59 protein-coding genes are annotated in these 54625 nt (G+C 64.5%); 29 read left to right on the top strand and 30 right to left on the bottom strand.

From position 1 onward, the window contains the following. Positions 1–127: 127 nt before the first annotated feature. From JKL46_RS24300 to uvrC, 10 genes are all read right to left on the bottom strand, one after another. Positions 128–733, bottom strand: coding sequence for a glutathione S-transferase family protein (locus JKL46_RS24300; protein ID WP_201838249.1), 606 nt, complete (start codon positions 731–733; stop codon positions 128–130). A gap of 65 nt (positions 734–798) precedes the next feature. Then, complete coding sequence (locus JKL46_RS24305) at positions 799–1647, bottom strand: 23S rRNA (adenine(2030)-N(6))-methyltransferase RlmJ (RefSeq protein ID WP_201838250.1); 849 nt, start codon at positions 1645–1647, stop codon at positions 799–801. Positions 1648–1654: 7 nt separating this feature from the next. Next, positions 1655–2317 (bottom strand): ribonuclease T2 family protein, encoded by a 663-nt coding sequence (locus JKL46_RS24310; RefSeq protein WP_201838251.1) that lies wholly within the window; start codon positions 2315–2317, stop codon positions 1655–1657. Then, the gene (locus JKL46_RS24315) at positions 2314–2745 is read right to left on the bottom strand and encodes a hypothetical protein (RefSeq protein ID WP_201838252.1); all 432 of its coding nucleotides are present in this window, start codon (positions 2743–2745) and stop codon (positions 2314–2316) included. The genes JKL46_RS24310 and JKL46_RS24315 overlap by 4 nt, the downstream gene beginning before the upstream one ends. A gap of 80 nt (positions 2746–2825) precedes the next feature. After that, positions 2826–3866, bottom strand: coding sequence for an extensin-like domain-containing protein (locus JKL46_RS24320; protein WP_201838254.1), 1041 nt, complete (start codon positions 3864–3866; stop codon positions 2826–2828). A gap of 506 nt (positions 3867–4372) precedes the next feature. Continuing rightward, a complete protein-coding gene (locus JKL46_RS24325; RefSeq protein WP_201838256.1) occupies positions 4373–4642 on the bottom strand; it encodes a hypothetical protein in 270 nt (89 codons plus the stop codon). A gap of 62 nt (positions 4643–4704) precedes the next feature. After that, on the bottom strand, positions 4705–5163 hold the full coding sequence (locus JKL46_RS24330; protein WP_201838258.1) for a molybdenum cofactor biosynthesis protein MoaE: 459 nt from the start codon (positions 5161–5163) through the stop codon (positions 4705–4707). Positions 5164–5180: 17 nt separating this feature from the next. Beyond that, positions 5181–5432 carry a molybdopterin converting factor subunit 1 gene (moaD, locus tag JKL46_RS24335; RefSeq protein WP_201838260.1) on the bottom strand — a complete coding sequence of 84 codons (252 nt, stop codon included), beginning with the start codon at positions 5430–5432 and terminating at the stop codon, positions 5181–5183. Between the two features lie 5 nt (positions 5433–5437). Then, positions 5438–6034, bottom strand: a complete 597-nt coding sequence (pgsA, locus tag JKL46_RS24340) for a CDP-diacylglycerol--glycerol-3-phosphate 3-phosphatidyltransferase (protein ID WP_246529496.1) — start codon at positions 6032–6034, stop codon at positions 5438–5440. Between the two features lie 138 nt (positions 6035–6172). Further along, complete coding sequence (gene uvrC, locus JKL46_RS24345) at positions 6173–8176, bottom strand: excinuclease ABC subunit UvrC (RefSeq protein WP_201838263.1); 2004 nt, start codon at positions 8174–8176, stop codon at positions 6173–6175. Between the two features lie 202 nt (positions 8177–8378). Between uvrC and JKL46_RS24350 the strand changes: the two genes are divergently transcribed. From JKL46_RS24350 to JKL46_RS24380, 7 genes are all read left to right on the top strand, one after another. Beyond that, positions 8379–9539, top strand: a complete 1161-nt coding sequence (locus JKL46_RS24350; RefSeq protein ID WP_201838264.1) for a benzoate/H(+) symporter BenE family transporter — start codon at positions 8379–8381, stop codon at positions 9537–9539. Between the two features lie 63 nt (positions 9540–9602). Next, a complete protein-coding gene (locus JKL46_RS24355; RefSeq protein ID WP_201838265.1) occupies positions 9603–10124 on the top strand; it encodes a hypothetical protein in 522 nt (173 codons plus the stop codon). A gap of 154 nt (positions 10125–10278) precedes the next feature. Then, complete coding sequence (locus JKL46_RS24360; RefSeq protein WP_201838266.1) at positions 10279–11211, top strand: ribose-phosphate pyrophosphokinase; 933 nt, start codon at positions 10279–10281, stop codon at positions 11209–11211. A gap of 209 nt (positions 11212–11420) precedes the next feature. Next, on the top strand, positions 11421–12038 hold the full coding sequence (locus JKL46_RS24365; RefSeq protein ID WP_201838267.1) for a 50S ribosomal protein L25/general stress protein Ctc: 618 nt from the start codon (positions 11421–11423) through the stop codon (positions 12036–12038). Between the two features lie 88 nt (positions 12039–12126). Then, positions 12127–12750 (top strand): aminoacyl-tRNA hydrolase, encoded by a 624-nt coding sequence (pth, locus tag JKL46_RS24370; RefSeq protein WP_201838268.1) that lies wholly within the window; start codon positions 12127–12129, stop codon positions 12748–12750. Between the two features lie 4 nt (positions 12751–12754). Next, positions 12755–13852 (top strand): redox-regulated ATPase YchF, encoded by a 1098-nt coding sequence (gene ychF / locus JKL46_RS24375; RefSeq protein WP_201838269.1) that lies wholly within the window; start codon positions 12755–12757, stop codon positions 13850–13852. An 81-nt stretch (positions 13853–13933) separates the two neighbouring features. Next, positions 13934–14086 (top strand): hypothetical protein, encoded by a 153-nt coding sequence (locus tag JKL46_RS24380; RefSeq protein WP_201838271.1) that lies wholly within the window; start codon positions 13934–13936, stop codon positions 14084–14086. Between the two features lie 3 nt (positions 14087–14089). On the opposite strand, the gene JKL46_RS24385 is transcribed toward JKL46_RS24380, so the two are convergent. Beyond that, a complete protein-coding gene (locus JKL46_RS24385; RefSeq protein WP_201838273.1) occupies positions 14090–14512 on the bottom strand; it encodes a group III truncated hemoglobin in 423 nt (140 codons plus the stop codon). 147 nt (positions 14513–14659) lie between these two features. Between JKL46_RS24385 and nfi the strand changes: the two genes are divergently transcribed. The 3 genes from nfi to JKL46_RS24400 all read left to right on the top strand — a co-directional run bounded on the left by nfi (position 14660) and on the right by JKL46_RS24400 (position 19964). Next, complete coding sequence (nfi, locus tag JKL46_RS24390) at positions 14660–15337, top strand: deoxyribonuclease V (RefSeq protein ID WP_201838275.1); 678 nt, start codon at positions 14660–14662, stop codon at positions 15335–15337. Between the two features lie 132 nt (positions 15338–15469). After that, on the top strand, positions 15470–18751 hold the full coding sequence (locus tag JKL46_RS24395; RefSeq protein WP_201838276.1) for a PQQ-dependent sugar dehydrogenase: 3282 nt from the start codon (positions 15470–15472) through the stop codon (positions 18749–18751). A 205-nt stretch (positions 18752–18956) separates the two neighbouring features. Next, positions 18957–19964 (top strand): MaoC family dehydratase, encoded by a 1008-nt coding sequence (locus JKL46_RS24400; protein WP_246529497.1) that lies wholly within the window; start codon positions 18957–18959, stop codon positions 19962–19964. 287 nt (positions 19965–20251) lie between these two features. Here JKL46_RS24400 and JKL46_RS24405 read toward each other — a convergent pair whose 3' ends face one another. After that, the gene (locus tag JKL46_RS24405; protein WP_201838278.1) at positions 20252–20797 is read right to left on the bottom strand and encodes an adenine phosphoribosyltransferase; all 546 of its coding nucleotides are present in this window, start codon (positions 20795–20797) and stop codon (positions 20252–20254) included. Positions 20798–20848: 51 nt separating this feature from the next. Here JKL46_RS24405 and JKL46_RS24410 point away from each other — a divergent pair, with 51 nt between their 5' ends. Next, positions 20849–21040 carry a hypothetical protein gene (locus tag JKL46_RS24410; protein ID WP_201838279.1) on the top strand — a complete coding sequence of 64 codons (192 nt, stop codon included), beginning with the start codon at positions 20849–20851 and terminating at the stop codon, positions 21038–21040. Between the two features lie 6 nt (positions 21041–21046). Here the strand turns inward: JKL46_RS24410 and JKL46_RS24415 are convergent, their stop codons facing one another. Continuing rightward, positions 21047–21922, bottom strand: a complete 876-nt coding sequence (locus tag JKL46_RS24415; protein ID WP_201838281.1) for an S-methyl-5'-thioadenosine phosphorylase — start codon at positions 21920–21922, stop codon at positions 21047–21049. Positions 21923–22068: 146 nt separating this feature from the next. Here JKL46_RS24415 and JKL46_RS24420 point away from each other — a divergent pair, with 146 nt between their 5' ends. Next, positions 22069–22569: a cupin domain-containing protein gene (locus JKL46_RS24420; protein WP_201838283.1), complete on the top strand. Its 501-nt coding sequence runs from the start codon at positions 22069–22071 to the stop codon at positions 22567–22569. On the opposite strand, the gene JKL46_RS24425 is transcribed toward JKL46_RS24420, so the two are convergent. The 4 genes from JKL46_RS24425 to petA are packed head-to-tail and all read right to left on the bottom strand — an operon-like array spanning position 22570 to position 26003. Further along, complete coding sequence (locus JKL46_RS24425; RefSeq protein WP_201838285.1) at positions 22570–23178, bottom strand: 2'-5' RNA ligase family protein; 609 nt, start codon at positions 23176–23178, stop codon at positions 22570–22572. A 50-nt stretch (positions 23179–23228) separates the two neighbouring features. Next, positions 23229–24113 carry a cytochrome c1 gene (locus JKL46_RS24430; protein ID WP_201838287.1) on the bottom strand — a complete coding sequence of 295 codons (885 nt, stop codon included), beginning with the start codon at positions 24111–24113 and terminating at the stop codon, positions 23229–23231. Between the two features lie 24 nt (positions 24114–24137). Continuing rightward, positions 24138–25415 (bottom strand): cytochrome b, encoded by a 1278-nt coding sequence (locus JKL46_RS24435; RefSeq protein WP_201838289.1) that lies wholly within the window; start codon positions 25413–25415, stop codon positions 24138–24140. 24 nt (positions 25416–25439) lie between these two features. Continuing rightward, complete coding sequence (gene petA, locus JKL46_RS24440) at positions 25440–26003, bottom strand: ubiquinol-cytochrome c reductase iron-sulfur subunit (protein WP_201838291.1); 564 nt, start codon at positions 26001–26003, stop codon at positions 25440–25442. 265 nt (positions 26004–26268) lie between these two features. On the opposite strand from petA, the gene JKL46_RS24445 reads away from it, so the two are divergent. Together JKL46_RS24445 and hemF are read left to right on the top strand one after the other, a co-directional pair. Further along, complete coding sequence (locus JKL46_RS24445; protein ID WP_201838293.1) at positions 26269–26748, top strand: tRNA (cytidine(34)-2'-O)-methyltransferase; 480 nt, start codon at positions 26269–26271, stop codon at positions 26746–26748. 138 nt (positions 26749–26886) lie between these two features. Then, complete coding sequence (hemF, locus tag JKL46_RS24450; RefSeq protein ID WP_201838295.1) at positions 26887–27783, top strand: oxygen-dependent coproporphyrinogen oxidase; 897 nt, start codon at positions 26887–26889, stop codon at positions 27781–27783. A 217-nt stretch (positions 27784–28000) separates the two neighbouring features. On the opposite strand, the gene JKL46_RS24455 is transcribed toward hemF, so the two are convergent. From JKL46_RS24455 to JKL46_RS24470, 4 genes are read right to left on the bottom strand one after another with little or no spacing between them, the layout of a single operon-like run. Next, entirely contained in the window at positions 28001–29245 is a 1245-nt protein-coding gene (locus tag JKL46_RS24455) for a CCA tRNA nucleotidyltransferase (protein WP_201838297.1), read from the bottom strand. Next, the gene (locus JKL46_RS24460) at positions 29245–29502 is read right to left on the bottom strand and encodes a DUF6111 family protein (RefSeq protein ID WP_201838299.1); all 258 of its coding nucleotides are present in this window, start codon (positions 29500–29502) and stop codon (positions 29245–29247) included. Before JKL46_RS24460 ends, JKL46_RS24455 begins: the two co-directional genes overlap by 1 nt. Continuing rightward, complete coding sequence (locus JKL46_RS24465; protein ID WP_201838301.1) at positions 29499–30137, bottom strand: CoA pyrophosphatase; 639 nt, start codon at positions 30135–30137, stop codon at positions 29499–29501. The genes JKL46_RS24460 and JKL46_RS24465 overlap by 4 nt, the downstream gene beginning before the upstream one ends. Continuing rightward, positions 30137–30736: a DUF1285 domain-containing protein gene (locus JKL46_RS24470; protein ID WP_201838303.1), complete on the bottom strand. Its 600-nt coding sequence runs from the start codon at positions 30734–30736 to the stop codon at positions 30137–30139. The genes JKL46_RS24465 and JKL46_RS24470 overlap by 1 nt, the downstream gene beginning before the upstream one ends. A gap of 198 nt (positions 30737–30934) precedes the next feature. Between JKL46_RS24470 and JKL46_RS24475 the strand changes: the two genes are divergently transcribed. The 4 genes from JKL46_RS24475 to JKL46_RS24490 are packed head-to-tail and all read left to right on the top strand — an operon-like array spanning position 30935 to position 37780. After that, positions 30935–31951, top strand: a complete 1017-nt coding sequence (locus JKL46_RS24475; protein WP_201838306.1) for an AAA family ATPase — start codon at positions 30935–30937, stop codon at positions 31949–31951. Positions 31952–31959: 8 nt separating this feature from the next. Next, entirely contained in the window at positions 31960–32886 is a 927-nt protein-coding gene (locus JKL46_RS24480) for a DUF58 domain-containing protein (RefSeq protein ID WP_201838308.1), read from the top strand. Between the two features lie 3 nt (positions 32887–32889). Further along, positions 32890–35694 (top strand): DUF4159 domain-containing protein, encoded by a 2805-nt coding sequence (locus JKL46_RS24485; protein WP_201838310.1) that lies wholly within the window; start codon positions 32890–32892, stop codon positions 35692–35694. A 13-nt stretch (positions 35695–35707) separates the two neighbouring features. After that, on the top strand, positions 35708–37780 hold the full coding sequence (locus JKL46_RS24490; protein ID WP_201838312.1) for a hypothetical protein: 2073 nt from the start codon (positions 35708–35710) through the stop codon (positions 37778–37780). A 151-nt stretch (positions 37781–37931) separates the two neighbouring features. Here the strand turns inward: JKL46_RS24490 and JKL46_RS24495 are convergent, their stop codons facing one another. Both JKL46_RS24495 and JKL46_RS24500 read right to left on the bottom strand, forming a co-directional pair. After that, the gene (locus JKL46_RS24495) at positions 37932–38444 is read right to left on the bottom strand and encodes a GNAT family N-acetyltransferase (RefSeq protein ID WP_201838313.1); all 513 of its coding nucleotides are present in this window, start codon (positions 38442–38444) and stop codon (positions 37932–37934) included. Positions 38445–38599: 155 nt separating this feature from the next. After that, positions 38600–39082, bottom strand: a complete 483-nt coding sequence (locus JKL46_RS24500) for an NUDIX domain-containing protein (RefSeq protein WP_201838314.1) — start codon at positions 39080–39082, stop codon at positions 38600–38602. 337 nt (positions 39083–39419) lie between these two features. Between JKL46_RS24500 and mbfA the strand changes: the two genes are divergently transcribed. From mbfA to JKL46_RS24545, 9 genes are all read left to right on the top strand, one after another. Continuing rightward, positions 39420–40391, top strand: coding sequence for an iron exporter MbfA (mbfA, locus tag JKL46_RS24505; protein WP_201838315.1), 972 nt, complete (start codon positions 39420–39422; stop codon positions 40389–40391). 54 nt (positions 40392–40445) lie between these two features. Next, entirely contained in the window at positions 40446–41360 is a 915-nt protein-coding gene (locus JKL46_RS24510) for a metallophosphoesterase family protein (protein ID WP_201838316.1), read from the top strand. Positions 41361–41476: 116 nt separating this feature from the next. Then, on the top strand, positions 41477–42175 hold the full coding sequence (locus tag JKL46_RS24515) for a fumarylacetoacetate hydrolase family protein (RefSeq protein ID WP_201838317.1): 699 nt from the start codon (positions 41477–41479) through the stop codon (positions 42173–42175). A 126-nt stretch (positions 42176–42301) separates the two neighbouring features. After that, positions 42302–43147 carry a lysine/arginine/ornithine ABC transporter substrate-binding protein gene (locus tag JKL46_RS24520; protein WP_201838318.1) on the top strand — a complete coding sequence of 282 codons (846 nt, stop codon included), beginning with the start codon at positions 42302–42304 and terminating at the stop codon, positions 43145–43147. A 217-nt stretch (positions 43148–43364) separates the two neighbouring features. After that, the gene (locus JKL46_RS24525) at positions 43365–44210 is read left to right on the top strand and encodes a lysine/arginine/ornithine ABC transporter substrate-binding protein (protein ID WP_201838320.1); all 846 of its coding nucleotides are present in this window, start codon (positions 43365–43367) and stop codon (positions 44208–44210) included. Between the two features lie 129 nt (positions 44211–44339). Further along, positions 44340–45062, top strand: a complete 723-nt coding sequence (locus tag JKL46_RS24530) for an ABC transporter permease subunit (RefSeq protein WP_201838322.1) — start codon at positions 44340–44342, stop codon at positions 45060–45062. Continuing rightward, a complete protein-coding gene (locus JKL46_RS24535; protein ID WP_201838324.1) occupies positions 45062–45787 on the top strand; it encodes an ABC transporter permease in 726 nt (241 codons plus the stop codon). The genes JKL46_RS24530 and JKL46_RS24535 overlap by 1 nt, the downstream gene beginning before the upstream one ends. Further along, positions 45780–46589, top strand: coding sequence for an ABC transporter ATP-binding protein (locus JKL46_RS24540; RefSeq protein WP_246529498.1), 810 nt, complete (start codon positions 45780–45782; stop codon positions 46587–46589). Before JKL46_RS24535 ends, JKL46_RS24540 begins: the two co-directional genes overlap by 8 nt. Positions 46590–46666: 77 nt before the next feature. After that, complete coding sequence (locus JKL46_RS24545; RefSeq protein ID WP_201838326.1) at positions 46667–47209, top strand: dihydrofolate reductase family protein; 543 nt, start codon at positions 46667–46669, stop codon at positions 47207–47209. An 84-nt stretch (positions 47210–47293) separates the two neighbouring features. Here the strand turns inward: JKL46_RS24545 and JKL46_RS24550 are convergent, their stop codons facing one another. Both JKL46_RS24550 and JKL46_RS24555 read right to left on the bottom strand, forming a co-directional pair. Beyond that, a complete protein-coding gene (locus JKL46_RS24550) occupies positions 47294–47671 on the bottom strand; it encodes a hypothetical protein (RefSeq protein WP_201838327.1) in 378 nt (125 codons plus the stop codon). Next, positions 47672–48109: a DUF4112 domain-containing protein gene (locus JKL46_RS24555; protein ID WP_201838329.1), complete on the bottom strand. Its 438-nt coding sequence runs from the start codon at positions 48107–48109 to the stop codon at positions 47672–47674. Between the two features lie 331 nt (positions 48110–48440). Between JKL46_RS24555 and JKL46_RS24560 the strand changes: the two genes are divergently transcribed. After that, on the top strand, positions 48441–48980 hold the full coding sequence (locus JKL46_RS24560) for a YcbK family protein (RefSeq protein ID WP_201838331.1): 540 nt from the start codon (positions 48441–48443) through the stop codon (positions 48978–48980). Then, positions 48958–49884 (top strand): alpha/beta fold hydrolase, encoded by a 927-nt coding sequence (locus tag JKL46_RS24565; RefSeq protein ID WP_343074109.1) that lies wholly within the window; start codon positions 48958–48960, stop codon positions 49882–49884. Before JKL46_RS24560 ends, JKL46_RS24565 begins: the two co-directional genes overlap by 23 nt. Positions 49885–50013: 129 nt before the next feature. Here the strand turns inward: JKL46_RS24565 and JKL46_RS24570 are convergent, their stop codons facing one another. The 5 genes from JKL46_RS24570 to JKL46_RS24590 form a co-directional block, all read right to left on the bottom strand. Further along, a complete protein-coding gene (locus JKL46_RS24570; RefSeq protein WP_201838333.1) occupies positions 50014–50784 on the bottom strand; it encodes a LamB/YcsF family protein in 771 nt (256 codons plus the stop codon). 3 nt (positions 50785–50787) lie between these two features. Continuing rightward, on the bottom strand, positions 50788–52080 hold the full coding sequence (gene pncB / locus JKL46_RS24575) for a nicotinate phosphoribosyltransferase (protein WP_201838334.1): 1293 nt from the start codon (positions 52078–52080) through the stop codon (positions 50788–50790). Between the two features lie 91 nt (positions 52081–52171). Next, on the bottom strand, positions 52172–52495 hold the full coding sequence (locus tag JKL46_RS24580) for a c-type cytochrome (protein WP_201838350.1): 324 nt from the start codon (positions 52493–52495) through the stop codon (positions 52172–52174). A 64-nt stretch (positions 52496–52559) separates the two neighbouring features. After that, positions 52560–53825 carry a PQQ-dependent sugar dehydrogenase gene (locus JKL46_RS24585; protein ID WP_201838335.1) on the bottom strand — a complete coding sequence of 422 codons (1266 nt, stop codon included), beginning with the start codon at positions 53823–53825 and terminating at the stop codon, positions 52560–52562. 183 nt (positions 53826–54008) lie between these two features. After that, on the bottom strand, positions 54009–54512 hold the full coding sequence (locus JKL46_RS24590; RefSeq protein ID WP_201838353.1) for a pyridoxamine 5'-phosphate oxidase family protein: 504 nt from the start codon (positions 54510–54512) through the stop codon (positions 54009–54011). Positions 54513–54625: the final 113 nt, after the last annotated feature.

The raw sequence follows: 54625 nt of genomic DNA on the forward strand, positions 1-54625 counted from the left end.
CCTACTAAGATCCGTCTCACCCGAGACAGACGAAAAGGCCCGGGTCACCCCGGGCCTTTTTTGTTAGGGCCTTGCGGAAGGGCCGCGTTTTTGACGGCAACCCGGATCCATTTCGCCGAAAATGGCTTTAGGGTGTCACCCTGGTCTTCGCATAGGCCGGGACGCGGGCTTCGAAATCGGCGAGCCAGGCGACGAGCTTGGGATAGCCCTCGCGCCAGCGGCCGCCGAAGCGCAGGTCGAGATAGCCGAGGGCGCAGGCGAGCGCGATCTGGCCGATATGGAGAGGCTGGCCCGGTTGCGAGAGATGGGTCTCCGCATGGTCGAGCCCGCGGCGCACCTTGTCGGACTGATGCGCAACCCATTTCGGCTCATGCCGGTCCTCCGGGCGGAAGCGGTTCTCATAGACCTGCAGCAGCGCCGCATCCATGATGCCGTCGGCGAGCGCTTGATCGCGCAGGGCCGAGAACCGCGCGGCGCCATTGGGGATGACTCCCCCTCCTCCGGCCAGATGATCGAGATAGTCCACGATCACGCGGGAATCGTAGAGCACCTCGCCGCTCTCCAGGATCAGCGCAGGGATCTTTCCCAGCGGGTTCTGCTGGCGGATGGAATCGTCCGGATTCAGCGTATCCGCGTCGACGATCTGGATACGGTCGGACAATCCGAGGATCGAAGCCGAGAGCTTGACCTTCCGGCCGAAAGGCGAAGCAGGCGAGGAACGGAGAACGAGCATGAGCAAACCCCTATCGAAACGATGGGAGAACTCATGAACGCTCAGGCCATGAACGGCAACTCGATTTAAGCAGGGGGACCGAAGGCTTCACAGCGATAGGCGCCATAGCCGCTGCGCGACAGGCGCCCGGCGAGCGCCGGCAGCAGCAGCTCCGCCTCCTCCTTCAGGGACCAGGGCGGGTTGATGACGAAGAGGCCGCTGCCGTTGAGGCGGGTCGCGTCGCGCGGGTCGTCCACATAGAGCTCGAGGCGCAGGCCCGGACGCGGGCTCTCTTCATGAAGACGCGCGATAACCGCATCGACCGGCGCAACATCCTTGATCGGATACCAGCCGGCATAGACCCCGGTCGGCCACTTTCTCAGAGCTCCGAGCAGCTCCGTGCCGAGCCGCTCCAACTCGTTCGGCTTCTCGTAGGGCGGATCGATGAGAACGAGACCGCGCTTCTCCTTCGGCGGGATCAGGGCATGAAGCGCCGTCCAGCCGTCGAGATGCATCACCTTGAGATTCGTGACTTCGTTGAACGCTTCGCTGAGCACCGCATGATCCGCCGGATGCAGTTCCACGAATACTCCTCTATCCTGCCGCCGCAGCACCTCGCGTACGATCGCTGGGGAACCGGGATAGGAATTCTCGCCATGGCGAGCACGCACCTCGGCGATCACGGTTCGATAAGGTGCGAGAATGTCCTCGACCTCCGGGGAGAATGCCTCGTCGAGACGCCCGATGCCCTCGACCCATTCGCCCGTACGTCCGGCTTCGTCACCGGAGAGATCGTAGAGACCGATCCCCGCATGGGTGTCGATGACGCGAAGCGGTGTCTCCTTGCGCTGCAGATAGGCGAGGATGCGCACCAGCAACGCGTGCTTCATGACGTCGGCGAAATTGCCGGCGTGGAAGGCATGGCGGTAATTCATATGCGTCCTATCGCATTGCCGGAACGGCGATCTCGCCTGCGCGGCAGCCGTCGCGATCGATCTCTGCGCATGAGCGGAAGCCGCGAAGATCCCGCGTGAGGCAGATGCGCACCTCCTGGAAGATACGCCGTCCGCAGGAAACGGAAATCATGTCGGGGCGCAAGCCCGGATTGACGGAGACGAAGGCCCGCTCGATCTCGCTCGGCAGCACCTGCGAGCGGCTGGTCAGGTCCTTGAAGCCATCGGGGATGCGGACGAGGTCTCGTGCCTGTCGCACGGCACGAAAGTAACCGCTCGGCGACTCGCCGGTGCATGTTCCGTGCTTGCGCCATTGGTATCGGGCGAGATTGTCGTCGGGAAACAGGCCTTTCGCCTCGGCCATGGCCGTCTGCGGCACGAAGCGCCCGTTGGGTTCGCAGAAGCTGGGATAGCCCTGTTCCCGCTGCGGCCAGAGGCCGTGGGTCACGAAACCGAGGCCGCTGCCGCTATCGCATTGCCGGCTCCGGCTGCCGCTGTTCTCGCAGAAGCCGGGCGACCAGGACAGGGCCAGCACATAAAAGTCGAATTGCCCCATCGGGGCGCCCCGTGCCTCCCGGGGCGCTTGAGCCTGGGCGGGCAGGATCGAGAAAAGGCAGGCACCCGCAAAGGCAAGGCACCGGCGCAGGATCAAGGGGCGGCCTGCTTGCAGTGCGGTGCGTAGGCATAATTGCGGTCGAGGCCGTCGACGCAGGATTCCGTGTTCCAGCCGATGCCGATGAAGCCGAGATCCTCGCGGATCGAGAAGTTGATCCGGCGCTTATAGCCGTCGGACACGATGACCGTGCCGGTGCAGTAGCGGCGAGGAATGTAATCGAGGCCCCAGGGACGCCAGGCGACTTCCTGCACCCGCTCGAAGCGGACCAGCCTGAGACCGGAATTCCAGAACCGGAACTCCTTGTTCTCGAAGCGTGAGGAGATGTCCTGGAGGACGGAGGGGTCGGCACAAGCAGGCAGCGAGGCGTCGAAAGGTTCGTCCCGCCGTTCCGCCGGCGTGATCTCGCGCGCAAGCGCAGGCGCGCTCAACAACATGCAGGAGATAATAGCCGCCAGCCACTTCATTTGAATGCTCCACCGGGTCGTCAGACTCGCATCATCGACCATGTGGGCGACGCTCGCCAAGGTCAAGGCTCCGCTCACGTTTAATAGAGGGCGTGGCGGTTGAGCATCATCGGCTGTCCGGCCGAACGCGCCGGCCGAGGCGGAGCATAGGTCTGCTCGACGGGACGGCCGACCGGCGGCAGCGGCGCCTGAGAATAGGGCGAGGGCGGCGAGACCCGCGACGATCCCGTATTCGCGCCCGGCAGATCGGCGGAGTATCCCCCACCAGCGGGATAGCGCGCTGCCGGAACAGGGGCGGCGAAGACCGGCGACGGCGGTGGCGGCGGAGCGGAGGGTATATAGGCCTCCCCCTCCGCCACGTCCTGCTCCAGGTCGACCGGCGCCAGATCGCCGGACGATGCGGCGCTCTGAAGGATCTCGCGGCTGCGCTCGGGGTCGATTCGAGGGGTGAATTTCAGGATCGGCTTGCAGATGCGGCGCACACCGCGGGGATCGTGCCGCGCAAGATCGATATGGATGTGATTGTAATGGAATGCATCGGAGCCCGGCGCCAGGACGGTCGTGAAGTAGCGGCAGGCTCCGACGAAGGCCTCGCGCAAGAACTCCTGCTCGGACGGATCGCCCCGCCAGCCCCTCTCGACATTGATCTCCCGACCGTCCGCCAGCACGAAGGCCATCACGTCCATGGCATTGCCGAAGGCATGCTCGGAGGTCTTTGCTCCCGACTGATTGTTGCGGGGCCGGCAGGAATAGGAGCCGGCTTTGACGTCGGCCAGAGGCACGCCGAAATACATCTGGGCGGCCGGCCTCACGATCTCGTCGAGCCAGCTGTCGATTTGCGGAATGATGGGACAGGCCAGCGTGACCTTCGATTTCAGTCCCACCGCGCCGTTGTTGAAGGCGGAAACCTTGAACGGATGATCCATGCCGCAGACGCCGGGACCGTCGATCTTGGAGCTCAGAGCCATGTAGGCGGAAGGCTGCACGAGGCGCTGCGACAGGCAGGCCTCCTCGGCCTGCGCGCGCCAAGGCTCGCGCTGCTCGAAACGAAACAGCCCGCAACCGGTGAGCCCAAGCCCGGTGAGCGATAGGGCAACAAACGCAACTAACCCACGACGCATGGGCCGGAGACTAGGCCCAAGGCCGTAAACATCCCGTCAACAGAGGCAGACGCACCTCGTGCTGAGGCCCGATTCGAGCGTAGCCGGCGCATTTCTGCCGGAACATAGGCCGGGAAACGGGTGCGACAGAATCGAGCAGGAACTTTTTTCGGCGGTGTCTTCGAAAGAATTCTGCCCAATGAAACAAGGGCTTAAGATTTTGTTAACGATTACATCGGGTTGGCGGCGCGAAGCATAGCCATTCCGAGATGCTTCTCAGGGTCCGAGCGGTTTGATAATCTACCTCTCCATTCAGATAGGGAAATTAACCCTCCACCATCTTCAGGGGCTGAGATGAATCCGACCTCCAATTTCGACTGGACGGCCACGTTCAACATCGCTGCCGTCTGCGTATCCTTCTCTTACATCTTTGCCGTTTTCGCAGGACTCGTCTGAGGCCGCGCAACGCCATTCCCTTTCCAGACCAACCTCCAATTTCGACGCTGCCGCATTCCGGCAGCGTTTTTTCATGCATCGGGGCAAGGGGTCTCCGTGATGGTCCAGGACATCACGTTGACCTCCATTTCGCACCACGCCAGCCGGGGGCCGTCCGCCGTTCTCAGGCAGGTCTTCTCGCCCTCGGGGACCATCTTGCCCTGGGCACGGCAATAGCAATCGAGCGGGTTGTGAGCGGGCGCCTGGACCAATTGAGGGGCAGGCATCTCTCGGGCATCTTGGGCATAGGCCGGGACCGAGGCCATCGCCATCAGGCCGAACAGGACGACGACGCTGCGCATGGGGCATCTCCGCGTGTCATGTCACGGGCAATGCTCATCCCGTCCGGCGGCTGCGTCAAGCGCTATCGACCCCACCGCTCCATGGCTTGGTCGTCCGACTCTTTCGCCTCGACCCAGGCGCCGGCCGTGCCATCTTTAAGGTGCTCGCGCTTCCAGAATGGCGCGTGGGCCTTCAGGTAATCCATGAGGAACGATGCCGCCTCGAAAGCGGCTTGGCGGTGGGCGCTGGCGGCAAGCACCAGAACGATCTCCTCGCCCGGCCGGATCATGCCGAAGCGGTGGATGATCGTGAGACCGTGGAGGGGCCAGCGATCCTGCGCCTGCGCAACGATCCGGGCGATCTCGGCCTCGGCCATGCCCGGGTAATGCTCAAGTTCCAACGCCGCCAACCGCCCGCCCTCGTCGCGGCACAGGCCGGTGAACGCCACGACCGCGCCGATATCCGCTCTCCCTCGAGTCAGGTCGGCCGTCTCGGCGGCAACATCGAAGGGCTCGGCCTGGATGCGGATGGTTGCTGCCATGGCGCCGCCTGAAGGCGTCAGCCGCCGGTCATCGGGGGGAAGAAGGCAATCTCCTGCGCCCCCGCGATCCGGGCCTCGGGTTTGACGTGGACGTGATCGATCGCCGCCCGGACGACGCCCTCGTTCTCGAACGCATAGGCGTATTCCTCACCCCGGCTTTTGAGCCAGCGCACCAGATCGGCGACCGTCTCGACCCCCGCTGGTGCGTCCACCTGCTCGTCAGTCCGGCCGATCCGCTCGCGCACCCAGGCGAAATAGACGAGCTTCATGGGCCCTATCCCTCGTCCACCAGATGGTGGATGCCGTTCTTGAAATAGTCCCAGCCGGTATAGATCGTCAGGATCGCGGCGATCCACAACAGGATCGTGCCGATGAGGGTATTGTTCGGCAGAACCGTCTCGCCCGCAGGCCCGGCGATCAGGAAACCGAGGGCCACGAGCTGGAGGGTCGTCTTCCATTTGGCGACCCGGCTCACCGGCACGCTGACCTTGAGCTCCGCCAGGAACTCGCGCAGGCCTGAGACCAGGATCTCGCGGCACAGGATGACGATGGCGGCCCAGAGCGCCCAGCCCTTGATGGTGCCGTCGGCCACCAGCATGAGCAGGGTCGCGGCCACCAGCAGCTTGTCGGCGATGGGATCGAGCATGCGCCCGAGGGCCGATTGCTGCGCGAAGGTGCGCGCCACGTAACCGTCGAGATAATCGGTGATGGCGGCGAGCGCGAACACCGCGAGGGCAAACCAGCGGGACCAGTGATCCTCCGGCCAGAACAGCAGCCCGACCACGGCGGGCACCGCCGCAAGCCGGCCATAGGTCAGCATGTTGGCGAGGTTGAAAGCCTTCGAGCGGCCCAAGGAAGAAACTGTCTTCATAACACCCGCAGGAAGCATGAGGACCCGTGCCCCGTCAATCGGACAAGCCTCGGTTGCACACCGCCGCCATTCGGTGAACACGGCAATGTGACATGGGCAAGCCCGTTGCGAGTTGCGCCGTCGCTTCGACCCTCCATGTCACCCTCGCTCGTGGAAGAAATCGTAGACCGCGCGAGCCGTCGCAGCGTTCACGCCGGGCGCTTTGATCAGGTCTTCCAGGGCCGCACGCTGGATCGCCTTGACGGTGCCGAAATGGTGCAGGAGCGCCCGCTTGCGGGTCGGGCCGATCCCGGGAATCTCGTCGAGCGGGTTCTTCACCAGCTCGCGCTTGCGCTTGGCCCGGTGTGCACCGATGGCGAAGCGGTGGGCCTCATCCCGAAGCCGCTGCACGAAATAGAGCGCGGGATCGCGCGGCGGCATCTTGAAGGGCGGCTGGCCCGGCTTGAAGAAGGTCTCGCGGCCGGCATCCCGATCCCGTCCCTTGGCAATGCCGATCAACGCTACGTCGCTCTCGCTGACGCCCACATCCGACAACGCCTGCCGTGCCGCTTCCAGCTGCCCCTTGCCGCCGTCGATCAGGACCAGATCGGGCCAGGCGGGAAAGGCGTCGTCGCCATCCGGCCGGGTCTCCTCGGCCGCCCTCGGCTCTTCCTTGACCAGCCTGGCGAAGCGGCGCTGCAGCATCTCGCGCATCATGCCGTAATCGTCGCCGGGCTTCAGATCCTCCGAGCGCATGTTGAAGGTGCGGTAGTGCTGCTTCATGAAGCCGCCCTCCCCCGCCACCACCATGGCGCCGACCGCATTCGTGCCCATGATATGCGAGTTGTCGTAGACCTCGACGCGCCGCGGCACCTTCGGCAGCCCGAAGGCCTGACTCAGGGAGACGAGAAGCTTCTGCTGCGAGGAGGTATCGGCAAGCCGCCGTCCGAGCGCCTCTCTGGCATTGCGCAGCACGTAGTCGATGAGCTGGCGCCGTTCGCCGCGCTGGGGCGCATGGATCTCCACCCGCGCCTCGGCGCGCGTCGAGAGCGCGGCCGCCATGAGCTCCGCATCCTCGATCTCGTGCGAGAGCAGGATGAGGCGAGGCGCCGGCTTGTCGTCGTAGAACTGCGCCAGGAAGGAACCCAAGACCTCCTCCCGGCTCATGGATTTGTCGGCCTTCGGGAAGTAGGCGCGGTTGCCCCAGTTCTGCCAGTTGCGGAAGAAGAACACCTCGACGCAGAACTGCCCCGCCTGCTCGTCGACGGCAAAGACATCCGCCTCCTCGACGGATTGCGTGTTGATCCCCTGCACGCCCTGGATGGCCGAGAGCGCCGCCAAGCGGTCGCGGCAGCGCGCCGCGCGTTCGAATTCGAGATCTTCGGCCGCAGCTTGCATCTCGTCGGTGATGCGCTGCTTGACCGCGCTGGACTTTCCCGAAAGGAAGGCGCGCGCCTCGGACACGAGTTCCGCATAATCCTCTGAAGAAACCTCGTGCGTGCAGGGGCCCGAGCAGCGCTTGATCTGGAACAGCAGGCAGGGCCGGGTGCGGTTCTCGAAATAGCTGTCGTTGCAGGAACGCAGGAGAAACGCGCGCTGCAGGGCGTTGATGGTACGGTTGACCGCCCAGACGCTGGCGAAGGGGCCGTAATAATCGCCCTTGCGCTTCCTCGCTCCGCGATGCTTCACGAGCTGCGGCGCCTCGTGATCGGCGGTGAGCAGGATATAGGGCAGCGACTTGTCGTCCCGCAAAAGGACGTTGTAGCGTGGCTTGAGCTGCTTGATGAGATTGGCCTCTAGCAGCAGCGCCTCGGTCTCGGTCGCCGTGGTGACGAACTCCATCGAGGTGGTCTGGCCGATCATCCGGGCGATGCGGTTCGAATGGGCCTGACCCCGCGCATAGGACCCGACGCGGTTCTTCAGGCTCTTGGCCTTGCCGACGTAAAGGACGTCGCCACGCCCGTCGATCATGCGATAGACGCCGGGCGCGTTTGGAAGGGTCGCCCAGAACTGCTTGATGACCTCGGTTCCGCGCTGGACCGAGTCCGGATTGACCTCCAGATCGAACTCGACATCCGAGCCGCTTTCGACGGCTACGGCCTCGTCGTCTTCCTCGTTGTCCAGGATATCCGGCGGAACGTCGTTGGTGGCATTGCGACTCATGAAGGAGATTTAAGGGCTCGCGAGTCCCGAGGAAAGTGCCGCCGGCGAACTGGCGCAGCCACCCCGTTCGGCCTGGGGCCATTTCCACTCGCGTGGACAAAGCTCTCTTCTTTGCTTTGCCGCATTTTTTTACAGCGAACCGGATCCACTTCGCCGAAAAATGCTCTAAACGGCAAAGCTCCTGCCAGAGGGGAGCCGGACCATGCGCCTGTCGATCGTCACATCCGCCGTCGTGGCGGCCCTGGTGGGGTTCGGCAGCACGATCGCCATCATCATCTCGGCCGCCCGGGCCGTCGGTGCCGATGCGGCGCAGACCTCGTCCTGGGTCGCGGCCCTGTGCCTCGCGACGGCCGCCATCAGCGGAATCCTCAGCATTCGCTATCGCATTCCCGTCGTTGCCGCATGGTCGACGCCCGGTGCGGCGTTGATCGCAGCCTCCAGCGGCATCTCCATCCATGCGGCGGTCGGCTCGTTCATTCTGGCAGGGTCGCTGATCGTGCTGACGGCTTTCATCAAGCCGTTCGGGCGGCTGATCGAGCGCATTCCCACGCCGATCGCCGCCGCCATGCTGGCGGGCATTCTCATCCGCTTCGTCCTGGCGGTGTTCGAAAGCGCCCAAGCCGCGCCCGGGCTCGTCCTGCCCCTGGTCGGTCTTTTCCTTGTCGTCCGCCTCTACAATGCCGCCTTCGCGGTGCTGGCCGTTCTGTTCGTGGGCCTCGGGCTCGCCTTCGCGGGTGGTCTGGCGCAGCCTCTTGCCTCCAGCCTGAGCCTTTCCTCCCTCACCTTCATCGAACCGGCCTGGGAGCCGACGGCCCTGATCGGGTTGGGAATTCCGCTCTTCCTGGTCACGATGGCCTCGCAGAACCTGCCCGGTTTCGCGGTTCTGCGAGCCTCGGGATACACGCCTCCATCGCGGCCCATCCTGGCCGTTTCCGGCCTCGCTTCGATCATCACGGCATTCTTCGGTGCCCATACGAGCAATCTTGCGGCGATATCCGCCGCGATCTGCACCGGACCGGACACCCACCCCGACCCGGCCAAGCGCTGGATGGTCGGGCCGTTCTATATGCTGTGCTATCTGGTCATCGCCGCGTTCAGTGCGGCCCTGATCGGCCTGATCGCCGCCCTGCCTCCCGAGCTGATCCGGACAGTGGCGGGACTTGCCCTGATGGGCGCCTTCGCCGGCGCCTTGAGCTCCGCCCTTTCCGAGACCTCGAAGATCTTCCCGGCCATCCTGACCTTGGCCGTCACCGCCTCCGGCTTGACGCTCTTCGGCATCGGCTCCGCCTTCTGGGGCCTCGCGGCAGGCCTCCTCGCGCTCGGCCTTGATGCCGTGGCCCAGGGGATGCGCCGCCGCGTCTGATCTGGACGGCGAGCCTCGTTAAGCTTAAGACTTCGTTTACGAAGAACAAGAACGGGGTCCCCCATGGCCGGGATGAAACATGCGGGGCGGCTTGCCGCCTTGATTCTCTCGACGGCTCTCGCGGCCTGCCAGGGCCCGCTCGGTGGATCGCCCGAGGGCGTTCCCGTCGCTCTCGAGAGCATCGACGGGGCCCCCGCCCCCATCCGCACCGCCCTCGTCGACGAACTGGCCAGTGCCGCGACCGACCGCAAGGTCGACCTCGTCGGCGCCAGCGCCGACGCCCGCTACCGGGTCCGCGGCTATCTCTCGACCTCGACTGAGAATGGCGAAACCAAGGTCGCCTATGTCTGGGACGTGTTCGATTCCCAGATGCGCCGGGCCAAGCGCCTGGAGGGAACGAGCGCCATCCCCACCTCGTCCATCTCGGCTCTCGACAAGGCCACCCTGGCGAAGCTCGCCCAGGCCAGCATGGACGAGATCGCCGAATTCCTGACGGCGTCCAAATCCGAGACGGCCTCAGCCCCTCAAATACCCATTCAAACAGCAGAGGTCTCGGACGACGAGCCCGAAGTCGCGATGCAGTGATTGCATGGCAACTCGCCAAACTTGCAGCACATTGGAAGCCTTCCATGTATTGTGAGGGCTCCATATCGCTGCTAAGAGCCTTGCGCCCAGCGGTGCAGGGATTATGGCATTGCGCAGCGGGTGTTATCGGTCACTCGAAGCCAAAGTTGCTTGCATGAAGCTCGTTGCGGGAAATTCCAATCGTCCGCTGGCGGAGGCCATCTCCGCCTATCTCAATGTTCCGCTGGCCAAGGCTCAGGTCCGGCGCTTCGCGGACATGGAAGTCTTCGTGGAAATCCAGGAGAATGTGCGCGGCGAGGATGTGTTCATCATCCAGTCGACCTCGTTCCCCACGAACGACCACCTGATGGAGCTTCTGATCATCACGGACGCCCTGCGCAGGGCGTCGGCGCGGCGCATCACGGCGGTGATTCCCTATTTCGGCTATGCCCGGCAGGACCGTAAGCCCGCCGCACGCACGCCCATCTCGGCCAAGCTCGTCGCCAACATCATCGCCCATGCGGGTGTGGACCGCGTGCTGACCCTTGATCTCCATGCAGGCCAGATCCAGGGCTTCTTCGACATCCCAACCGACAACCTCTTCGCCGCGCCGACCCTCGCGCGCGACATCAAGGATCATCTCGACAGCGGCAACCGCATGGTGGTCTCGCCCGACGTCGGCGGTGTGGTGCGCGCGCGCGCGCTCGCCAAGCGCATCGATGCGCCGCTAGCCATCGTCGACAAGCGCCGCGAGCGCCCCGGCGAGTCGGAAGTCATGAACATCATCGGCGACGTGTCGGGCCGCTCGTGCATCCTCGTCGACGACATCATCGATTCCGGCGGCACCCTGGTGAACGCCGCCGACGCGCTCCTCGCCAACGGTGCGAAGGAGGTGTCCGCCTACATCACCCACGGCGTGCTCTCCGGCGGTGCGGTGGCCCGTATCGCGGGCTCACGGCTCAAGGAGCTCGTGATCACCGACTCGATCATGCCGACCGAAGCCGTGAAGGTGGCGCACAACATCCGCGTCATCTCGATCGCACCGCTCATGGGCGAGGCCATCGGCCGCACGGCGACGGAAAGCTCGGTGTCGAGCCTGTTCGATTAAAGCCCCTGCCGGGAAGCGGCCCGATCGCCGCACTTGCCAGCTTGGCAGGGTCAACTTGTTGCATTTCCGGCGGTCCTTCTCTATAAGCCGCCTCGCGCCCGCTCGACACCCTTGGAGGCACGGGCGCGGACCTCATGGCCGCCGGTAGGTTTTTTTCGGAGAACCTTGGCGGCCATCGGTTTTTAAACCCATTTCAAAGGACCACGACCATGAGCGAAGTAAAGCAAATCAAGGCCGTGGCGCGCGACCGGGCCGGCAAGGGGGCCGCCCGGGCCGTTCGTCGCCAAGGCCAAGTTCCCGCCGTCATTTACGGAGCCGGCCAGCCGGCCCAGGCGATCGCCCTGGACTTCAACCAGACCAAGCAGCTGATCTTCGCCGGTCACTTCCTGACCACGATCTTCGAGATCGACGTCGACGGCAAGACGGTCCGCGCCATTCCGCGCGACTACCAGCTCGACCCGGTGCGGGACTTCCCGGTTCACGTCGACTTCCTGCGCCTCGCGCAGGGTCAGGCGATCAAGGTCGTCGTACCGGTGCACGTGGTCGGCCAGGAGAAGAGCCCCGGCGTAAAGCGCGGCGGCACGCTCCAGATCGTCGAGCACTCCGTGGAACTGCTCGTTCCCTCCGACTCGATCCCGGACTTCATCGAGGCTTCGGTCGAGGGTCTCGACATCGGCTCCTCGGTCCACCTCGAGGACATCAAGCTGCCGAAGGGCGCTAAGGCAACCTCCGCCGAGAACATCACCCTCGTCACCGTCGTGGCCCCGACCGGCCTGAAGGAAGAGGAAGCTGCTCCGGCCGAGGGCGAGGCTGCTGCCACCGCCTAAGGGCCTTGATCGGGCGTTTTGAGCCCATCGATCGGCTTCAACGCTCCGACCGCAAGGCCGGAGCGTTTCTTATGAGCAGGACCAAGCGATGCGCCTCTTCGTCGGCCTCGGCAATCCCGGATCCCGCTACGCCAGGAACCGCCACAATATCGGTTTCATGGCCGTGGACGAGATTGCGCGCGTGCACAATGCCGGTCCTTGGCGCAAGCGCTTCCATGCGGAAGCGGCGGATGCGGTGATCGGCGGCGAAAAGGTTCTGCTGATCAAACCGCAGACCTATATGAACCTGTCCGGCCAGGCGGTGGGGGAAGCGCAGAACTTCTTCAAGATCCCGCTCAACGACGTGACGGTCTTCTACGACGAGCTCGATCTGCCGCCCGCCAAGCTGCGTGTAAAGATCGGCGGCGGCAATGCGGGCCATAATGGCCTGCGCTCGATCTCGGCCCATTGCGGCAACGATTACCGCCGCGTACGCCTCGGCATCGGCCATCCCGGCCACAAGGCGCTCGTTCAGAGCCATGTGCTCGGCGATTTCGGCAAGAGCGAAGAGGCCTGGGTCGAGGACCTGTGCCGGATCATCGCGGACAGTGCTGCCCTTCTCGCCAAAGGCGAAGATGGGAGCTTTCAGAACAAGGTCCATCTCGCCATGGAGGCGAGAGGCTGGACGGACGTGAAACGGCCCGGAGAGAAAGCCGGCGCAACAAAGGAGTGAGGCCATGGGCTTCAAAATGGGCATCGTCGGCCTGCCGAACGTGGGCAAGTCCACTCTCTTCAACGCTTTGACGCAGACGGCTGCGGCGCAGGCGGCGAACTATCCGTTCTGCACCATCGAGCCCAATGTGGGCGACGTGGCGGTGCCGGACGACCGGCTCGACCAGCTTGCCGGCATCGCGAGCTCGGCGCAGATCATCCCGACCCGCCTCACCTTCGTCGACATCGCCGGCCTCGTGCGCGGCGCGTCGCGCGGCGAAGGCCTCGGCAATCAGTTCCTGGCCAATATCCGCGAGGTCGATGCCATCGCCCATGTGGTGCGCTGCTTCGAGGACACGGACATCACCCATGTCGAGGGCAAGATCGAACCGGTCGCCGATATCGAGACCATCGAGACCGAGCTGATGCTCGCCGACCTCGACAGCCTCGAGAAGCGCGTCACCGCGCTCGAGAAGAAGGCCAAGGGCAACGACAAGGAGGCCAAGGAAACCCTCGACCTCGTCAACCGCACCTTGCCCCTGCTGCGCGAAGGCAAACCCGCCCGCCTGGTCGAGCGCAAGGTCGAGGAGGAGCGCCTGTTCCAGATGCTCGGCCTGCTCTCGTCGAAGCCCGTTCTCTACGTGTGCAATGTGGAGGAGGCCTCAGCCGACAAGGGCAACGGCTTCTCGGCACAAGTGTTCGAGCGCGCGAGGGAAGAAGGCGCCAAGGCCGTGGTCGTCTCGGCCAAGATCGAGAGCGAGATCGCCGTCCTGCCGCCCGACGAGCAGGCGGATTATCTGGAGGCGGTCGGCCTCGAGGAGCCAGGCCTCAACCGCGTGATCCGCGCCGGCTACGACCTGCTCGGCCTCATCACCTACTTCACCGTCGGCCCGAAGGAGGCCCGCGCCTGGACCATCACCAAGGGCACCAAGGCGCCCGGGGCCGCCGGCGTGATCCACACGGATTTCGAGAAGGGCTTCATCCGTGCCGAGACCATCGCCTATGCCGATTACACCTCGCTCAAGGGCGAGGCCGGCGCGCGCGACGCCGGGAAGCTGCGGCTGGAGGGCAAGGAATACACGGTGCAGGACGGCGACGTGATGCACTTCCGCTTCAACACCTAAAAGCTGTCGGAAACCTGAACGCGGGCTTTTTCGTTCGTTCAGGGCCGCTCTGCCAAAAAGCCTGCATGGAGGTTGCGACACATGCAGGCTTTTCTCGATTCCTTCTTCTCTCCCGGTCCCGGCAATGCCGAATTCTTCGTCGGTGTTCTCGTCGCCTGCGGTTTTCTCATGATCGGCATCTCGTCCCTGCTGCCGAAGAGCGGCCACGACAAGCTCGAATGGTGGGAGCGGTAAAACTCAAGGAAGCCGCAGCGCCTTCGGTCCGATCCCGAGGCCGATCTGCAGGCTCTCCGCGATGCGCTGGGCCCGATCGACGAAGAAAGCCGCCACATCCGGCTCACAGATCTCCTGGGCCGTCGCCTCGAACAGCGACAGCCAGCGGGTAAACAGCTCAGGCGTGAGGGGAAGCCCGAAATGAGCCGCCTGGGGCTTGCCGCTGTAGCGCCCCGTCCGCAGCGCGACCGACGACCAGAAATCCACCATCAGCTTCAGGTGCATGCTCCAGCGGCCGGACAGCTCCTTCTGAAAGATCGGCCCGAGCTCCGGGTCGCGGATCACCCGGTCGTAGAAGGTTTCCACGAGCCGACGGATCAGATCCTCGGACACGCCCTCCGCCGGGCTGACGATCGGGATGCTGCGGCCTGCGGCGGAATGCGCCAAAGCTGATCTCCTTCAAGGGCGACGGGCGTTTCCCCATCGCAAGGGCATTTCCTTAACGGGGAAAGGCGGCCAAGACTATGATCCAGATCAAGGTGGATCGTTCCCGAAGCGAGAGCGTTGAGCCCTGGTCACTCTGAACACGCCATCATGCAGCTTCACCACAGACACCGCTGGAATCTCTCCCCTTCCGAGGCCATCGCCCTGCAGCAGCAGCTCAGGACCGAGGTGGTCTCCGACCGTCCCATCGACCTCGGCAGGGTCGCGCTCGTGGCCGGGGTCGATGTGAGCGTGAAGAACGAGCAATCGCAGGCGGCCATCGTGGTGGTCACCTATCCCGGCTTCCTCCCCGTAGAGACCGTGCTGGCGCAGCGCCCGACACCCTTTCCCTACGTGCCCGGCCTGCTCAGCTTCCGCGAGGGGCCGGTGCTGGAGGAGGCCTTCGAGAAGCTGAAATCCGAGCCCGACGTCTTCCTCTTCGATGGCATGGGCATCGCCCATCCCCGCCGCATCGGCATCGCCAGTCATATGGGCCTGTGGCTCGACCGCCCCACCATCGGCTGCGGCAAGACGCTGCTGTGCGGCCGCTACAAGGATCTTGGCGAGGAGAAGGGCTCCGCCGCCCCGCTGATCGATCGCAAGGAGGTGATCGGCGTCGCGCTGCGCACCCGCACCGCCAAGAACCCGATGTTCATCTCCCCCGGCCATCTCGCCGACATCCCGAGCGCCGCCGAGCTCGTCCTGCGCTGCTCCCCAAAGTACCGCCTGCCCGAGCCGATCCGGCTGGCGCACAACGCGGCGGGACAGTTTTCCGGCGAGAGCCTGTAGCTCCTCAGGAAGCGCCCTCCTCCTGCGCAAAAGTGACGCTTCGTCACCGACCCTCCCCGTTCAGAGAGTTGCCGACCTCACGCCCCTCGGCGACAGATTAGGATACAAAACATCATCTCATGGGGCATGGTTATGGCGGTTTATTGGGGTACTTCGGGCTCGGATACTTACAGCGGCACTTCGGAGGCGGATACGATCTATGGCTATCCGGAGGCGCTAGCGCCCAGTTCGGTGATTGCCTCTGGTCTTTACCGGCCACTTTTCGCGACGGCGCCGACGGGTGATACGGATCGGCTGTTCGTGGTGTCCCAGGGCGGAACGATCAAGATCCACGACCTGAACGATCCACAAGCCACCCCTAAAACGTTTCTCGACATCAGCAGCAAGGTCAACAACAACACCGAAGCTGGGCTTCTCGGATTCACCTTCCATCCGGACTTCGCCACGAACGGCAAATGCTACGTCAATTACACGACGCCCGATCAGCCCGACGGCTCAGGGCGGAAGCAGGCCATTGTCGAGTACACCTTCGATCCTACAGACCTGAGCAAGGCTCCGACGGAAAAGACGATCATGGTGATCGACTATCCGCAGCAGAATACGCATCACCGTGCGGGCTGGCTCGGATTCGGTCCGGACAGCATGCTCTACATTGCAACCGGTGAAGATACGGTCGCGACCAACGCGCAAACAGTCGTGAACGCCAATGGCACAATCAACCATCTCGGCAAGATGCTCCGCATCGACGTCAGCGGAGATGGCTTCCCAGCCGACGAGGATCGCAACTACAGAATTCCCACCGACAATCCCACTGAGTTTGCCAATATCGTGGGTGAGCTCCCTCAGCCTTCTGAAATCTGGGCGGTTGGCTTACGCAATCCTTGGCGTGCAAGCTTCGGCCCAGATGGCACGCTTTATGTCGCCGATGTCGGTCAGAACACCTACGAAGAAATTAATATCGTCAAAGCCGGCGAAAACTATGGTTGGCGTCCGACAGCCGTTGGCGATGGCCCACAGAACATTCCGGGCTATACGGACCCATATCATTACTATGGCCGTGATGTCGGCGGCTCTGTGACCGGAGGGTATTTCTATTCGGGCCAAGGATCACTGAATGGGAAGTACATCTTCGGCGACTTTAACGTCGGCAAAATCTTCGCCATGGATGTCAGCGGAACCTCTCCCGATGTCGACGACGTCACTAATCTTTTCCGGGATCAGAACGGCATCCCCCTTCAGTTCGGGCACTTGTCGTCCTTCGGCCTCGATGGTCAGGGGAGACTCTATGCTATCAGCTATGCCGACAATAGCTGGGGCAACGATACCGGCCGCATCTTCCGCCTGAGCGACAACACGCCAGTCCCGGACGAGGGTGACACTCTGAACGGCGCCGAAGGCAACGACACCATCTACGGTGGCGGCGGCAACGACATCATTCGCGGCGGCGACGACGACGACCATATCTATGGCGGCACGGGTAACGACATCATGTATGGCGACGCCGGTGCCGACACGCTGGAGGGCGGCGAGGGCGACGACATCTATTATGTCGATTCCGACGACACGATCGCTGGAGAGAGTGCCGCGGACGACGACAACGACTTCGTGGGAGCGTTGGGCTCATTCGTCCTGCAGAGCGGTCAAGAGATCGAGATCCTTCAGGCCGATGATTCAGAAAGCGAGATATCGCTCGACCTGACCGGCAACGAGTTCGCGCAGAGCCTGATCGGCAATGCAGGCATGAACCGGCTGGACGGCAAGGGTGGCGCGGATAAGATGGAAGGCTTACGCGGCAACGACACCTATGTGGTGGACAATGCCGGCGACGAAATCATCGAAGCCGCAAACGAAGGCGCCGACACAGTCGAGTCGACGATCGACTTCAGCCTCTCTGCGAAAGACAGCTACGGCAACCTTGAACACCTGACGCTTCTCGGCACCGCAATGCGTGCAACCGGCAATACCGGAGCCAACGTCATCACCGGTAACGACGTGGCGAACGAGCTCGATGGCGCGACGGGACAAGATACGCTCAAGGGCGGCGACGGCAACGATACCTATTTCGTCTACGGCCATGGCGAGACGATCGAGGAGTTCAGCGGCAAGGGGACGGACACGGTCGTCATTCGCGGATCGTCCTTCATGCTTGCGGACAATGTCGATATCGAGATCCTGAGGGCCGATGGAACCAGGGAAGTCACCGATATCATCGGCAACAACCTGGCCAACAGGATCTATGGCAACAGCGGTGCCAATCGGATCGACGGCGGTGGCGGCAATGACGAGGTTGTCTTCACCGGGAACCGTTCAGACTACACGATCGAGCGCAGGGAGGACGGCTCGTTCATCCTTCAGGACAACCGCGGCACCGGCGGTGATGGGGCCGACACCATCTTCAACGTGGAGATCTTCACATTCAATGACGGCTCCGTCACGGCAGGGAACCTGACTAACCCGGCGCCCACGGGGATCCTCATCGACACCGATGTCGTGGACGAGAACAGCGCGGCCGGCAAGGCCGTTGGAACGTTCACCGCCGAGGATATGGAGGGTGATACGCATGTCTTCGCGCTCACCGACGATGCCGGCGGGCGCTTCACCATCGATACCGCGACCGGCGCGCTCAAGGTCGCGGACGGCGTCCGTCTCGACTATGAACAGGCAACATCGCACAGCATCACCGTGAGAGTGACCGATGGCGCCGGAGCGTCGATCTCGAGGACGCTCGCCATCACCGTTCGCGACGTCCTGAACGAAAGCGCCACCGGCAGCACCAATGGCGACCGGATCCTCGGCGGGAACGGGCTCGACACCTTCTCCGGTGGTGCCGGCGACGACACGCTCGATGGTTCTACGGGCCACGACCTGCTGAATGGCGATGCCGGCAACGACTCCCTCATCGGCGGCGTGGGCAACGATGTGCTGAATGGCGGGGCGGACAATGACACGCTGAACGGCGATGCAGACAACGACACGCTGAACGGCGACGCCGGCAACGACTTCCTGTTCGGTGGCGCCGGCAACGACCTTCTCAGCGCCGGCGACGGCAACGACCGGATCATCGGTGGCCTCGGCAAGGACACGCTGACCGGCGGCAAGGGCAAGGATGTGTTCGTCTTCGACGACAAGGAGACCGGCTCGTCGAAGAGCAAGGCGGATTATATCACCGACTTCAAGGGCAAGGAGGGCGACCGGATCGACCTCAAGCTGGTCGATGCCGACAGCAGGAAGAAGGGCGACCAGAAGTTTTCCTTCATCGGCGATAAGGCCTTCACCAAGGCCGGTCAGGTGCGCGTCGAGAAGACGAAGAAGGAAACCTTCGTCTACCTCAACACCGACAGCGACAAGGCGGCCGAGGCCGTGATCAAGCTGAAGGGCTCCATCGATCTCAGCAAGGGATGGTTCGTGCTGTAAGGCTGTCACACATCTCTTGCGCGATCCCAGAGCTGTTTCCACTTGCGTGGAATCAGCTCTCTTGCGTGCATTGCCGCATTTTTTGAAGGCGAACCGGATCCACTTCGCCGAAAAATGCTCCAGGATCGCGCAGATCACGAATGCCGCGACGGGCCTCCCACCGGGAGGCCCGTTGTGTTAGGGCACATCCCAACAGGGGATGCCTATGCGCACGTTCGAAGATTTTCCGGCCGGCCTCGCCCAGACTCTCGGGCCCCTCACGGTCTCGAAGGACGACATCGTCGCCTTCGCGCGGGAATACGACGCCCAGCCCTTCCATGTGGACGAGATCGCCGCCAGGGACAGCTTCATCGGCACCCTGATCGCGTCAGGATGGCATTCCTGCAGCCTCAACATGCGCCTCGTCGCCGACGGACTGCTGCTCGATTCCTCCGCCATGGGCGCGCCGGGAATCGAGGAGGTGAAATGGGTGAAGCCCGTCAGGCCGGGCGACACCCTGCGCTCGCAGATGACGGTGCTGGACAGCAGGATCTCCAAGAGCAAGCCTTCGCTCGGCCTCGTGCGCTTCCATTTCGACATGCTCAACCAGGCCGACGAGAAGGTGCTCGGCCAGACCAACTGGGTGATGTTCGCAACCCGGGATGCCGAGCCCTTCTCGGACGTGAGCCGCAATGCGCTCGCCGCCGCGAAAGCGCCTCCCGGAACCACCCCCAGGCGGGAGATCCCGCCGGTCTCGGCCAATCCCTATTTCGAGGACCTCGTCCTCGGCGAGACCGAAGAACTCGGCTCCTACACGTTCACGGCGGACGACATCATCGGCTTTGCCCGGCAGTTCGATCCGCAGCGATTCCATGTGGACGCGGAAGCCGCCAAGGGCAGCCTGTTCGGCGCCCTCTGCGCCTCCGGCTGGCATACTGCAAGCGTCTGGATGAAGCGGATGGTGGGCTACCGCGAGCGCACCCGCGCCGATGCCCTTGCCCGCGGCGAACGGCCCGCCCGGCTCGGCCCCTCCCCCGGCTTCTCCAACCTGAAATGGGTGAAGCCCGTCTATGCGGGCGACACGATCGCCTACCGCTCGACCGTCACCGCCAAGCGCGCCTCCGCCTCCCGCCCCGGCTGGGGCCTGGTGTTCCACCACAACACCGGCACGAACCAGCACGGCGAGGAGGTTTTTGCGTTCGACGGAATGGTATTCTGGGAAAGGCGGGGGTGAGTTCTTCTCCGTCCCCCTTGTGGGGAGGAATCAAGGGTGAGGGTGTATGCGATCACCGTTGAAGGTATGGCGCGGGTTCATCTCTCCTTGAGGGAGAGGTCGGACCTTTAGGTCCGGGTGAGGGGTTACGCCCTGTCCGGAGAAACCTGTGCCCCCTCACCCTCGCTGCGCTCGACCTCTCCCCACCGGGGAGAGGTGATGCCTGCGGCAGCCTCGGTGTTGACCCGGAGAAGTGGCGCCGGCGCCCCACCTCCAGCTCCTCCCCACTGCAGTCGGGCAACGCCCGATCAATGCCCCTCGAAGCTCACGAGGCTGCGCACATCGACGCCGAGATCGCGCAGTTTTTGCGCGCCGCCGAGGTCGGGCAGGTCGATGATGAAGCAGGCGGCGACGATGTTGGCTCCGATCTGCCGCAGGAGCTGGGTCGCCGCCACCGCCGTGCCGCCGGTGGCGATGAGGTCGTCCACCAGGATCACCCGCTCGCCCTGGCCGATGGCATCCGTGTGGATTTCCATCTCGTCGACGCCGTATTCCAGCGAATAGGCGATGCGCACCGTCTCATGGGGCAGCTTGCCCTTCTTGCGGATCGGCACGAAGCCTGCGGAGAGCTGGTGCGCCACCGCCCCGCCGAGGATGAAACCCCGCGCCTCGATTCCCGCCACCTTGTCGACGCGTCCGCCGGCGAAGGGGTGGACGAGTTCGTCCACCGCCCGCCGGAACGCCCGCGCGTCGCCCAGAAGGGTCGTGATGTCCCGGAACACGATGCCGGGCTTCGGATAATCCGGGATCGAGCGGATCGCATCCTTCAGGTCGGTGATGAGACGCTGGTCCATGCTTAAGCCTGCCATAGGTGAAAAGGTTGATGTGATCCGAGGAGCCGTGCCATGGCCGAACAACCCGCCCGAACCGTTCTCAGCGACATCGACATCCCCTTTGGAAGCCTAGTTCTGTTCTTCGTCAAGGCTTCGCTCGCCGTGATCCCGGCCGCCATCATCGTCAGCTTCATCCTGGCCGTCATCGGCTGGATCTTCCGCGCGATCTTCGGCTTTGGCCGCATGACCTGGATGATGACTTAGGCTTCCTCAGGGCTCGAGCACCCGCCCCGCCACCGCATCGAGCTTTTTCAAAAGCTCCGGATCGCGGGCGGAGGGCGCGGTCATGATGGCCCCTTCGAGCGCCCGGTCCGAGCCCACGGGGCACGGCTCGTGCTCGGCCGGGAAGTCCTTTGCGACACGCGCGACCAGGCGCGCGACCGTGACGGCGTTCTGGTGCGCGACCGCGACGACGGAGGCCACGTCTACGTTGTCGTGCTCCGGGTGCCAGCAATCGTAATCCGTGACCATGGCGATGGTGGCATAGGTGATCTCGGCCTCGCGGGCGAGCTTGGCCTCCGGCATGGCCGTCATGCCGATCACGTCGTAGCCGAGTTTCTTGTAGGTCATCGACTCGGCATAGGTCGAGAATTGCGGGCCCTCCATGCAGACCAGCGTGCCGCCGAGGGTGAACGGGATATGTTCGGCGACGGCCGCATCAGCAATGCGCTGGCGCAGCAGCGGCCCGACCGGATGGGCCATCGGCACATGCGCCACGCAGCCCTTGCCGAAGAACGAGCTCTCGCGCCTGTGGGTGCGGTCCACATACTGGTCCACCAGCACGAAGAAGCCGGGATAATACTCGTCCCGGAACGAGCCGCAGGCCGAGACGGAGATCAGGTCGGTCACGCCAGCCCGCTTCATCACGTCGATATTGGCGCGGTAATTGATGTCGGACGGCGACAGGCGGTGCCCGCGTCCATGACGTGGCATGAAGGCGATGGTCGTTTCGCCGATGCGGCCGATCCGGAGAGCGTCGGAAGGCTCGCCCCAGGGCGATTCGATGCGCTCCTCGCGCATGTCCTCGAGCCCGGGGAGGTCATAGACGCCCGATCCGCCGATGATTCCTAGAACCGCCTTCGTCATTGTCGCCCTCGCCTGTCTGGAGCCGCCCGGCCTTCATAGCCGAGGGCGGGCCACACCCCAAGCCCACCGCGAAAAGATGTGGCCGGTTCGCAGACGCGCCTCATATAGAAAGGCTCGACCGTCATCGGTGAAAAGGCAGATCGTCCATGACCCAGGCCAAGCGCCCCTCCTTCATCCGGCACTACGAGGAACTCCAGAGCGACGGCACCGCGGTCTTTCGCGGCTCGAAGGAGTTGCGGAGCATCAACTCGGCCTTCTCCGAGGCCCTCGGCCTGACGAAGCTCGGCATCCACCACGAATTGCTGCCGCCGGGCCGGCGCACCTCTTATCCGCATGCGGAGAGCTCGGAGGAGGAATTCGTCTACGTGATCGAAGGCACGCCCGATGCATGGATCGACGGCGAGCTTTTTCGCCTCCGCCCAGGCGATGCGGTCGGCTTCCCGGCCGGGACCGGGATCGCGCACAGCTTCCTCAACAATACCAATGAGACCGTCCGGCTCCTGGTGGTCGGCGAGGCGAACAAGGACGAGAACCGGATCGTCTATCCGGTCAATCCGGAACTGCGCGCCCACCGCACCGATTGGTGGGACGACGCGCCGGTGCGTTCCCTCGGGCCCCATGACGGCAAGCCGCGCCGGCCGGGCTGATCAGCCAAGCTGGAACGAGGCGAGTTCGTCGGTCACGAGGCAGGGAAAGACGGTCTCGCGGACGAGCCTGATCCGTGAAACGGGCGCTACGATGGACAGGGGTTGGGTCTCGACACGCTCGACCACCTCGTCGGGAATGGATCCTTTCGTCCGATAGCGCGCCAGGGTCGAATGGATCAGGTCGTAGACGATCGGCTTCTGGCCCGGCGGTGGGGGAATCTCGCGGAGGATCCTTTCACGGATCGCTGCGATCAGGCCGCTATCCTCGGCCGCCGTCGCAATGATGGCGGTATTGGTTACCTTGATCCCGGAGAAACGCAGGTCGAGGGCCCGATGACCGGTGCAGAGCTCCTCCAGGATGGTCCGGATCCGAGGCGCTATCTGCCGCCAATAGGCGTCCTTGTCATAGTCTCCCCACACGGTCATCAGCGGATAGATGGTCACGTGCAGCCCATGCTTGGGCCCGACATGCAGGGGTTCCGGCCAGAGCGCGGTAAAAGCCCGCTGCACCTCCGCGAAGGCCTCACGGGTCTCGGGCTCAAGGCTGGGCTGGACGTGGTAGGCGAGGCAGGGCTGGCCCCAGATGGTGTCGGCGATCGTCTGCAGCATGGAATTTCACGCCCAAAGAAAAAGGCCCCGGAGCGGGGCCTTGATCCGTTTTAAGGATTGTGGGTCATCGGAGGCGTGGCGTGGCCGTCGACCTCGCCGCCCACCCGGGCCCACACCTTCTTCTTGGTGAAGTAGAGCAGGCCGGAAAGGACGAGCAGGAACAGCATGACCTGGAAGCCGAGGCGCTTGCGGGCCTCGAGATGCGGCTCCGCGGTCCACATCAGGAAGGCGGTGACGTCCTTGGCGTATTGCTCGACCGTCTCCGGCACCTGGGGCTGACCGGCCTCGTTCTTCGGATACTCGACCTGGCCGTCGCTGAGCGGCTTCGGCATCGCGATCACATGACCCGGGAAGTAGTGGTTGTAATGGCCGCCCTGAGGAACCTGGAAGCCCTGAGGGGGCTCCTCGTAGCCGTGAAGCAGCGCCGTGACGTAGTCCGCGCCGTTCTCGGTATACTGACGGAACACGTCGGTGATGAACCAGGGGAAGCCGCGCTCGTAGGTGCGGGCCTTGGGCATCAGGGACAGATCCGGCGGAGCCTTGCCGCCATTCGCTGCCGCGGCCGCATTCTCGTTCGGGAAGGGCGACGGGAACCGGTCGGCAGGGCGGCCGGGACGCTCGAACATGTCGCCGGCGTCGTTCGGCCCGTCCTGGATCTTGTACTCCGCCGCCAGGGCGCGAACCTGGGCCTCGGAGAATTGCGGGCCGCCGGGCTCCGACAGGTTGCGGAAGGCGACGTAGCTCAAGCCGTGGCAGGAGGCGCAGACCTCCCGGTAAATCTTGAAGCCACGCTGGAGCTGCGCGCGGTCGAAGGTGCCGAACGGGCCCTGGAAGCTCCACTTGAGCTGCGGCGGGACCGGGGTCTCGCCGGCGGCGAAGGCCGGAGCGGCAAGGCCGAGAACGGCGGCTGCGATGAGAAGAGTACGCTTCATCATTGGTCTGTTTCCTCTACTCTCGCATCAGCCCTTGGATTGCGGCTCGGCATTGGCGCCGGCCGGAATACCAGCCCCGCCCTTCGCGGCCATGACGGATTCGAGGATCGAATTCGGCAGCGGCAACGGACGCTCGACGAAGCCGAGCACCGGCAGGACGACCAGGAAGTGGGCGAAGTAGTAGACCGTGCAGATCTGGGAAGCGATCACGTACCAGCCCTCCGCCGGGCGGGAGCCGAGCCATCCGAGCACCACGCAGACGGCCACGAAGACCCAGAAGAACTGCTTGTAGAGCGGGCGATAGGCCGTGGAGCGCACCTTGGAGGTGTCGAGCCAGGGCATGAAGCACCAGATCACGATGGCCGCGCCCATGGCGATGACGCCGCCGAGCTTGTCGGGAATGGCGCGCAGGATCGCGTAGAAGGGCAGGAAGTACCATTCGGGCACGATGTGCGAAGGCGTCACGGACGGGTTCGCCGGGATGTAGTTGTCCGCATGGCCGAGATAGTTCGGCATGTAGAACACCCAATAGGCGAAGAAGAGCATGAAGACGACGACGGCGAAGATGTCCTTGATCGTCGCGTAGGGCGTGAACGGAACCGCGTCCTTGCCCGACTTGATCGGAATGCCGGTCGGGTTGTTCTGGCCCGGCACGTGCAGCGCCCAGATGTGGAGGGCGACGACGCCCACGATCATGAAGGGCAGCAGATAGTGCAGCGAGAAGAAGCGGTTGAGCGTCGGGTTGCCCACCGAGTAGCCGCCCCAGAGGTAGCTGACGATGGTGTCGCCGACGACCGGGATCGCCGAGAACAGGTTGGTGATCACGGTGGCGCCCCAGAAGCTCATCTGGCCCCAGGGAAGCACGTAGCCCATGAAGGCGGTGGCCATCATCAGAAGGAAGATGATCACGCCGAGAATGTAGAGAACCTCGCGCGGCGCCTTGTAGGAGCCGTAATAGAAGTTCCGGAAGATGTGGATGTAGACGGCGACGAAGAACATCGACGCGCCGTTGGCGTGCAGGTAGCGGAGCAGCCAGCCGTAATTCACGTCGCGCATGATGTGCTCGACGGACTGGAAGGCCATCGCGGCATTCGGCGTGTAATACATGGCCAGGAACACGCCCGTCACGATCTGCGACACGAGCATGAAGGCCAGGATGGCGCCGAAGGTCCAGAAATAGGTCAGGTTCCGCGGCACCGGGAAGGCGATGAACGAGGAATGGACGAGACCCGCGATCGGCAGACGGCTCTCGAACCACCGACCGAAGGCGCTCTTGGGAACATAGGTTGTGGAATGCTGGCTCATTGTATCGCCTGATCGTCGCTTAGGTTACGCCGTAGCTTCTTGACCGATGACGATCTTCGTATCGGACGTGAAGGTATAGGGCGGGATCGGCAGGTTGATCGGGGCAGGACCGCCGCGGACGCGGCCCGAGGTGTCGAACACCGAGCCGTGGCACGGGCAGAACCAGCCGTGATACTCGCCCTGCTGGCCGAGCGGGACGCAGCCGAGATGGGTGCAGTTTCCGTAGACGATGAGCCACTGGGCATGTCCCGGCTTGACGCGTGCCGAGTCGGCTTGCGGATCGCGCAGGGAGGACACGTTCACGTCCTCGGCCGCCTTGATCTCTTCCGCCGTGCGGTGGCGGACGAAGATCAGCTTGCCGCGCCAGAAGAGCTTCACGATCTGCCCCTCGGCGATCGGCGTCAGATCCACTTCGACGGGAGCGCCGGCAGCCTTCGTCGCCGCATCCGGCGCCAGGGAGCTGACGAACGGCCATACAAGGGTGGCTCCGCCGACAGCGGCGGCCGCGCCCGTGGCGATGTAAAGGAAATCGCGCCGTGTCGGCTCAGCGACATGAGTGGTGGTCTCGGCCACTTGGCTCTCCAGCATTGATCAAAAAACGAGAACCGCGCACCGGCAATGCCCTGGGAACCCAGGCATTTGGCACACGAGGTCCAAGAATGGAACAAGCATGCGTGCCGAAGCGGGCGCAATGCGACTGGGAGTCGCCGCGCGGTGGCTGTTTGGCACGGCCAAGCCCGGCTGTCCATAGCGGGATTGGAGTTGTTCCAGCCTGTGGCTCAAAATGCCGCCGGTCCTTGCTCCGCCAAGCTCTCCCTTGACGAAGGCCCCTCTTCCCCCGATGACGGACCGCATGCCCCGCCTCGCCATCTACCAGCCGGACATCCCGCAGAATACCGGCACCATGCTGCGCCTGTCCGCTTGCCTCGGCGTGCCGGTCGAGATCATCGAACCTGCGGCCTTCGACGTCTCCGACCGCAATCTGCGCCGCTCGGGCATGGATTATCTCCATCACGCGACGATCGCGCGGCACATCTCCTGGCGTGCCTTCGAGGGTTGGCGCCGGGAAGCGGGTGGGCGGCTGATCCTCGCCACCACGAAGGGTGCCATTCCCTATGCCGGTTTCGCCTATCGGGAGGACGACATCATCCTGGTCGGCCGTGAATCCGCCGGCGTGCCGGACGAGGTTCATCAGGCAGCCGACGCCCGGGTCGTGGTGCCGATGCAGGCCGGCATGCGCTCCCTCAACGTCGCCGTGACCGCCGCCATGATCCTTGGCGAAGCCCTGCGGCAGACGAACGCCTTTCCGCAGGTCGGGACCATGAACCCGTGATAGCAAAACACCAACCTCATCCTGAGGAGGGCCGCAGGCCCGTCTCGAAGGAGCTTCCAGTGGTCTCTGGACCCTCCTTCGAGACGCAGACTTCGTCTGCTCCTCAGGATGAGGTCTGACCTGAAAGACAGCACTGCCATGACCGATACGAACGCCGTCGAGCGCCTGCAGAACGAGGCCCCTGTCTGGTTCGCGTTGCTGCGTGACCGGATCTGCGCCGCCTTCGAAACGCTGGAGGAGGAGGTGACGTCCCCTCTCCCCCCAGAGGCTTCGGAGCCGGGTCGCTTCGAGCGCACGCCCTGGGAGCGCAAGGATCATAGCGGTGCTCCGGGTGGCGGCGGCGTCATGTCGATGATGCGTGGCCGCGTGTTCGAGAAGGTCGGCGTCCATGTCTCGACCGTCCATGGCGAGTTCGCGCCGGAATTCCGCGGCCAGATCCCGGGTTCGGACCAGGACCCGCGGTTCTGGGCCGGCGGCCTTTCGCTCATCGCCCATCCCTGGAACCCGAATGTTCCAACGGTTCACATGAACACCCGTTTCGTGGTCACCACCAAGCCCTGGTTCGGCGGCGGCGCCGACCTCACTCCTGTGCTCGACCGTCGCAGGGGGCAGGACGATCCGGACACCGTCGCCTTCCATCGCGCGATGGAGGAGGCCTGCGGCACCCATGCGCCGCAAGGCGCCTACGAGAAATACAAGACGTGGTGCGACGAGTACTTCTTCCTCAAGCACCGCAACGAGCATCGCGGCATCGGCGGCATCTTCTACGACTACCACTGGACCGGAAACCCGGATGAGGATTTCGCCTTCACCCGCTCCGTCGGCGAGGCCTTCCTCAAGATCTATCCCGAGATCGTCCGCCGCAATGTCGCGAAAACCTGGACAGACGAAGACCGGCATGAACAGCAGGTGCGGCGCGGGCGCTACGTGGAATTCAACCTGCTCTACGACCGGGGTACGATCTTCGGCCTGAAGACCGGCGGCAACATCGCCTCGATCCTCTCATCCATGCCACCGACGGTGCGGTGGCCTTAGCCGAGGTGCTATCCGGGCGGTCCAGGCGATCAGGTATCCCGAAACACACGACCTTCCATAAACCTTCCACGTCATCACCGGCCTTGTGCCGGTGATCCCGATTAATAAAAGCGCTGTGCTCCACAGGATCGGGATGGCCGGGACGAGCCCGGCCATGACATGGAAGTCTCGCCCGCTTGATCATCCATCCAACCCTCGCGGCAAGGATAACAGCGCCCTACCCCTGCTCCAGCACCCTCCCGAGCAAATCCTTCGCGTAGTTCTCATCGGTCCGGCAGCCCTCGGTGAGCCAGGCCTCACGGCCGCGGGCCAATAATTCGCCGATCTTCGGCCCCTTCGGAATGCCGCCCGCGATGAGGTCGGCTCCGCGCAGAGGAAAGACCGGCACGGGCTCGGCGCCGTTCCGAAAGCGGGCGAGCGCCTCGTATGCATCGGCATCGACCACGGGGATCGGCTCGCCCACGCTGGCCGTCAGAACAACCTCCAGGATCTCGATGGCGTGATCGGCCACCAATCGGCGGATGGCCACGACATCGACGGGCAAGGCCGAGCTCTTGAGCAGGCACAGAAGCCGCGCATAGGCGCCGAGGGTTTTGTGCTCGTCGTTGGAGAGTCGCAGACGCTCGCGCAGACGCTCCGCATCCTCCTCGACCATGATGGCGAGCGCGGCCAGTCGGTGGATCGCGGCAGAACCGATATTCCTGTCTGCCGACACGCGCACGAGCCGGCCGAACTCCGCTGCCCCGCCCAGAAGCCATGCCAGAAATCCGTGATCGGCCAGGATGCGGATCGTGTCCTCGGCCCGGCGGGCGACGAGGAGACGCAAGAGTTCGTGTCGGATCCGCTCCTTGGAGAGGATCGCCAGTCCGTCCCGTTCCGCGCCCGAAGCGGCGAGGCCCTCTGGGTCGGGATCGCCGTCGGCATATTCCGCGTGGAAGCGGAAGAAGCGCATGATCCTTAAGTAATCCTCGCGGATGCGGGTATGCGCGTCGCCGATGAAGCGGACGCGCCGCGCGACCAGATCCGCCACGCCGTCGGTGTAGTCGTAGAGCTGTCCGTCAAAGCCGAGCGAGAGGGCGTTGATGGTGAAATCGCGCCGTCTTGCATCGAGCACGAAATTGCGCCCGAAATGCACGACGGCATGGCGCCCGTCGGTTTCCACATCCTCGCGCAGGGTCGTGATCTCGAAAGGCTCGCCGTCGACGATCACAGTGATCGTCCCGTGATCGATGCCGGTCGGAACCGACTTGAACCCTGCCTTCTTGGCACGCTCCACGATCGCCTCGGGCAGCATGGTGGTGGTGCAATCGATTTCCGTCACGGGCCGCCCGAGCAGGGCATTGCGCACGGCGCCGCCGACGATGCGCGTTTCCTCGACCTGATCGTTGTATGCCTCCAGCAGACGGCGCAGCGCAGGACGGTCGAGAAGGCTTGTCAGCGCCGTTCGGTCGAGGGTTTCCATCACTCGAAATGCCCCGGAACGACCCGTCCGTTTTCCACATGGGTCGGTACATAAGTTCCCGTCTGGCGCTCGGCGAGGAGACCCGTCGCCACCAGGGAGACGATGACGAAGCTCAAGCCCGCGATCGTGAGCCAGAGAGATTGATCGCTCCAATGGTTCCAGAGCAGCGGATTGCGGCGCCGGGCGATGAGATAACCGGCGAAAAGGACGAAGGGCAGGAAAAACAGGACCAGTCCCTGAATCACTGCCCGCGTCATGATCCGTAAAGCCTCTCGTAAAGATTGCGGATGATGCCCGCCGTCACGCCCCAGATGTAGCGTCCCTCATACGGCATTGCATAGTAGCGGCGCACTCTGCCCTTCCACTCGCGGGAGTGGAGTTCGTGCCGCGCCGGGTCCATGAGGAAGCTGAGCGGCACCTCGAAAGTGTCGGCTACCTCATCGTGATTGAGGTTGAGCACGTAGGCCGGCGACACCCGCGCCACCACCGGCATCACGAGATAATTCGTCGTGGACAAGTAGGCATCGAGATAGCCGAGCGGGCTGATGAAGCGGCTGTCGAGGCCGATTTCCTCCATCGCCTCTCGGCAGGCCGCCGCCAGGACGGAGACATCCTCCGGATCGACCCGCCCGCCCGGGAAGGCGATCTGCCCCGAATGTTGGCGCAGGTGCGCGGCGCGCTCGGTCAGAAGCAGCATCGGCTTCTCGCGCATGACGACCGGGACCAGCACGGCGGCGGGCTTGGGCGTCAGCGGGTGGACGAGCGGCACGTCGTCGAGGCTGTGATCGCCGCGCGGATTGGACAGGGCTTCGTCCGCATGCGGCGGCTCGGGCCGAAGCCGCTCGGCCGCCAGCGTCAGGAAGTCCGGCTCGTCGTGAGGAGCAAGACGCATCAGGATGCGCCCAGCGCGGAGACGGGTGCGATGGGAAAGAAAGCACCGCCGGCGCTCACGCCGAAAGTGGCCTCGCCCTCGAAATCCTTCTCCTCGGCAAGCGCGATCAGGTCGAGCGCGAGGCTGCGCGTCACGCGCGCCCACAAATCGCCGCGCACCCTGACGTAAGGCTTGATGCCGCCATGCGCGTCCTGCCCGAAGCGAAGCGGACGATCCGGCCCAACCTGCACGAGATCGTCCACATTGGTGCGAAAGGCGATCTGGCGGCTATCGCCCTCGCCGTCCACAGCCATTTCGACGGCCAGGAAGGGAGCATCATCGACCGAAATCCCCACGCGTTCGACCGGCGTGACGAGAACGTGGCGCTCGGGATCCTTGCGCAGGACCGTGGCGAACAGCTTCACCAGAGCCGGCCGATTGATCGGCGTTCCCATGTAATGCCAGGTCCCGTCGGCTGCGATGCGCATGTCGATTTCGCCGCAATAGGCGGGGTTCCAGCGCTCGACGGGCGGCGGACCCTTGCGCTTGGCATCGGCGCCGAGCGCAGCGGTCAAGCGCGCGAGCGCGCTTCCGGGAGTGAGGGGCGAGGGATCGGTCATGACGCAAGCGTGAACGGGAAACTCAATTTTGAGGATCGACGAACGGCCGTCGATGGTTACTTCCTAGAGCATAGAGTCCCCAGCCGCCTCGTCCACTCCCATCGGTCCATGCTGCGGCGCATCGACCCTTGCTAATCGACAGGGATCAAAGGCAGACTAGCTACTGGGGCTATTGGGAATGAGAGGGAGAGTATCCTCATGACGGCCAGCATTGCTCAAGCGCCCACCGCCCTGGACGACGCGATCATCCGTAATGCGGAGGCGACCCTTGAGACTGTCGGCCGCGCCCGGGACGCCATCCACACGGTCATTTTCGGCCAGGAAGACGTCGTCGACCTGACCCTCATCACCCTTCTCGCGGGCGGCCACGGCCTCCTCGTCGGCGTCCCCGGCCTCGCCAAGACGAAGCTCGTGGAAACGCTAGGTATCGTGCTGGGCCTCGATGCCCGCCGCATCCAGTTCACGCCGGACCTGATGCCCTCGGACATCTTAGGCTCCGAAATCCTCGACGAGGGCGCCGACAGGCGCCGCTCCTTCCGCTTCGTGAAGGGCCCCGTCTTCGCCCAGCTGCTCATGGCGGACGAGATCAACCGCGCCAGCCCGCGCACCCAGTCCGCCCTGCTCCAGGCCATGCAGGAGCACCACGTTTCGGTCGGCGGCGAGCGGCACGACCTGCCGCAGCCCTTCCACGTGCTCGCCACTCAGAACCCTATCGAGCAGGAGGGCACCTATCCGCTCCCCGAGGCGCAGCTCGACCGCTTCCTGCTCGAGATCGACGTCGGCTATCCCACCCGCGACGCCGAGCGGCGTATCCTGATCGAAACGACAGGCGCAGAGGAACATAAGCCGCAGGCCGTCATGAATGCCGAGGCGCTCATGAACGCCCAGCGTCTCGTGCGTCGCCTGCCGGTCGGCGAGAGCGTGCTCGATGCCATCCTCGATCTCGTGCGCTCGGCGCGTCCCGAAGCCGAGCGGGTCGAAGGCGTGACCGACAAGATCCTCTGGGGTCCCGGTCCCCGCGCCAGCCAGGCCTTGATGCTGGCCGTGCGCGCCCGCGCCCTCATCGAGGGGCGCGTTGCCCCTTCCATCGCCGATGTGGTGGCCCTTGCCGAGCCGGTGCTCAAGCACCGTATGGCCCTGACCTTCTCCGCCCGTGCCGACGGAGACACGATCAAGAGCGTCGTCGGCAGGCTCACCGCGCGGCTGGCAGGCTAGGATCCGTCATGGCCCGCGTCCGGGTCCTCCCCGAAAGCGCCCGTTCGCCGGGACGCAGCGAAACCGAAAGCGCGCTCTCCCTCGCCCATCGGATGCCTCGCCTCGTCCTCGAGGCAAGGCGCGTCGCCGCCAACCTCGCCCACGGCATCCACGGCCGAAGGCGAGCCGGCACCGGCGAGAGCTTCTGGCAGTTCCGCCCCTTCGTCGCCGGCGAGGCGGCGCAGCGTATCGACTGGCGCCGTTCCGCCCGCGACGACCGGCTCTATGTGCGCGAGCGCGAATGGGAGACCGCCCAGACCGTCTGGTTCTGGATCGATCGCTCCGCCTCCATGGGCTACGCCTCGGATCTGGCGCAGGCACCGAAGATCGAGCGCGCCATCGTGCTAGGCCTCGCTCTTGCCAATTGCTTCGTGGAAGCCGGCGAGCGGGTCGGCATGCTCGGCCTGCTGGCGCCCCGCGCCACCCGGCGCATCGCCGAAACCATGGCCCAGACCCTGGTCGCGGATCGAGGCTCTCTCGAAGAGGACCTTCCGCCGGATGCTCCGATCGCGCCTCAGCACGAAGCCATCCTGATCAGCGACTTTCTCTCCCCGACGCGCGACATCACTGCCATGGTCGAGGGCATTTCCTCCCGCGGTGCGCGCGGCCATCTGGTGATGATCGTCGACCCCGTCGAAGAGACCTTCCCGTTCCAGGGCCAGGCCATTCTGCACGACCTCGAGGACGGGCTATCCTTGAGAATCGGCGATGCCAATGCCTGGGGCAATGCCTATCGCTTAAGGATCGAGCAGCACAGGGCAGAGCTCGTCGAACTGACGCGGCGCCGCGGCTGGACGCTCACCATCCACAGGACCGACCGGCCGGCGAGCGAAGCCGCGCTTCGCCTCGTGACCCTCGTCTCGGCCTCCCGCGGCTCGCACATGGGAGGGCGCTGAGAGATGTTCGGCCTGCCCCTCACCTTCACGGTTCCGCTCGTCCTGACGGCGCTCGCGGCGCTCCCGGCGATCTGGCTGCTCCTGCGCATCACGCCGCCGCAGCCTAGGCGCGTCGACTTCCCGCCTCTGAAGATCATGGCCGACCTGCGCCCGGAGCAGGAAATGCCCGCGCGCACGCCATGGTGGCTTTTGCTCCTGCGGCTGCTGCTCGCCGCCTTCCTCATTCTCGCCGCTGCCGGTCCGATCTGGAACCCGCTTGCGGAGGACAGCAATCGCTCGCCACTTCTGATCGTGCTCGACAACGGTTTTGCCGCTGCTCACGACTGGCGCGACCGCATGAACCTTGCCGCCGAGCGCATCGAGGCAGCGGGACGCGACGGGCGTACGGTCGCGCTCGTGGCAACGGCGGAAGCGCCCGCTGCCATCGAGCCTTCGAGCCCTGCGACCGCATTGGAGCGTCTGCGCTCCCTCAAGCCCTTGCCGCATCTGCAGGACCGTCAGGCCCATCTCGACTCGGTCAGGCGTTTTCTGGAATCGACGCCGGACGCCAATATCGTCTGGATCAGCGACGGGGTCGCGGGCGTTGACGGGCAAGCCTTCATCGATGGTTTGGCGCAAATGGCCGGTGGGTCGCGGATGACCGTCCTCAAATCGGAGCGTGCTCCGGCCCTTGCGGTTGGTGGCGTGGAGAATGCGGGCGGCCGTCTCAATGTCCGGCTGCTGCGTCCCGAACCGAACGGTCGCGATTCCGGCATCGTGCGCGCGCTCGACCTCAAGAGCCTGCCTCTCGCCGACATGCGCTTCGCCTTCGATCAGAACGCGACCGAAACGAATGTCGCCTTCGATCTGCCGACCGAAATCCGCAATGCCATCGCCCGCATCGAGATCCTCGGCGAAGGCTCCGCCGGAGCGGTCCATCTCCTCGACGAGCGCGGCAAGCGCCGGCGCGTTGGCCTCGTCTTCGGCGGCACCTCCGATCAGGCGCAGCCGCTGCTCTCGCCGCTCTACTATATCGAGCGGGCGCTTGCGCCCTATTCCGAGATCCGCAACGGCCGCGGCGCGGTTGCCGACGCGGTGAACCAATTGATCGACGAGCAGGTCTCCGTGCTCGTGCTGGCCGATGTGGGCGGGCTCGACCGCGAGACCATGGGCCGGGTCACCGCCTTCGTGGAACAGGGCGGCCTGCTGCTGCGCTTTGCCGGCTCGCGTCTTGCCGCCGGTAACGACGATCTCGTGCCCGTGCGTCTACGCCGCGGCGGCCGCAGCCTCGGCGGCACCCTTTCCTGGGACACGCCGAAGACCTTCGCTCCCTTCACCCGGGAGAGCCCTTATTTCGGCCTCGCCGTGCCGGACGAGATCGGCATCCGCCGCCAGATCCTCGCCGAGCCCGACGGCGACCTGCCGTCCAGGACCTGGGCTGCGCTCGCCGACGGAACGCCGATCGTGACCGCGGACAAGCGCGGCGACGGCCTGATCGTGCTCTTCCACGTCACCGCCGACACGACCTGGTCGAACCTGCCCCTGTCGGGCCTCTTCGTCGACATGCTGCGCCGGACCGTCTCCCTGGCCGGTGCATCGAGCGACACCAATGCTGAGGCCCGCAATGCGGAGAACGAGACCGTGGCTCCCCGACTGACGCTCGACGGTTACGGCACCTATATCTCGCCGCCTGCGACCGCGCGTGCCGTGACGCGCAACTATACGGATCGGGCGAACGGCGAGCATCCTCCCGGCTTCTACGGCCCGGTGGATTCAAGCCTTGCGGTGAACGCGCTTCTGCCGAACGACCGTCTCGCGCCGCTCAACTTCGCACCGCTCAACGCCAGGATCGCTCCGCTCGCCGGTGCGCAGACCGTCGATCTGCGCATGCCCCTTTTCATGCTCGCCCTCGTGCTGCTGATCGCCGATACGCTCGCCTCGCTCTGGCTTGGCGGCCATCTGTCGAACCTCTCCGGCCGGCTGCGCCGGTCGGGCGCCGCCGCCGGCATCGCGCTCGGCGTGATTGCGCTCTTCAATCCACCTTCCGATGCGAATGCGCAGGAACGTCGCTCCTCGATGACGATGGAGAGCTCCAATCCGGCGCTCGTGACACGGCTCGCCTACGTGATCACCGGCGACACGCAGGTCGACGAGACGAGCCGCGCCGGCCTCGCCGGCCTGACGCAGGTCTTGAGCCAGCGCACGGCCCTGTCGCCGGGCGAGCCCATCGGCATCGATCTCTCGCGCGATGAAGTCGCGTTTTATCCGCTGATCTACTGGCCCGTCGTCGCCTCGCGGCCCATGCCATCGGAAGCTGCGATCCGGCGTCTCGATGCCTTCATGAAGGGCGGCGGGACGGTGATCTTCGACACCCGTGACGCCTTCGGCAACCGTCCCGACGGCGCGCCGACGGCGGAGGGACAGGCCCTGCGTCGCATGCTGGCGAGCCTCGACATTCCCGAGCTGGAGCCGGTGCCGGCCGACCATGTCCTCACCAAGACCTTCTACATTCTCGACAGCTTCCCCGGCCGCTACGCCACGGGGCAGACCTGGGTCGAGGCCCTGCCGCCCGTACCCGAGGGCGAGCAGAACCGCCCCGCCCGCTCGGGCGATGGCGTCTCGCCCATCATCATCACCTCCAACGACCTCGCCGCCGCATGGGCCGTCGGACAGCGCGGCGAATGGCTCTATCCAGTCGTCGGCAGCGACCAGCGCCAGCGGGAATTCTCGTACCGCAGCGGCGTCAACATCGTCATGTATGCGCTGACCGGCAACTACAAGGCCGATCAGGTGCACGTGCCGGCCCTGCTCGAACGGCTCGGGCAGTAAGGGGGGGCTTGTTTTGCTTTCGGTCAGCTTCTCCCCCCTCATCCCGACCTACGCCCTCTGGGGCCTCGGTGCGGTCGTCGCGCTGCTGGCGATTCTGGCGCTGATCTCCCGCGGCCCTGTCGCGATCCTGCGCGCCGTCGCGCTCGGGCTCGTCCTTCTGGCGCTGGCCAACCCGGCCTTGGTGCAGGAGGACCGGGAGAAGGTAAAGGACATCGTCGCGGTGGTGATCGACCGCTCGACCTCGCAGACGCTCGGCGACCGCTCGCCGATGACCGATCAGGTGCGTTCGGAACTGGAGCGCCGCTTCGGCTCGCTGGCCGATGTGGATCCGCGCTTCATCGAGGCGGAGGACGGCAACGGCGATGACGGCACGCGCCTCTTCGCTGCTCTCTCCAACGGCCTCGCCGACGTGCCGCCGGATCGGCTCGCCGGCGTCATCTTCGTCACCGACGGCGTGGTGCACGACATTCCGCCTTCCGTGGAAGGCCTCGGCTTTCGGGCACCGCTGCACGCCCTCATCACCGGTCGTCCGGATGAGCGCGACCGGCAGATCAAGCTTCTGGAAGCGCCGCGCTTCGGCATCGTCGGCAAGGATCAGACGATCCGCGCGCAGATCATGGAACGCGGCGGTACCGGCACGGCGCTCGTTACCGTACGCCGCGACGGGCAGGTGCTGACTCGCCAGCAGGTGCGGGCCGACACGCCTTTTTCCCTCGACGTCCGCATCGAGCATGGCGGCACCAACGTGGTCGAGCTCGAAGTGGAAGGCCTTCCGAACGAGCTGACGCAGGCCAACAACCGCGCCGTCGTTCCCATCGAGGGAATTCGCGAGAAGCTGCGCGTGCTCCTCGTCTCCGGCGAGCCGCATGCGGGCGAGCGCACATGGCGCAACCTTCTCAAGTCGGATGCGAATGTGGATCTCGTCCACTTCACGATCCTTCGCCCGCCGGAGAAGCAGGACGGCACGCCGATCAACGAACTCTCGCTGATCGCCTTCCCGACCCGCGAGCTGTTCCAGCAGAAGATCAAGGAATTCGACCTGATCATCTTCGACCGCTACGCGAACCAGAGCATCCTGCCGTCGAGCTATTTCGAGAACATCGTGCGCTACGTGCGCGACGGCGGCGCGATCCTGGTGGCGGCGGGGCCTGAATTCGCAAGCTACGGCAGCCTCGCGCAGACCCGGCTCGCGCCGATCATTCCGGGTCAGCCCAACGGCAGCATCGTCGAGCAGCCCTACAAGGCGGAGATCACCGATACGGGCGATCGCCACCCGGTCACCCGCGACCTTCCGGGCTCCGAGCAGTCGCCGCCCGCATGGGGCGAGTGGCTGCGCATCATCGGCTCACAGGTGCAGTCGGGCTCGACCCTGATGTCGGGCGCGAACGACCTGCCGCTCCTCGTGCTGCGCCGGGAGGAGAAAGGGCGCGTGGCGCTCCTGCTCTCAGACCATGCCTGGCTCTGGGCGCGCGGCTATCAGGACGGCGGGCCGCATCTCGACCTTCTGCGCCGCCTGGCCCATTGGCTCATGAAGGAGCCGGCCCTGGAGGAAGAAGCGCTTCGCGCCAGCGCTCAAGGGCGCGACATCCGCATCGAGCGGCAGAGCATGGCGGAAACTGTCGATCCCGCGACCCTCACGGCGCCGAGCGGCGCGGAGAGCAGCGTCGCGCTCACGGAAACCCGCCCCGGCCTGTTCACGGCGCAGGTGGCAAGCCGCGAGCTCGGTCTGCACACCATCCGCTCCGGCGATCTCATCACTTTCGTCAGCATCGGACCGGCGAACCCGCGCGAGCTGATGGACGTGTTCAGCAACACCGAGTCGCTCGCCTCCATCGCCGAGGCGACCGGCGGATCGGTGCGGCGCGTGGCGATCGTGGGGGATCAGAGCATCACGGTGCCGCGGATCCTCGCCGTGCATTCCGGCACGCGCTTCTCAGGCGGCGACTGGATCGGCATCAGGCCGAGCGAGAGCGCCATCGTGCGCGGCATCTCGGTCTTCCCGATGGCGCTCGGTTTCATCGGACTGGCGCTGCTGATCGGTTCGACTCTGGCCGCCTGGCTGATCGAGGGACGGCGGCGAGCGTAAGGCGAAGCCGTCACGCTCCACGTCATCACCTCCCTGGACTTGATCCGGGGATCGGTGCCGGTGATCCCGATTATGAAAAGCGCTGAGCTTCACCTTATCGGGATGGCCGGCACGAGGCCGGCCATGACGTCGGGGGCGATGGAGGCCTCGGCTATCCACCCATGGCAGGAATCGTGGTCACCAGCCCCCGCGCACGGGCCATGGCACCCTCCGCCAGTTCCAGCGCGAGAAAGCGCGCGGGATTGACCGGACCGGGCAGCTGCAGATCCTGGGGCGGAATGCGCTTGAAGCCGAAACGGCTGTAATAGGGCTCGTCGCCGACGAGCAGCACGAGCGTATGGCCCTTCGCCTTGGCGGCTTCCAGGGAGCGGCTCATCAGGGCGGCGCCGATGCCACGGCTCTCGAAGGCGGGCTCGACGGTCAGCGGCCCGAGCATCAGGGCCGCCTCCTCGCCCGCCATGACCGGCGTCATGCGCACCGAGCCGACGAGCAGGGTGCCGACCATGGCGGTAAAGGACAAATCGATGAGATGAGGGGCACCCTCCCGCAGGCGCGAGGCCGTGCGGGCGAAGCGACCCGGGCCGAAGGCGCGCTCGTGCAGGCGCTCGATGGCCTCGGAATCGATGGGTTGTTCGGTGCGGATCTGGAGCGAGAGCTCAGTCATGACGGACTCAGGCGAAAGACGAAAACGGAAAATGGCGGCTGGAGAGGTCTCAGCCGTGTCGTCGTCGCAGAATCCGGGTGTTGGTCATGAGGCTTAAGCGCTTCCGTTGTGGCGTTAGGCCATAGCAGCGTCGGGAACGCGGCGCAAACCCTCTCTCACCAATTCGCAGAGATCGGCTGCTCCGCAAGGATTTCCGCCAAGCGGTTGCGGGTGGCCGTGGTCGTCCCCTCCGGCAGCCGGTCGAGGGGAAAGAACCCGGCCTCCGCGATCTCGCGGTCCGGCCGTTTGACCTCCAGCACCGTGAAGCGCCGGATCACGTAGACGAGCACGTGATCGCGCCGCGATATCTTTCTGTTGAAGAACACGCCGAACAGGACCGGCGGCTCGTCCATCGCGATGCGGGCCTCCTCGTTCAGCTCGCGCTCGAGGGCGACGAGCGCGGTCTCCCCTGTCTCGACGCCGCCGCCCGGCAGATGCCAGCCGGGCACATAGGTATGGCGGATGAGGAAGACCCGGTTCTCCTGATCGAGAACGACGCCGCGGACGCCGAGGGTCATGCCGCGGGAGAAGCGCCAATAGGTGTGGAGCGCCCGGGAAATCAGCCGCGATGAGGGTCGGGAGGGGCGGGACTCGGACATCGGATCAGATGAGCATGGTTCGATTACCGGAGGATGAACGTCGTCATTCACTTATTGCATAGCTGTTCCCGCAAAATGGCGCGTGACCCGCACTATACGAAGGTCTAATACAGCGCCAGCAAAGGTGTTCCAATGTTTCTCGCTCTGATCCTGTCCCGTCTCAACCGCTCCGCCCGCTTTTCCTGGTCCCCGGCCCTCAACTTCGAGGACCGCTCGGTCTACTCGACCCTGATCCCGGGCGCGCAGTACTGAGCTTCAGGCCTCTCCCCCTGCCTCTGCAGGGTGGCTTGGCACAGGCTCGCTTTCTTGTTTAGAATATTTCTAAACAGGAGCGGGTATGAAGTCTCTGTCCGAACTCTCCGAGCGCGAGGTCGTCGCGCTCGCGATCGCCAATGAAGAGGAAGATTCGCGAATCTATCAGCATTTCGCGGATCGCCTTCGCCCCGACTTTCCCGCCTCCGCCGAGATCTTCGATGGCATGGCCGAGGAAGAGCGGGCCCATCGCAACTCCCTCTATGGCTTCTACCGCTCCCGGTTCGGTGAGCATCTCCCGCCGATCCGCCGGGAGGACGTGCGCGGCTTCCTGAAGCGGCGCGCAGTCTGGTGGAGCCCCCATCTCGATCTCGACCGCATGCGCCGCGAGGCTGAGGTCATGGAACTCCAGGCCGCGAGCTTCTACGACAAGGCCGCCCAGCAGACTCTCGACGTCTCGGTGCGCGAGCTGTTCACCCGTCTTGCCGAAGTCGAGCGCGGGCACGAGCGCAAGGCGAGCGAACTGCATGCCGCCCATCTGAACGAGAACGTGGAGGCCGCGGAAGAGCATGCCCGCCGCAGGCTCTTCGTGCTGCAATACGTCCAGCCGGGACTGGCAGGCCTCATCGACGGCTCGGTCTCGACCCTCGCCCCACTCTTCGCCGCTGCTTTCGCGACCCAGAACAACTGGGAGACCTTTCTCGTCGGCCTTGCGGCATCCGTCGGCGCCGGCATCAGCATGGGTCTGACGGAAGCGCTCTCCGACGACGGCGAGATCACCGGCCGCGGCTCGCCCTGGCTGCGCGGCCTCGTCTGCGGATTCATGACCGCGGCCGGCGGCATCGGGCACACCCTGCCTTATCTGGTGCCGGATTCCTGGCCCAATGCGTTCATTCTCGCGACCAGCATCGCGGCCCTCGTGGTGGCGGTCGAGCTCGTCGCGATCTCCTGGATCCGCACGCGGTACATGGACACGCCGTTCTGGAGCGCGACCATGCAGGTCGTCTTAGGAGGCGTTCTCGTGCTTCTGGCCGGTATCTTCATCGGCAGCGCTTGACGGGGCGGGGCGGGCGCGCGAACTCTCCTGTCCCCTTGCATCAACCCGGCCGTCATGTTCCGCATCGCTCACCTGACCGACCCCCATGTGGGACCCCTCCCCCGGCCGCGCCTGAAACAGCTTTTGAGCAAGCGCCTGACCGGCTGGTACAACTGGCATCGCAGCCGGCAGGACCTGCACGACATGGAGCTGCTGGCGGAGCTCGTCGCCGACATCCATGCTCAGAAGCCCGACCACATCACCTGCACCGGCGACACCTGCAATATCGGCCTCCCCGACGAATGGAAGACCTCCCGCGTCTTCCTCGAAGGCCTGGGCGATCCCTCCCGCGTCACCTTCGTGCCGGGCAACCACGATGCCTATGTTCGCGGCTCCCTCGAAGGTCTCATGCGGGAGATCGCACCCTGGACTCGGGGCGACGACGGCCGAGAGGCCGTCTTTCCCTATCTGCGCCGCTACGGCCGCATCGCCATCATCGGCCTGTCATCCGCCATTCCGACCCTGCCCTTCGTGGCCTCCGGCCGGGTCGGCTCGAAGCAGACCAAGGTTGTGGAGCAGATCCTCGGAGAGCTCGGGCGCGATCCGGACTGCTTCCGCATCATCCTCATCCATCACCCGCCCCATGTCGGCGGGGCGGAAGCCGGGCGCAATCTCACCGATGCGCGCCGCTTCGAGAAGATGCTCGGCCGGGTCGGCGCCGAGCTCGTGCTCCACGGCCACAACCATGTCGGCTCGCTCGCCCATCTCGACGGCCCGCGCGGCCCGATCCCGGTGATCGGAGCCCCCTCCGCCTCGGCCCGCAGCGGCACGCTGACCCATAAGGCCGGCTATCACCTCTTCACCATCGACAGGGACGAGACCGGTTTCCTTCTGATGGCGGAACTGCGCGGCCTGAAGCCGGACGGCACCGTGGGCGGCATGGGTATGCTCTCGCTCGCCCGCATTCGCCAGCCGCTGGACAAGCCTTGACGGCGGGCTCTCCGCCCGCGGTTCCACTGCCTTCGCGCTTGTGGCGGGCCTCCCAACGTGTAGGTAGGGAGCCGTCCGGACCCCGTCCGTCATTCATCGACCTACCGCGAGCTGCCATGGCCTACGTCATCCCTGAGCCTTCGATTGCCGCCCTCCCCGTTGCCGGCACCGATGATCTCTTCCCCGTCCGCCGCGTCTACTGCGTCGGCCGCAGCTATGCCGCCCACGCCCGGGAGATGGGTGGCGACCCCACCCGCGAGCCGCCCTTCTTCTTCATGAAACCGGCGGATGCCCTGCAGCCCGTGGCCGGCGTTGAAGTGACGGATCATCCGTATCCGCCGAAGACCGGGAATTACCACTTCGAGGTCGAGATGGTGGTTGCTCTCGCCAAGGGCGGGCGGGATATCCCCGTCGATAAGGCTCTCGACCACGTCTTCGGCTATGCGATCGGCCTCGACATGACCCGCCGCGACCTGCAGGACGAGGCCAAGCAGCTCCGCCGTCCCTGGGAGCTCGGCAAGGCCGCGGACCTCTCCGGGCCTGTCGGACTGCTTCATCCGGCCTCGAAGATCGGCCATCCCGCGTCCGGCTCCATTACTCTCGCGGTCGACGGTGTGGTCAGGCAGAAGGCCGACCTGTCCGACATGATCTGGTCGGTCGCCGAGCAGATCGCCTATCTCTCCTCCTATTTCGAGCTCGCCCCGGGCGACGTGATCTTCTCCGGCACGCCGGAGGGCGTGGGCGCAGTGACGCAGGGGCAGACGATGACGGCCGCCGTCGAGGGCCTTGGCGAGATCCGTTTGCGGGTTGTGTAGGGGCGCATGGCCGCCCCTTGCCTTTTTCCCGAGATTGGCTGTTACTGCGTCACGGCGCGGCCGGAAAGGCCGCGGTTAAGTCAGGGCTCGGTGCAACGCCGCGGCCTAGAAAACAAGGGAACGACAATGAATTTCGTTAAGACCGTGGGCCTGGCCCTCCTCGGCTCGGCCCTCGCTATCGGCGGGGCAGCCGCCCAACAGAAGACGGTGAAGATCGCCACCGAGGGCGCCTATGCCCCGTGGAACTTCACTGGCGCGGGCGGCAAGCTCGAAGGCTTCGAAGTCGACCTCGCCAACGACCTGTGCAAGCGCATGAACGTGAAGTGCGAGATCGTCGCTCAGGACTGGGACGGCATCATCCCGGCGCTGCAGGCCAAGAAGTACGACGCCATCATGGCCGGCATGAGCATCACCGACGAGCGCAAGAAGACCATCGACTTCGCCGGTCCCTACGCCAACTCCCCGAACGGCTTCCTGGTGGCGAAGAGCTCGCCGCTCGCCAAGATGCCGGGCACGGGCCAGGCGTTCAGCCTCAGCACCCAGCAGGCTGCCGCCGAGAAGGCCATCGAGGCCTATAAGCCGCTCCTGAAGGGCAAGACGATCGGCGTCCAGGGTTCGACGATCCATTCGAACTTCGCCGACAAGTACCTGAAGGGCACGGCCGAGATCCGCGAGTACAAGACCACGGAACAGCACGATCTCGATCTCGCCGCCGGCCGCATCGACGCCGTACTCGCCGACTCGACGGCCATCATCGGCACCCTCGAGAAGCCCGAGTTCAAGGACTATGTCATGACCGGCCCGTCCATCACCGGCGGCCTCCTCGGTGCCGGCGTCGGCGTCGGCCTGCGCAAGGGCGAGGCGGAGCTCAAGAAGAGCTTCGAGGACGCGATCCAGGCGGCGGTCAAGGACGGCACCGTGAAGAAGCTGTCCGAGAAGTGGTTCAAGGTCGACATCACCCCGATTTCCTAAGCGCGCATCGGGCGATTTACCAAGGCGCGGCCCCGGCCGCGCCTTTTTCGTATAAAGCGCATTCATCTGCGACCGAAATTGCCACCTTGGCTGTTTTATTCAGCACGTTTAGGGCTTGCGCGGGCTAAGCTTTTGAATGTTAGCTTTCGTCCTCGGAAGGATGGGCGCAACCTCCTTCCGACAACAGGATCAGTCGAAGCTGACCAGAGGGATGACAATGAAACTCTTTCAAGCTCTGGGTCTCGGCCTGCTGGCCGCCTCTTTCGCCATCGGTGGAGCGGCCGCGCAGGAAAAGACCGTCAAGATCGCTACGGAAGGCGCCTATGCCCCGTGGAACTTCACCGGTGCCGGCGGCAAGCTCGAGGGCTTCGAGATCGACCTCGCCAACGACCTCTGCGCCCGCATGAAGGTGAAGTGCGAGATCGTCGCCCAGGACTGGGACGGCATCATCCCGGCGCTGCAGGCCAAGAAGTACGACGCCATCATGGCCGGCATGAACATCACCGACAAGCGCCTGGAGGTGATCAACTTCTCCCAGGCCTATGCCGCGACCCCGCATGGTTGGGGCGTCCTGAAGGACTCTCCGCTCGCCAAACTGCCGGGAGCCGGCACGACCGTCAGCTTCGACAAGGATCCCGAAGGCGCGAAGAAGGCGATCGAGGCCTGGAAGCCGCTGCTCAAGGGCAAGACCGTCGGCGTACAGGGCTCGACCGTGAACTCGCAGTTCCTCGAGACCTACCTGAAGGACACGATCCAGATCCGCGAGTACAAGACCACCGAGCAGCACGATCTTGACCTGACCGCCGGGCGCATCGACGCCATCTTCGCCGGCCACGGCGCCCTGAAGGCCACGCAGGAGAAGCCCGAGTTCAAGGACATGGTCATCGCGGGCACGGGCATGCGCGGCGGCATCCTGGGCCGCGGCGTCGCCGTGGGCATGCGCAAGGACGACGTGGATCTGAAGAAGTCCTTCGACACGGCAATCGAGGCCGCGATCAAGGACGGCACGATCAAGAAGCTGTCGGAGAAGTGGTTCAAGATCGACGCCACCCCGCAAGTCTGACATGGAAGCAATGTCCCGGACCCGCTAAATGGGTCCGGGACATGATCCGGCCGGACTGCCGGATGTGACGGTTGCTGTCTCACCCTCCGCCTTCCGGCGACGGGGAGACATATTCAGGAAAGTCGAAGCGTGCAGCAACTGAGCTATTTCGAGCTCATCGGGTTTGGCCCCAATGGATGGGGATGGGCTTTACTTACCGCGACGGGCATGACGATTGCCGTCGCCATCTGCGGCTTCCTCGCAGGCTCGGTCGTCGGGACATTCGTGGCCTGGGGCAAGATCGGCGGAAATGTCGTCATCCGAAGCTTCGCCGACGGATACACCACCGTCCTGCGCGGCATCCCCGATCTTCTCGTGATCTATCTTTTCTATTTCGGCGGCAGCGCGGCGCTCGGCGCCATCGGCAGCCTGTTCGGAGCCCAGGGCTTCATCGGCGTGCCGGCCTTCGTCACCGGCGCGCTCGCCATCGGCATCGTCTCGGGCGCCTATCAGGCGGAGGTCTTTCGCGGCGCCTATCAGGTCGTGAGCCGCGGCGAGATCGAGGCGGCGCGCTCCGTCGGCATGCATCGCTGGCTCATGTTCCGCCGCATCATCGCGCCGCAGGTTCTGCGCTACGCCATTCCCGGCCTCGGCAACACCTGGCAGCTGGTTCTGAAGGAATCGGCCCTGATCTCGGTGACGGGCCTCGTCGAATTGCTGCGCCAGTCGCATATCGCCGCCGGATCGACGCGCCGGCCGTTCGACTTCTACATCACGGCGGCGATCCTCTACCTGTTCATCACCTGGGTTTCTACATACCTGTTCCAGCGCGCGGAGACGCACTCGATGCGTGGCATGCGGAGGGCCTCCTGATGGATTTCGCCTTCATGCGCGACAGCTTCGTCACGCTGCTCGGCGGCGTGCCGCTGACGCTGAACCTCGCCTTCATGTCCGTCTCGCTCGGCGCAATCCTCGCCATGCTGCTGGCATTGATGCGGATGTCCGGCTTCAAGGTGCTCGACTGGCCGGCGCAAGCCTATGTGTTCGTCTTCCGCGGCACGCCGCTGCTGGTGCAGATCTTCCTGATCTATTACGGCCTCGGGCAGTTCCGCCCGACGCTGCAGGAATGGGGGCTGTGGACCTTCTTCCGCGAGCCATATTGGTGCGCGGTCCTCGCGCTCACCCTCAACACGGCCGCCTATGCCAGCGAGATCATTCGCGGCGGCCTGCAATCTGTCCCTCACAACCAGGTCGAGGCGGCGCGGGCCTGCGGCATGTCGGGCTTCCTCCTCTTCCGCCGCATCGTGTTCCCGATCGCGGTCCGCCAGGCACTTCCGGCTTACGGTAGCGAGATCATCCTCATGGTGAAGGCAACCTCGCTCGCTTCGATCATCACCATGATGGAAGTGACGGGACTTGCCGCGAAACTGATCTCGCAGAGCTTCCGCGCGGTCGAGGTCTTCGTCGTCGCCGGACTGATCTACCTGATCCTCAACTTCATCATCACCCGCATCATCATGGCCATCGAATGGTGGCTCTCGCCTCACTTACGCCGCCCCCCGGCCATCGAGCCGCGTCTGGAGGCCGCCCATGTCTAACGGAGTTGCTTCCTTGTCGACCCCACTCGCGTCCGCCGAGGCCGCTGCTGCCGTCTCTGTCGCCAATCTTCGCAAGAGCTTCGGAAACCTCGAGGTTCTCAAGGGCGTGTCGCTCAGTGCGAGGGAGGGCGACGTCATCTCGATTCTCGGCGCCTCCGGCTCCGGCAAGTCGACCATGCTCCGCTGCATCAACATGCTGGAAGTGCCGGATTCCGGCGAGATCCGCATCGGCGGCGAAACCATCGGGCTCAGGCAAAGCCGCAAGGGCATGATGCCGGCCGACCAGCGCCAGGTGGACCGCATCCGTTCCCGCGTCGCCATGGTGTTCCAGAGCTTCAACCTCTGGTCCCATTTGACGATCCTGGAGAACGTCATCGAGGCGCCCATCCATGTGCAGAAGCGCCCTCGGCACGAATGCATCGCCGAGGCCATGGAACTCCTGAACAAAGTCGGCATCGCCGACAAGCGCAATCAGTATCCCTCGCACCTCTCCGGCGGCCAGCAGCAGCGCGCCGCCATCGCACGCGCGCTCGCCATGCATCCCAAGGTGATGCTGTTCGACGAGCCGACCTCGGCGCTCGATCCCGAACTCGTCGGCGAAGTCTTGCGCGTCATGCGTTCGCTCGCCGAGGAGGGCCGCACCATGCTGGTGGTGACGCACGAGATGGGCTTTGCCCGCGACGTGTCGAACCGGGTGGTGTTCCTGCACAAGGGCGTGGTGGAAGAGGAAGGCCCGCCGGCCGAGGTGTTCGGCGCTCCGAAATCCGAGCGCTTCAAACAGTTCATCTCGAGCCATCGCTGAGATGAAGCGAAAAGGGCGAAGCGGATGCCGCTTCGCCCTTTGTTTTTGGAGTTGAACTTGGGGGGAGATACCGCAGCATGGCGAAGCTCGTATTCGCTCTGAACCAATCCCTGGACGGGTATGTCGACCACACGGAATTTGCGCCCGATCCCACGCTCTTTCGTCATTTCATCGACGACGTGCGCGGCCTGTCCGGCACCGTGTACGGTCGCCGCATGTACGAGGTGATGCGGTATTGGGACGAAGACCATTCCGAGTGGAACGAGGAGCGACGCGCCTATGCGGCGGCGTGGCGGAACCAGCCGAAATGGGTCGTGTCGCGCTCGCTGACCTCCGTCGGCCCGAACGCGACTCTCATCGCGGATGACATCGAGGCGGCGATACGCGGGCTGAAGACTCAGCTGGATGGGGTGATCGAAGTTTCCGGACCCGAGCTGGCGGGAAGTCTGACCGACCTCGGTCTCGTCGATGAATATCGACTGTATCTCCATCCCGTCGTGCTTGGTCGCGGCAAGCCGTTCTTCGCCGGTCCGCGGCCGCCGCTGCGCCTCGTGGCGAGCGATCGAATTGGCGGGGACGTGATTAGGCTAACGTACGCTCCCGCGGAGTCGCGTGACTAACCCGATGGACAGCAAGCTTGCTGCCAATGTCCTCGCCATGATCTAGCTCGCCTCAATGCGGTTGCGAGCTCGTGAATCCTCAACTTAGCGCCGTTCGATCCGCCGAACCGGCGGGGAGCCCTGTGCCGGCGGGAAAGGTCCCGACGCGCGCGGGTCGATGACGGGCCCGCGCCAGTTATCGTCGCGACGCGTGTCGCCGAGCAACAGGCCGAGCAGAGCCGGAACGGCCAGGATCAGCAGCGAGACCAGGCCCCAGACGATCGCGATGGCACCGAGGCCGAGGCTGCGCAGCGTCATCAGCGCCCAGGACAACCACTCGACCGTCTCGGGATGTCCTGTGACGATGTCGGCATTGCGCGCCGCGACGCCGCCGAAGAAGTCGAGAAGCCCGTAGGCGCCCCAGGCGAACAGGGACCAGATCGCAACGGCGGTCCAGGCCAGGATCCACAAAAGCCGCTTCATTCAGCGCTCTCCGACGCGGGTCGCCGTGCCGTCGATCTCACGCGGGCCATGCTTGGGAACGCCGAGATGCTCGTGGATGATGCGCAGGTTGCGCTGATTGGCCTTGAAGAAGACGTCGAACACGTCGCCCGCGAGCGGGATTGCGCCGATGGCGGTGTCGACGGCGACGTTGCCGATCATGCGCGCGATCTTCCAGCGCGGCAGGCCGAGCTGACGCGCCTCCCAGATGATGTAGCTGGCAAGAGCCGCCGAGATCGCATCGCCCACGCCCGGGATGAGGCCGATCACCGCGTCGAAGCCGACGCGCCGGTTCAGGCCCGGAATCAGGAAGGCGTTGTCCATCAGCTTCGCCACGAGCGCGACGCGCGCAAGCGAGTCCGTACGCGTGGGGCCGGCAGTCTTGATCGCACCGAAAACAGCGCTACGCGCAGCGTTCATTCCAGTCTCCAGTTGGCCGTCGAAGGGATCGGCACGAACGGCCCTGATGTGTGTATGAAAGCCGACATTCGCAAGAGTTCCGCTTTGTTATTTTAGAACTCACCCCAAATTGCCGCCGCGCTGGAAACCTTGCAGGGCAAAGCTTTGCCGGCAGTCACCCATGCGCTCGCTTCATGAGGTGGCTTGCCGGAAGCAAAGCACACGTTAGGTACTCGTTCCCAACACGCCCACAAGCGTGACCGCCGGATCGCTCCGGCCAAGAAAAACGGCTGCCGCGAAAGCACAATATCGGCAGCGCTCTGCAACAGGGGCTCGAAACGGGGAGAACCCGATGAGCACCGAATGCCGCGTTCGTCCCGCGTCCCTTTCTGCCCTCGCGATTTGCGTCGCCCTGTTAGGAACGTCGGAGGCATTGCATGCGGAAGGCGGTGACGGGGGAATCATTCCGCCGGCGCAATATGCCAGCCTGCCTGCGGGCGACGAGATCGACGATCCTGCCGTCACCGGAAGCCTGCCGGATGCTCTCCCTCTCCCCGGCTTCTCATCCCTCGTCTCGCAAGGCGCGATCACCCTGCGGGATAGCGCCCCGACCGAGTGCATCCCGGACAATCTGCGCGAGGTCGTCGCCTCGGTGGCGGAGAAGTTCGGCCCGGTGAGCGTCGAATCCACCCATCGCAACCGGGGCCGCAACTGGCGTGCCGGCGGCGCACGCCACTCGCTGCATCTTTCCTGCCGCGCCGTCGATTTCCGCGTCCGCGTTCGCGCGCGCGGCGTGATGGCCTATCTGCGCAGCCACCCGCAGGTGGGTGGTCTCAAGATCTATCGGAACGGCATCATCCATATCGACAATGGCGATCGCCGTTCCTGGTGACGATCCCTATCATCGCCGGTACAACATCAGCATGTTCGAGAATTTCACCCATCGTCGGATCGAAACCTCCGGGGCCGTCATCAACCTGCGCCATGCGGGCAGCGGCCCGCCCGTGCTGCTGCTGCACGGGCATCCGCAGACCCATGTCATGTGGCACAAGGTGGCGCCCAAGCTCGCCGAGACCTACACCATCGTCTGCGCCGATCTGCGCGGCTACGGCGACAGTTCCAAGCCACCGACGACGGAGGACCATGCGCCCTATTCCAAGCGCGCGATGGCGCGTGACATGGTTGAGGTCATGCAGGCGCTCGGCTTCGAGCGTTTCGCGGTCGTCGGCCATGATCGCGGCGGACGCTGCGCCTATCGCATGGCCCTCGACCACCCCGAGCGGATCGTCTCGCTCTCAGTGCTCGACATCATTCCCACGGCCGAACATTTCCAGCGCACGGACATGTCCTTCGCCATGGGCTACTGGCACTGGTTCTTCCTCGCTCAAGCCTATCCGATTCCCGAACGCCTGATCGCATCGGACCCGGACGCGTTCTACCTGCGTCGCGGGCGCACGCTGTTCGACGAAAAGGCGCTCGCCGAATACCGCCGCTGCTACACCGATCCGGTCACGATCCACGCCATGTGCGAGGATTACCGCGCCGGCGCTACCCTCGACATGCGGTTCGACGAGGATGATCAGAAGGCGGGACGGCGAATCGCCTGTCCCGTGCAGGCGCTGTGGGCGAGAAAGAACGGCCTCGATCGCTGGTACGACGTGCTCGCAGTCTGGCGGGACTGGGCCGACCGGGTCGAAGGCCACAGCATCGATTGCGGACACTACCTCGCCGAGGAGGCACCGGAGGAAACGCTGGCGGCGTTGGAGAATTTTCTGGCGAAGGCGTTCAAAGGCTGAGGCGCCCTTGAACTAACCTTGGACGCATGGCCGGGCTTGTCCCGGCCATCCCGATGCATCGAGGCTCGGCGCTTTTCTTAATCGAGATCACCGGCACAAGGCCGGTGATGACAAGATGAGGATTGCCTTCTACGAGCCAGAATTTGAAAACGGCGTGATCTCAACGCCGTTCGCCTCGAGCTTCGCCCGCACCGTACGCGCCATCGCGACCGCGCTCGGCTCGTCGCCATGCACGCAGATCGTGTCGATCTCGACCGGGATCCGCTTGCCGGAAACCGTCGTGATGGCCTTGTCCTGCACGGCGCGCAGAATGCGCTCGGCTGCGAATTCCGCATCGTGCAGAACGGAACCGGGCTTCTTGCGGCTGGTGAGGGTGCCGTCGTCCTCATAGGTACGATCGGCAAAAATCTCGCGAGCGACCGGGATACCGACCGAGTGGGACGCCTTCTCCATCAGGAGGCCCGGCATGCATACATTGATCAGGCTCGCATCGACGCCCTTGATGGCGCGCGCAATGGCGAGCGCGAGATCCATGTCCTCGTTCGCCATGTTGTTGAGCGAGCCGTGCGCCTTCACATAAGTGACCTTGTGACCTGCAAGCGAAGCGAGCGCCTGCATGGCGCCGATCTGGTAGGCGACCATGCGCTCGATCTCGGCCGGCGAATCGCCGCGGATCACACGGCGGCCGAAGCCGTGCAGATCGTTGAAGCCGGGATGCGCGCCGATGGCGACGCCCTTGCGCTTCGCGATCTCCGCCGTGCGGAACATGATCGAGGGATCGCCCGCATGATAGCCGCAGGCGATATTGGCGGAGGACACGATGTCGAGCATCGCCTCGTCGTCCCCCATCGGCCAGGGGCCGAAGCCTTCACCCATGTCGCAGTTGAGATCGATGTTCATGCGTCACACCAGAACCGGTTGCGGGACCTGTTGCCCGACGTGGAAGACGCGCTTGTAGCGCTCGATGTCAGCGGGCGATCCCAAGGCCTTCGTGGGATTGTCGGAGAGCTTCACCGTCGGCCGGCCATCGGCCGAGATGACTTTGCAGACGATGGAGATCGGATCGAGCTTGCCCTCAGGAGCAAGCCCGCGGAAATCGTTGGTAAGAAGCGTGCCCCAGCCATAGCCGATGCGCATGCGCCCGCGGAAATGACGATGGATGCGCTCGATCCCATCGACATCAAGCCCGTCGGAAAAGATCGCGAGTTTCTCCCTCGGATTCTGTCCGCGCTCGCGCCACCATTCGATAGCCTCTTCGCCGCCCTCGATCGGGTCCTTCGAATCGACGCGGATGCCGGTCCATGAGGCAATCCAGTCCGGCGCATTGCGCAGGAAATTCGTGGTGCCGTAGGTGTCGGGAAGGATGACGCGCAAATTGCCTTCGTAATCCTGCTGCCAGTCGGCGAGCACATGGTAGGGCGACTTGGCCAGTTCCTCGTCGCTGTCGGTCAGGGCCGCGTAGACCATGGGCAATTCATGCGCATTCGTGCCGACGGCCTCCACTTCCTGTCGCATGGCGATAAGGCAGTTGGACGTGCCGAGGAAGGACGATCCGAGCCCCTCCATCATCGCCTGCACGCACCAATCCTGCCACAGGAAGCCGTGGCGGCGGCGGGTGCCGAAATCGGAAATGGAGAGATCCGGGAGCTTCCTGAGACGCTCGATCTTCTCCCACACCCGGGTCATGGCGCGGGCATAGAGCACCTGGAGCTCGAACTTGGCCATGCCCTTGAGCACGCCGCGCGAGCGCAGCTCGTTGAGGATGGCGAGCGCCGGGATCTCCCACATGGTGGTCTCGATCCAGGGGCCATGGAAGGTCAGCACATACTGGCCGTCCTCCTTCTCCAGCAGGTATTCCGGGAAACGGAAGGTTTCGAGCCAGTCCATGAATTCCGGCGAGAACATCTGCCGCTTGCCATAGAAGGTGTTGCCACGCAGCCAAGTCGACTCGCCTCGCGTCAGGGACAGGCTGCGCACGTGGTCGAGCTGCTCCCGCAGCTCTCCGGCATCGATGATGTCGGCGAGGCGAATGCGGGTGGTACGGTTGTGAATGCCGAAGGTGACCTTCACATCCCGGTGGCGGCGAAAGATCGTCTGCGCCATCAGGAGCTTGTAGAAGTCCGTATCGAGGACGGACCGGACGATCGGGTCGATCTTCCAGGTATGGTTGTAGACCCGTGTTGCGATGTCCACCATCGCCTGCTCCTTGCCACTCAAAGGAGGCGAGACAATAGCGAAGGGCCATCCATGATGAAAGGGTGCCGGCTATTAAGCTGGCACAGGGCAGTCATGGCGGCAGGACATCGACCTGAATCGAGGCGTAATAGGCCGAGACATCGGCGATATCCTCGTCGGACAGCTCCTTCGCTACAATATTCATGGCGTCGTTCTTGCGTTCGCCTGAACGGTAGAACTCGAGGCTCCTGGCGAGATAGTTCTCGACCTGCCCGGCGAGATTGGGCGCCTCCGGGTTCTTCGACAGGCCGTCGAGCCCATGGCATGCCTGACAGGTGGTGATCTTCTGGCGCCCTGCCCTGGCATCGCCCGCATAGGCTGGATCGGAAGCGAGACTGCCCAGCAGCAATCCCGTGACGGCAAGGACACGAATCATCGTCATGACTGACCTTTTGAAAGAAAGACGGGCGCACCGCGAGGCGCGCCCGTCATCAGGTTAACTACCGGCCCTCGTAGGAGATGCGGTAGATCGCGCCGGCCGTGTCGTCCGAGACCAGGAGCGAGCCGTCGGGCAGCATAGCGACGTCCACTGGCCGGCCGAGATACTCACCGTTCTCGGTCAGCCAGCCCTCGGCAAAGACCTGGGGCTTGTCCGCCGTGCCGTCGGGCTTCAGCGGCGTGAACATCACGCGTGCGCCGACCGGCTTGGTGCGGTTCCAGGAGCCGTGCTGCGCCGAGAAGATGCCGCCCTGATAGGTCTGCGGGAACATCTTGCCGGTGTAGAACATCATGCCGAGATCGGCTGCATGGGGATCCATCTCGGCCTGCGGACCGATCACGCCGGCCGGAACCGGATCATCCTTGTACTCGACCGTGCGGACCGTACCGCCGCCGTAATAGGGGAAGCCGAAGTTCTGTCCCGCATTGGCGATGCGGTTGAGCTCTCCGGGAGGCTGATCGTCCCCCATGCCGTCGACCTGGTTGTCCGTAAACCACAGCGTCTTGTCGGCAGGGTTGAAGTCGATGCCGACCGAATTGCGGATGCCGGTCGCATAGACTTCCTGGTTCTTGCCGTCCTGATCCATGCGGACGACCCCGCCGATGCCGGTGCGCTTGTAGAGATCCATCTTGTCCTTCGGCGGCACATTGAAGGGCTGGCCGAGTGCGATGTAGAGCTTGTTGTCCGCACCGATCCGGCACACGCGGGCGGTATGGTTGTAGCTTTCCTCCGTCGGCGGAATGAGATCGCCCTGCTTGGCCACGACGAAAGCGGCCACGTCCGGTCCTTCATAGAAGAACTCCGCGGCGGGGAACTGTAGCACGCGGTTCTGCTCCGCCACGTAGAGAACGCCGTCACGCGAGAAGCAGACGCCGTTGGGAATCTTGAATGAGACCGAAGGCGCGAATTGCTTCACCTCATCGGCAACGCGGTCCTTGTCGCGGTCGGTCACGGCATAGACGTTGTTCTTGCGCGTACCGACGAAAACAACGCCGGCATTCGGCCCGACGGCCATGTGGCGCGCATCGGGCACGAGCGCATAGAGGTCGATCTTGAATCCGGACGGAAGCTTGATCTTCTCAAGGTTCTTCCGGATTGCGTCGGCACGACGCCCTTCCTGAGCGATCGGCCGCGGCTCCGCGGTTCCCGTGCTCTGGAACGATGACAGCTTCTCCAGGTTGCCGGTTGGCGATTGCGTTGCAGGTTGAGCAAAGCTTGAGGACGCGAGTGCAACAACTGAGACGGCGGCAAGCAAGACGGTCTTCATTTGTTTTCCTCCCAGATAAGCCCCCAGACACATTATCGTTGTAGTGGCTAAACCGATTTCTTTGGTTTCTTATACTTGCTTAAACGCAAATATACCCAAGCTTATGCCGTAAAGGTAGGACGAGGAAAAACAAAGAAAAGGGGCCGCATGCGGCCCCGGAATATTTCGCGCTGCAGCGAAACCTCAGCTTAGATTCACTTTTGCTTGATCGCCGGGCTTGGGCTGCTCGCCCGTGATCGCAGCCTTGGCATAGCCGTAGAGATGCACCAGCGTGGAGGACGGGCTGTCCCAATATTCGCCCTTCGCCGGATGGACGCGGATCAGGGCGATCTGCGGATCGTCGACACCCTCCGGGAACCAGGCCCGCAGGGGCTCCGACCACTTGTCCTGGATCGTTGCCTTGTCGCGCACGATCTCGGCTCGACCGGTCACCGACACATAGGTCTGGTTGCCCGGATCGCTGTAGGCCAGGTTGACCTCGTTGTCGCGGGAGAGTTCGGTGGTCTTGGGAGACTGAATCTGCGTGAAGAACCAGAGGTCGCCATGCTCGTCCGCTTCCTGGTTGTGCATGGGCCGGCTGTGAAGCGTGCCATCGGTGTCGACGGTGGTCATCATGGCGATCCGCACTTCCTTGATCAGCTCGTAGAGCTTTCCTGCGTTCGGATCGTTATGGCCGTGCTGGTGCATCATCGTCTCCTCGATCGTTGTCTCTGTCCCCGGGATCGGTCAGGCTAAACGATCGTTCGGCCAAGGGCCCGGGAGGTCGGGTGAACAACGGGCAGGGTGCGGATTGGTTCAGG

Origin of the sequence: Microvirga zambiensis WSM3693 (assembly GCF_016735695.1) — a bacterium.
Lineage (GTDB): Bacteria > Pseudomonadota > Alphaproteobacteria > Rhizobiales > Beijerinckiaceae > Microvirga > Microvirga zambiensis.

Coding starts and splice junctions, on each gene's coding strand:
- JKL46_RS24300 (WP_201838249.1), bottom strand. CDS start 733: ATGCTCGTTCTCCGTTCCTCGCCTGCTTCGCCTTTCGGCCGGAAGGTC.
- JKL46_RS24305 (WP_201838250.1), bottom strand. CDS start 1,647: ATGAATTACCGCCATGCCTTCCACGCCGGCAATTTCGCCGACGTCATG.
- JKL46_RS24315 (WP_201838252.1), bottom strand. CDS start 2,745: ATGAAGTGGCTGGCGGCTATTATCTCCTGCATGTTGTTGAGCGCGCCT.
- JKL46_RS24320 (WP_201838254.1), bottom strand. CDS start 3,866: ATGCGTCGTGGGTTAGTTGCGTTTGTTGCCCTATCGCTCACCGGGCTT.
- JKL46_RS24325 (WP_201838256.1), bottom strand. CDS start 4,642: ATGCGCAGCGTCGTCGTCCTGTTCGGCCTGATGGCGATGGCCTCGGTC.
- JKL46_RS24330 (WP_201838258.1), bottom strand. CDS start 5,163: ATGGCAGCAACCATCCGCATCCAGGCCGAGCCCTTCGATGTTGCCGCC.
- moaD (WP_201838260.1), bottom strand. CDS start 5,432: ATGAAGCTCGTCTATTTCGCCTGGGTGCGCGAGCGGATCGGCCGGACT.
- pgsA (WP_246529496.1), bottom strand. CDS start 6,034: ATGAAGACAGTTTCTTCCTTGGGCCGCTCGAAGGCTTTCAACCTCGCC.
- uvrC (WP_201838263.1), bottom strand. CDS start 8,176: ATGAGTCGCAATGCCACCAACGACGTTCCGCCGGATATCCTGGACAAC.
- JKL46_RS24350 (WP_201838264.1), top strand. CDS start 8,379: ATGCGCCTGTCGATCGTCACATCCGCCGTCGTGGCGGCCCTGGTGGGG.
- JKL46_RS24355 (WP_201838265.1), top strand. CDS start 9,603: ATGGCCGGGATGAAACATGCGGGGCGGCTTGCCGCCTTGATTCTCTCG.
- JKL46_RS24360 (WP_201838266.1), top strand. CDS start 10,279: ATGAAGCTCGTTGCGGGAAATTCCAATCGTCCGCTGGCGGAGGCCATC.
- JKL46_RS24365 (WP_201838267.1), top strand. CDS start 11,421: ATGAGCGAAGTAAAGCAAATCAAGGCCGTGGCGCGCGACCGGGCCGGC.
- pth (WP_201838268.1), top strand. CDS start 12,127: ATGCGCCTCTTCGTCGGCCTCGGCAATCCCGGATCCCGCTACGCCAGG.
- ychF (WP_201838269.1), top strand. CDS start 12,755: ATGGGCTTCAAAATGGGCATCGTCGGCCTGCCGAACGTGGGCAAGTCC.
- JKL46_RS24380 (WP_201838271.1), top strand. CDS start 13,934: ATGCAGGCTTTTCTCGATTCCTTCTTCTCTCCCGGTCCCGGCAATGCC.
- nfi (WP_201838275.1), top strand. CDS start 14,660: ATGCAGCTTCACCACAGACACCGCTGGAATCTCTCCCCTTCCGAGGCC.
- JKL46_RS24395 (WP_201838276.1), top strand. CDS start 15,470: ATGGCGGTTTATTGGGGTACTTCGGGCTCGGATACTTACAGCGGCACT.
- JKL46_RS24400 (WP_246529497.1), top strand. CDS start 18,957: ATGCGCACGTTCGAAGATTTTCCGGCCGGCCTCGCCCAGACTCTCGGG.
- JKL46_RS24405 (WP_201838278.1), bottom strand. CDS start 20,797: ATGGACCAGCGTCTCATCACCGACCTGAAGGATGCGATCCGCTCGATC.
- JKL46_RS24410 (WP_201838279.1), top strand. CDS start 20,849: ATGGCCGAACAACCCGCCCGAACCGTTCTCAGCGACATCGACATCCCC.
- JKL46_RS24415 (WP_201838281.1), bottom strand. CDS start 21,922: ATGACGAAGGCGGTTCTAGGAATCATCGGCGGATCGGGCGTCTATGAC.
- JKL46_RS24420 (WP_201838283.1), top strand. CDS start 22,069: ATGACCCAGGCCAAGCGCCCCTCCTTCATCCGGCACTACGAGGAACTC.
- JKL46_RS24425 (WP_201838285.1), bottom strand. CDS start 23,178: ATGCTGCAGACGATCGCCGACACCATCTGGGGCCAGCCCTGCCTCGCC.
- JKL46_RS24430 (WP_201838287.1), bottom strand. CDS start 24,113: ATGATGAAGCGTACTCTTCTCATCGCAGCCGCCGTTCTCGGCCTTGCC.
- JKL46_RS24435 (WP_201838289.1), bottom strand. CDS start 25,415: ATGAGCCAGCATTCCACAACCTATGTTCCCAAGAGCGCCTTCGGTCGG.
- petA (WP_201838291.1), bottom strand. CDS start 26,003: ATGCTGGAGAGCCAAGTGGCCGAGACCACCACTCATGTCGCTGAGCCG.
- JKL46_RS24445 (WP_201838293.1), top strand. CDS start 26,269: ATGCCCCGCCTCGCCATCTACCAGCCGGACATCCCGCAGAATACCGGC.
- hemF (WP_201838295.1), top strand. CDS start 26,887: ATGACCGATACGAACGCCGTCGAGCGCCTGCAGAACGAGGCCCCTGTC.
- JKL46_RS24455 (WP_201838297.1), bottom strand. CDS start 29,245: ATGGAAACCCTCGACCGAACGGCGCTGACAAGCCTTCTCGACCGTCCT.
- JKL46_RS24460 (WP_201838299.1), bottom strand. CDS start 29,502: ATGACGCGGGCAGTGATTCAGGGACTGGTCCTGTTTTTCCTGCCCTTC.
- JKL46_RS24465 (WP_201838301.1), bottom strand. CDS start 30,137: ATGCGTCTTGCTCCTCACGACGAGCCGGACTTCCTGACGCTGGCGGCC.
- JKL46_RS24470 (WP_201838303.1), bottom strand. CDS start 30,736: ATGACCGATCCCTCGCCCCTCACTCCCGGAAGCGCGCTCGCGCGCTTG.
- JKL46_RS24475 (WP_201838306.1), top strand. CDS start 30,935: ATGACGGCCAGCATTGCTCAAGCGCCCACCGCCCTGGACGACGCGATC.
- JKL46_RS24480 (WP_201838308.1), top strand. CDS start 31,960: ATGGCCCGCGTCCGGGTCCTCCCCGAAAGCGCCCGTTCGCCGGGACGC.
- JKL46_RS24485 (WP_201838310.1), top strand. CDS start 32,890: ATGTTCGGCCTGCCCCTCACCTTCACGGTTCCGCTCGTCCTGACGGCG.
- JKL46_RS24495 (WP_201838313.1), bottom strand. CDS start 38,444: ATGACTGAGCTCTCGCTCCAGATCCGCACCGAACAACCCATCGATTCC.
- JKL46_RS24500 (WP_201838314.1), bottom strand. CDS start 39,082: ATGTCCGAGTCCCGCCCCTCCCGACCCTCATCGCGGCTGATTTCCCGG.
- mbfA (WP_201838315.1), top strand. CDS start 39,420: ATGAAGTCTCTGTCCGAACTCTCCGAGCGCGAGGTCGTCGCGCTCGCG.
- JKL46_RS24510 (WP_201838316.1), top strand. CDS start 40,446: ATGTTCCGCATCGCTCACCTGACCGACCCCCATGTGGGACCCCTCCCC.
- JKL46_RS24515 (WP_201838317.1), top strand. CDS start 41,477: ATGGCCTACGTCATCCCTGAGCCTTCGATTGCCGCCCTCCCCGTTGCC.
- JKL46_RS24520 (WP_201838318.1), top strand. CDS start 42,302: ATGAATTTCGTTAAGACCGTGGGCCTGGCCCTCCTCGGCTCGGCCCTC.
- JKL46_RS24525 (WP_201838320.1), top strand. CDS start 43,365: ATGAAACTCTTTCAAGCTCTGGGTCTCGGCCTGCTGGCCGCCTCTTTC.
- JKL46_RS24535 (WP_201838324.1), top strand. CDS start 45,062: ATGGATTTCGCCTTCATGCGCGACAGCTTCGTCACGCTGCTCGGCGGC.
- JKL46_RS24540 (WP_246529498.1), top strand. CDS start 45,780: ATGTCTAACGGAGTTGCTTCCTTGTCGACCCCACTCGCGTCCGCCGAG.
- JKL46_RS24545 (WP_201838326.1), top strand. CDS start 46,667: ATGGCGAAGCTCGTATTCGCTCTGAACCAATCCCTGGACGGGTATGTC.
- JKL46_RS24550 (WP_201838327.1), bottom strand. CDS start 47,671: ATGAAGCGGCTTTTGTGGATCCTGGCCTGGACCGCCGTTGCGATCTGG.
- JKL46_RS24555 (WP_201838329.1), bottom strand. CDS start 48,109: ATGAACGCTGCGCGTAGCGCTGTTTTCGGTGCGATCAAGACTGCCGGC.
- JKL46_RS24560 (WP_201838331.1), top strand. CDS start 48,441: ATGAGCACCGAATGCCGCGTTCGTCCCGCGTCCCTTTCTGCCCTCGCG.
- JKL46_RS24565 (WP_343074109.1), top strand. CDS start 48,958: ATGGCGATCGCCGTTCCTGGTGACGATCCCTATCATCGCCGGTACAAC.
- JKL46_RS24570 (WP_201838333.1), bottom strand. CDS start 50,784: ATGAACATCGATCTCAACTGCGACATGGGTGAAGGCTTCGGCCCCTGG.
- pncB (WP_201838334.1), bottom strand. CDS start 52,080: ATGGTGGACATCGCAACACGGGTCTACAACCATACCTGGAAGATCGAC.
- JKL46_RS24580 (WP_201838350.1), bottom strand. CDS start 52,495: ATGATTCGTGTCCTTGCCGTCACGGGATTGCTGCTGGGCAGTCTCGCT.
- JKL46_RS24585 (WP_201838335.1), bottom strand. CDS start 53,825: ATGAAGACCGTCTTGCTTGCCGCCGTCTCAGTTGTTGCACTCGCGTCC.
- JKL46_RS24590 (WP_201838353.1), bottom strand. CDS start 54,512: ATGCACCAGCACGGCCATAACGATCCGAACGCAGGAAAGCTCTACGAG.